The organism is Paraplanobispora siamensis, assembly GCF_016863175.1.
Classification (GTDB): Bacteria; Actinomycetota; Actinomycetes; order Streptosporangiales; family Streptosporangiaceae; genus Planobispora; species Planobispora siamensis.
The window spans coordinates 1-55,198 of the sequence record NZ_BOOJ01000075.1; the positions used below are offsets into that span (position 1 = coordinate 1).

A 55,198-nucleotide genomic window follows, 5' to 3' on the forward strand; every position below is an offset into this window, starting at 1 on the left:
GGGGGTGGGGCACCGGCATGTCCGGGCGCGCTCACTCCGGAGAGCCGGGTTCACCCGTCGCCGGTCAGGCGGGCGGCCCGGGAGTGCAGATAGCGCCGCTGCGGAAAGGCGGTGGCCCGCCCTGCCGCCTCCAGATAGGCCTCGCGCGCCTGCGGCAGGTCGCCGGCCATCTCCAGCAGGTGCGCCCGCACCGCGTGGAAGCGGTGGTCGCCGGCGATGCGCCCGTCAGCCTGCAACGCGCCGAGCGCCTCGAGCCCTGCCCGCGGGCCGCGGGCCATGGCGACCGCGACGACGTGGTTCAGCCGCACCACCGGGTTGTCGGAGATGCGCAGCAGCACCTCGTACAGCGCCGCGATCTGCGGCCAGTCGGTCTCCCCGACGCTCGGCGCCTCGTCGTGGATCGCGGCGATCGCGGCCTGGAGCTGGTACGGCCCGGCCGGCCCCCGGGAGAGCGCGGCGGTGACGAGCGCCACCCCCTCGGCGATGTGATCGGCGTTCCACAGGCTCCGGTCCTGCTCGGCCATCGGGATCAGCGCGCCGTCGGGCCCGGTGCGGGCCGGCCGGCGGGCGTCGGTGAGCAGCATGAGCGCCAGCAGCCCCGCCACCTCGCCGTCGCCGGGCAGCAGCCGGTGGAGCGTGCGGGTCAGCCGGATCGCCTCCCCCGACAGCTCGGTGCGCTGCAGGCTCGGTCCCGAGGTGCTGGCGTAGCCCTCGTTGAAGATCAGATAGAGCACGTGCAGGACCGCGCCGAGCCGTTCGGCGCGCTGCGGGCCGTACGGCATGGCGAAGGGGAGGCCGCTGTCCCTGATGCTCTGCTTGGCCCGGCTGATGCGCCGGGTCATGGTCGCCTCCGGGACCAGGAACGCCCGGGCGATCTCCGCGGTGGTCAGGCCCCCGACCGCCCGCAGGGTCAGGGCGATCTGGGAGGCCGGGGACAGCGCGGGGTGGCAGCACATGAACAGCAGGATGAGCGTGTCGTCGGCGTCGCGCTCCGGCCGGTCGGCGGGGGGCGCGAGCCACTCCTCGGGCAGCCGCCACCGGGCGACGGCGTCCTCGCGGCGTCGCCGCGCCTGCAGGCTGCGCAGCAGGTCGGTCAGCCTGCGCGAGGCGACGGTGATCAGCCAGCCCCGGGGGTCGCCGGGAACGCCCTCCTCCGGCCACTGCGCGGCGGCCGCGACGAGCGCCTCCTGCACCGCGTCCTCGGCGGTGTCGAAGTGCCCGTAGCGGCGCACCACCGCGCCGAGGACCTGCGGCACCAGCGGGCGCAGCAGGTCCCCGATCTTCTCGCCGGTCACGGAGGATCAGATCCCCAGGTCGCCCGCGGAGTCGACGATCGGCCGCACGTCCACCACGGACCGGTCGGCGACGTGCTCGGGCACCGGGCACCGCGCCAGCCGGGCGGCGATCTGGGTGGCCCGGTCGAAGCTCTCGCACTCGACGACGGTGTAGCCGGCCAGGACCTCCTGGGTCTCCGGGTAGGGCCCGTCGGTCACCACGGGGACCCCACCGCGCAGCTGGATCCTCCTGGCGTGCACGGGAGCGGCCAGCCCCCTGGCGTCGACGAACTCCCCGGACTCGACCAGCTCCTTGTTCCAGGCCTCCATGAACGCGTGCATCGCCGCCACGTCCTCACCCGACCAGGCCGGCGTGTCGGCGGCCTTGCCGGCCATGACGTCGTAGTCCCGCTGGGAGGCGTACAGCATGATCATGTACTTCACGGGTCTCTCCTCTCCTTCGGCGCCCCCGTGGTGCCCTCGACGGAGACGTCGGAGCCGCCGGGCCGTTCCGGACATCGGACCGCCGCGAGTTCTCGGAATTCTTCCGGGCGGGACCGGCTCAGGTCCGGCTCAGGTCCGGGAAAACCGTACGGGATCGGTCCGGGAGGCGCGGTGCGGCGACGCCGCCCCGCGCCGGGCCAGGTGACGGGCCAGACGGCGGGCCAGGTGGGCCGCGTCGCGGCCGACGCCGCGCAGGGTGTTGGAGGAGGGGGTGCGCTGCCACTCCAGGCCGAGGAATCCGAGCCCGGCGTGCGTGGTGGACAGGCCGCCGCGCTGGCGGGGCCGGCCGGCGGCGTCCAGGGCGCCGAGTCCGTCCAGGTACGGCAGGGCGGGCCGGTAGCCGGTGGCGAAGACGACCGCGTCGACGCGCTCGCGGCGGCCGTCGGCCCAGACGACCCGGTCGCCGTCGAAGCCGGTGAACATCTCCCTGCGCTCGATCCGGCCCGAGGCCAGGGCGCGGCGGTAGCGGCCGTCGTCGAGCACGGGTCCCCTGGGCGGCGCTCCGGCCCGGCGGGCGGGCAGGCGGTCGAAGCCGGTGACGGCGAACCAGAAGTGCAGGTCGCGGCCGAGGGGACGCTGGTTGACGAAGCGGACGGGCGCCCGGGTGGCCAGGGTCACCGAGGCGACGTCCGCGAGGTCGTGGGCGATCTGGACGGCGGAGTTGCCCGCGCCGACCACCACGACGCGCCCGCCCGCGTACGGCGAGGGCTCGCGGTAGGCGGCGGCGTGCAGGATCTCTCCGGTGAAACCGGCCTGTCCCGGCAGGACGGGCAGGTACGGATTGCCGAACGCCCCGCTGGCGGCGATCACACCGGGCGCGGTCAGGGCCGTTCCGTCGGCGAGGCGGACGGTGAAGCCGTCCTCACCGGCCCGCACGCCGGTGACCAGGGCACCGGTGCGGATCTCGGCGTCCAGGCGGGCGGCGTAGCGCTCCAGATAGGCGACGACCTCGTCGCGATGCGGATGGCGATCGGGATCCCCGCCGAAGGGCAGGCCGGGCAGGGCGCTGTAGCGGGCGGGGGAGAACAGGGTGAGGCTGTCGTAGTAGGCGGGCCACGACCCCGCGGTGCGCTGTCCGGCCTCCAGCACGAGGGGGGTCAGGCCCGCCTCGGTCAGGGCGCGGGCGGCCGCCAGACCGGACTGGCCGGCGCCGATGACGATGGTGTCCATGTCCCGGATCGTATCGTCATATCTAGAAATGACAATATGAAAGGAAGGGGAGATGCTATGACCATGACGAACGGGATCGAGTTGACCGACGCGGCCCGCGGGCTGCTCAAGGCCCTGGCCAGCGAGACCCGCCAGCAGATCCTGATGCTGTTCACCGGCGGGGCCGAGCTGACGGTGGGCCAGGTGGCCGAGCGCATGGCGCTGGCCCAGTCGGCCGCCTCCACCCATCTGGCCGCCCTGCGCGAGGGGGGAGTGCTGGCATCCCGCCGCGAGTGGAAGACCGTTTACTACCGGGCCGACCCCGAAGGCATCGGCCGTGCTCTGAGCGATCTGCAGCTGTGCCTGCACGCCTGCTGCCCGCCGGCGGGCAGCTCGCCCGGCGTGGACGGCTGATTCGATATACGGCTAATTTGACACCCTTCTAATCAGAATGACATGCTGCGGTCTACTTAGACATCTTTCGAAGTAGGAGGACCGCCGGTGCGCCGCCTGCCGCTCGCCGACCGCTCCGGTGAGAGTACGGGCCGGTACGGCCGGCGGCTGGTGGCGGCGCTGGCCGTCACCCAGACCGCCGGGTACGGCGTGCTGTACTACGCCTTCTCCGTCCTGCTGGTCCCCATGGGCCGCGACCTGGACGCCGGCACCGCCGAGCTCGCCGGGGCGCTGACGGTCTCGGTGCTGGTCTCCGCGCTGGCCGCGCCGCCGGTGGGCCGCCTGCTGGACGCCCGCGGCGGACGGGTCCCGATGACGGCCGGGGCCGTGCTCGGCGCCGGGGCGGTGCTGGCCTGGTCGCAGGTCACCGACCTGGTGCAGCTGTACGCGGTGCTGGCCGTCATCGGGGTGGCCTCGGCCATGGTGCTGTACGAGGCGGCCTTCACCGTGGTCGTCGCCGTCTCCACCCCGGACCGCCGGGCCGGGGCGCTGCTGGCGATCACCATCGTGGCGGGGTTCGCCTCCAGCGTGTTCCTGCCGCTGACCGGCCTCCTGGTGCAGGAGCTGGGCTGGCGCGCCGCCCTGGTCATCCTCGGGATCGGGTACGGCCTGCTGGCCGTACCCCTGCACGCGCTGGTCCTGCCCGCCCGCGAACCCGGCGGCGGTGAGCGCGACGGCGACCGGGAGCGTGGCGGCGCGACGCCGTCCGGGCCGGGCCGGGCCGGGGCCGTGCGGGCCGCGCTGCGCGGGCGGGCCTTCTGGCTGCTGGCCGCCGCCTTCTTCGCGCAGACCGCCGCGGTCTCGGTGATCGGCGTGCTGCTGGTGGCCTACCTGATCACCCTCGGCCACTCCCCGATGTTCGCCGCCGGCACGGCCGGGCTGCTGGGCGTGCTGTCGGTCACCGGACGCCTGGTCAGCACCGCTCTGACCGCCCGCCGGCCGGTCGCCCCGGTGACCGCCGTCATCTTCGCCGTCCAGGGCGTGGGCGCCCTGGCGCTGCCGTTGCTGGGGCGCAGCCCCGCCGGGGCGATCGGCGCGGTGACGTTGTTCGGCTTCGGCTTCGGGGTGGCGACCATCGCCAGGCCCGCGCTGCTGGCCGACCGCTACGGCACCGGCGCCTTCGGCAGCATCAGCGGCGCCCTGGCCTCGCCGGTGCGGGTGGCCAAGGCCGCGGCTCCGCTGCTGGCCGCCGCGCTGGTCCCGGTCGCCGGATACACCGCGGTGATGGCCGGGGTGGCGGCCTGCTGCGTCGCGGCCGCGGTCGCGCTCGGCCTCTACCACCGCCTATAATTTAGACCGATATCGAAGTAAGGAGTGCCGCCATGACCGCCACCGACGGGCCCTGCTGCGCGCCGATCGCCCGCGAGCCCCTGGCCGAGGCCGAGGCGGCCGAGCTGGCGGTGCTGCTCAAGGCGGTCGCCGACCCGGTCAGGCTGCGCCTGCTGTCGATGATCGGCTCCCACGCCGGGGGCGAGGCGTGCGTGTGCGATCTGACCGAGGCCTTCGACCTGACCGCCCCCACGATCTCCCACCACCTCAAGGTGCTGCGCACCGCCGGGCTGATCGACAGCGAGCGCCGCGGCACCTGGGTCTACTACTGGGTCGTCCCCGCCGCCGTGGCCCGTCTCGGCGCGCTGTTCACCCCGCTGGCCGAGCCCGTCGCCGTCTGACACGCTCACCGCCGGCCGGTGAGTCCTCCGGTCGCCGCAGTTTGCCCGGGGCGCGGACGAAGTCGATCCGGCGGATCAGCCCGTCGGCGACGGTGAAGGAGATGACGGTGTCTACCTCGCCGCCGTCGTAGACGGCCACGCCGAGGACGCCGTTGACGGTGACCCGGGTGAGGACCTGCCCCGGTTCGGCCCTGCCCAGGAGGCCGAGCAGGAAGCGGGCGACCCGTCCGGCGCCGTGGACGGGCCTGCGGGCGGCGTTGACCTCGCCGCCGCCGTCGCTGGTGAGCACGGCGTCGGAGTGGAGGGTCGCGACGAGGGCGCCCAGCCGCCCGCCCGCCGCGGCGGCCAGGAACCGCTCGACGACCTGACGGTGATGGTCGCGGTCGACGTCGACGCGCGCCGCACCCGCGCCGACGTGCTTGCGGGCGCGGGCGGCGAGCTGGCGGACCGCCGCCGGGGTGCGCCCGACGGCGGCGGCGACGTCCTCGAAGGTCATGCCGAAGAGGTCGTGGAGCACCCACGCGGTGCGTTCGGCCGGGGTGAGCGACTCCAGCACCACGAGCAGCGCGAAGCTGACGGACTCGTCGAACGCGACCCGGTCCGCGGGGTCCGGCAGGGGAGCCAGGAGGGGTTCGGGGAGCCACGGGCCGGTGTAGGTCTCCCGGCGTAGCCGCGCCGACCGCAGCACGTCCGTCGCCGCCCGCGCGACCGCCACGGTCGCCCAGGCCCCGACGTCGTGGACGCGGCGCCGCCGGTCGGCGCGGACGAGCTTGAACCAGCATTCGGAGACCACGTCCTCGGCCTCGGACACCGTCCCCAGGATCGCGTAGGCCACCCGGACCAGACGGGGGCGCGCCGCGGCGTAACCGACCGAGAGCTCCGCCTCCCGCTCGCCCCCCGGCCCGGTCACCGGGCGCCCGGCCGCGCGTCCACGGCGATCCCCATGTGCTCCCCCTCCCGGAGGTCGCGTGACGGGGACGGGACTCGGCTGTCCCCGTACGACATCAGGATGCCGCCGTCCCCGTGGTCGTGAGAATGGCCTGCGAGACCGGCTCTGGAGCGTCGCTCATCGGCACGTGACCGGCGCCGGGCAGGACGAGCCGCCGGGTGTGCGGCGGGAGCTGGTCGGTGAAGCGGGACTGCCGGGCGAGGAGTACGCGGTCCGAGGACCCGAAGGCGAGCGTCACCGGCACGGCCACCTGCCGCGCCGCGCGATAGCGGATGGGCCCGGTGGCCCGCAGCGTCGCCAGGAAGCCCGCACCGCGCCCCATGACGGCGACGTCGCGGATCACGTCCTCCCGGCTGACGGCCGCGGGACGGGCGAAGAGCTGCCAGAACAGCAGCCTGCGTCCCCACGCCCGGCGGGCCAGCGCGGTGACCGGCCGCGCGCCGAACCGGCACGCGGCCCAGGTCAGGAACAGGCTCACGGTGCAGTACACCGGCTGGCGCCTCCTCCACAGACCGGCCGGCGACAGCAGGGTCAGCGAGGAGACCGGCCTGAGGCCGGCCAGCTCCAGCGCCACCCACCCGCCGAGCGAGTGCCCGGCGACGTGCGGCGCCTCGAGACCCCATTCGTCCAGGGCCGCGGCCACGGCCTCGGCGAGCCGTCGCGGCGTGGGCGCGGAGCCGTCGTCCAGCATCTCGGAGTCGCCGAAGCCCGGCAGGTCCACCGCGTACACCGTGTGCGAGTCCGTGAGGCGGTCGAGCACCGGTCCCCAGGCCGAGCGTGATGATCCCAGGCCGTGCAGGAGCACCAGCGGCGGCCCGGTGCCGGCCTTGGTGAGGGCGAGCCCGCGACGGGCCCGCCCGGCCGGAGGGGGAGGGGCGGGGTCGTGGACGGAGCGATCGGTCGCCGTGTGGTTGTGGCTCATGCTCCAAAGACGGGATCGAGGCCCCGGAGTGTGACACGGCGCCCGCCGCGGACCGGGCGCCGGGAAACGATGTTGTCCTTCCGCGATCACGGCACTAGGGTGGGACACGTGACTGCCGGGTCGGCCATGGGCCAAGAGCGAGTGGGGCACCCGGCCGCCGCGTGAGCGCCGGGCGGGCCAGGGGCCCGCCTTCCCGTCCGCGTGTGCCGTGCTCCCGCCTCGCGTCGCCGTTTCCTTCTTCTGCGTGCCTCTGCGTGTCCGCGCCGCCTATCGCGCGTCCACGCCGGACTTCCGCGCGCCCTTCCCATGCGTCAGTGAGAGCATCCGCACGTCCGCGCGAGCGTTCCATCATCCGGCGGTGCCGTCCATCGCCGGTCTCTCCGGCCGTCCGGCCCATCGGGCCGTGCCGGAATCCCTTCCCGTCCCCCACGCCGCGGTCCAGGCCGTCCCGCGGTGAGTTCGCCATGCCCGCGTACGGCCCGCGGACCACCGTTCTTCCCGAACCCGAAGAGAAAGCAGACAATTGCCCAACGATTTCAACCAGCAGGTCATCGAAGAGTTCCGCGCCAACGGCGGGCGCGTCGGCGGCTACTTCGAGGGGAGCCGCCTGCTGCTGCTGACCACCACCGGAGCGCGCTCCGGTGCCCCGCACACCGTCCCGCTCGGGTATCTGCCCGACGGCGGCGAACGGGTCCTGGTCATCGCCTCGGCCGGAGGCGCGCCGAAGGACCCGGCCTGGTTCCACAACCTGGTGGCCGATCCCGAGGTCACGGTCGAGGACGGCGTCTTCACCTACCAGGCGCGGGCCGTCGTCCTGCGGGGCGAGGAGCGCGACCGCGTCTTCGCCCGCGCGGTCGAGGCCGACCCCGCCTGGGGCGACTACGAGACCAGGGCGGGGCGCGCCCTGCCCGTGGTCGCCCTGCACCAGACCGCGGGCGGCCCGCCGAGCGCGACGTCGTGGGGAGCGGCGCTCAAGCTGGTCCACGACGCCTTCCGCCGGGAGCTGGCCCTGATCCGCAAGGAGGTCGCCGAGGCGGGCCCCGGCCTCGGCGCCCAGCTCAGGGTGAACTGCCTGACCCTCTGCCAGGGGCTGCACAACCACCACACCGGCGAGGACACCATGATGTTCCCCTCGCTCGGCGAGCGCCGTCCCGACCTCGCTCCGACCCTGGAGCGGCTGGGCCGGGAGCACGAGCAGATCGCGGCCCGCCTCGAGGAGCTGCAGAAGGTCCTGTCCGCCGGGGACGCGGACTCCTCGACGCTGCTCCCCGAGGTCGAGCGGCTCATCGACGAGCTGGAGCGTCACCTGGACTACGAGGAGGAACAGCTGATCCCGGTCCTCGACGGGCACGCCTGACATCGGGCGCGCGGCGCTGTGGCCGTACGGCCCGCACGGTGCGGGCCGTACGGCCACAGCGACCGGGACCGCCGGAGCGGGGATGCCGGAGCCGGGACCTCGGAGCACCGGAGCGAGGGCGTCAGAGTGAGGGCGTCAGAGTGAGGGCGTCAGAGTGGGGGCGTCAGAGCGCCGGGGCGGCCGGGAGCCCGCGGTCGCCGGGGGCGTCCGGGTCCTCGGCGTGGGCCGCCGCCCACGCGCATATCGCGGCCAGCGGCTCCCGCAGGGTCATGCCCAGGCCGGTCAGCGCGTACTCGACGTGCTGGGGCGCGCTGTCCTTGAGCACCCGCCGCTCGACCAGCCCGTCGGCCTCCACGCCGCGCAGCGTCTCGGTCAGGACCTTCTGGGTGATGCCCGGCAGCCTGCGGCGCAGTCCGGCATGGCGCTGGGGGCCGGCCAGCAGCGCGTAGATCACCAGCACCCGCCACTTGGCGGCCAGCCGCTCCAGCGCCCGGCGGGTCGCGCAGCTCTCCTGGAGCACGTCCGGGATCACCGGGGTCATCGCGCCTCTCCGTCGTCGTCGCTCCGTCGTCGTCTCGGGGCCGCGCCGGGCATGGGCACCGGAAAGTGCCTTCTGCCCGGCGGCCGCGCTCCAGCCTAACGTCGGGGTCCCCGATGACGCGCGAAAGGATCTCCCCGTCGTGACCGATCTCAGAATCCACACCCACACCGCCGCCGAGGCGGGCATCTTCGCCAACAGCTACCTGCTGGAGAGCGGGGAGGGGGTGGTGCTGGTGGACGCCAACCTGCTGGTGTCGGACGCGAAGGCGCTGGCGGCCCGGCTGGCCGCGTTGCGCAAGCCGTTGCTGGCGGCGTTCGTGACGCACGCTCATCCCGACCACTTCAACGGCCTGCCGTACGTGGCCGGTGAGCAGGTGCCGGTCTACGCCGCCAAGGCCGTCGCCGAGACGATCGCCGAGATCGCGGTCCCGAAGCGGGAGCAGTGGCGGCCGATGTACGGCGACGAGTGGCCGGACGCCTACCGGGTGCCCGAGCATCCCCTGGCGCCGGGGGAGACCGTCGAGGTCGCCGGGCTGCGGATCGAGGTGCACGCCCTGGGGGCGGCCGAGAGCCACGCCGACTCCTATCTCCTCGTCCACGCCGGTGCGCGGCGGGCGGCCTTCATCGGCGACGTCGCCTTCGACGGGACGCACTCCTACACCGCCGACGGGCACACCGGCGCGTGGCTGGAGGTGCTGGACCGGCTGGCCGGCGAGCTGGACGGCGTGCGCCTGTACCCCGGTCACGGGGCGCCCCACGACACCGGGCTCCTGGCCGGGCAGCGGCGTTACCTGCTGATGTACCGGGAGGCGGTGCGCAGGATCTCCGGGGGCGCCGACCACCTCACCGAGGCGCAGAAACAGGAGCTGACCGGGGTGATGACCCGCTTCCTGCCGGGCGCTCCGCTGGAGTGGCTGGTCGGCCTGGGGGCCGACGCCGTCGCCGCGGAACTGGCCGCGCGGCCCGGCGACGGCTGAGCCGCGGGGAGGGCGGAGCGGCGGCGTGGCCGGGCGCGGTCATGAGGAGAGAACGCGGGCGGGCGCCGGCGCCGGTCAGGCGCTCTGCCGGGTGCGCCACCGGGCGAGGATCTCCCGGTCGGAGGCGCGCTCGGCGGGCTCCTGGCGCAGCTGCTCCTCCTCGCTGCGGGCCAGGGGCAGCCACGAGGCGTATTCGGGGTCGCCGGGGGCGATGTCACGGGTGCCGTCGAGCGTAACGCCGTCGGCCAGCGTGGTCGTGGTGGGGACGCGGAGAGCGCCGCCCGGCAGTTTGGTCACCCGCATGGCCCTGTCCTTTCCGCAGTCGATCCCACCGGTCCCGGCTCAGCATAGTCGCCGGGTCGCGGGGGAGGCCAAAAAGGCGCTGCCCGTCGATGTCCCTTCAGTCCTGTCCTGCCCCGTCAGCCGATGCCGTACCGGCCGGCCATCCAGTGATAGATCTCCTCGGCCGCCGCCTCGTCCTCGACCAGGCCGATCAGCCGGGTCACCCGCCGGGTGAGGACGCAGGCGAAGGACTCGGCGAACAGCTCGCCGGCGTCCTGGCGGTAGGGCGGGTGCAGGTACGGGCCCCTGCGGGAGTGCAGCCTGCTCCACCACTCCGAGCCGGAGGGCCTGTCCTCCATGTGGTCCACGGCGTGCCCCAGCTCGTGCCCGCAGACCGACACGGACGGCGAGGGCGCGCTGCCCACGCCGATCCGGCGCCTCCGGGGGTCGTACACCCCGGACGAGCGCTCCCACGCCCCCGCCTGCACGGGCAGCGGCACGCCCCGGAGCCAGTCGAAGCCGGGGAGGTCCGGGACGGCTCCGGGGCCGATGACGACGCCGCCGCTCAGGTGGCCGGCCAGCCGTACGGCCAGGGCGCGGGGCAGGGCCGACAGGGTCAGGACCGCCAGGAGCGTCTCCGCAGGGGGGAAGGTGCCGGGGTCCCAGTGGCGCCTCAGACGGGGCTCCAGGGGGCCGACGTGCAGCCAGCCCGGACGTCCTGTGCTGTGGTCGGCCACTGCGGCGGCGTCCTCCTGCGCTGTCACATCGGATCGGCCCGGGAAACGGCCGTACGGTTCGCCGTGAACGGCGACAGGTTGTTAATCTACACTGTAAAGGCATTCTTCCAGAAGAAATCCAGAAATCAATCATCCTGCTGTCCTCCGGCCTCGAGGACAAGCTCCTCGCCCCACAGGCGGCGCATTTCCGGGCAGTCGCGCAGCAGCTCGCCCAGACGGCCCCGGCCGACGACCCGGCCGCGGTCGAGCACGATGATCTGGTCGGCCCGTTCGAGCGCGGCCCGCCGGTGCGAGACCACCAGGAGCGTGCCGGGGCCGCTGCCGTCGCGGGCGGCGCCGGCGATACGGTCCCACAGCAGCCGCTCGGTCCCGGCGTCCAGCGCGGAGGACAGGTCGTCGACCACGAGCAGGTCCGGCGCCCGCACCAGCGCCCGCGCGGCGGTGGCGCGCTGGATCTGCCCGCCGGACAGCCGCACTCCGCGGGGCCCGACGACCGTGTCCAGCCCCTGCGCCATCCCGGCCAGGTCCCCGTCCAGCACCGCCAGCTCCAGCGCGGCGTCCAGGCGCTCCCCGGACCGGCCGAGCAGCAGGTTCTCCCGCAGCGACGCCGACAGCAGCCGGGGGACCTGCCCGGCGTAGGCGGCCCGGCCCGGGACCAGGAACGTCCCGGGATCGGCGACGCGGCGGCCGTTCCAGGTGATCGTCCCTGAGTCGAGGGGCACCAGGCCGAGCAGGGCGCGCACCAGGGTCGTCTTGCCCGACCCGACGGCGCCGGTGACCACGGTGAACGACCCCCGTTCGATCCGCAGGTCGACCCCGCGCAGGCCGCGGCCGTTCCCGCCGAACCGCACGGTCAGCCCGCGACCCTCGACGGCGTCGAGGGGGTCGTCGTGTTCCGGCGGGGGTACGGCGGGCGGCGGCTCGCCGCGGAACCAGACGGCGGTGTCCCGGGTCAGGTCGCGGGAGTCCTCGTGCGGGGCCATCAGCCGGCTGAGCCGCCCGGTGGCGACCACGGCCCGCGGCAGGCGGTGGAGCACCACGCCGATGGTGCGCGGCAGCGCCGTCAGCCAGCTGACGTAGGTGGTGAACAGCGCCAGGTCGCCCACCGTGAAGTCGCCGCTGCGCATCGCCGGGGCGGCGAGCAACAGGACCAGGCCGATGCCGATCTCGACGGTCGCGCCGGTCGTGCTCTCCATCAGGCCGGTGGCCAGCCGGTCCTTGACGGCGGCCGCGCGCCGCCTGCGGTTGTGCTCGCGCAGGCGTTCCAGCGCGGCCTCCTCGGCCCCGGCGGTCTTGATCGCCAGGATGCCGCCGAAGATCTCGCCGATGGAGGCGGTGACGGCCGCGCCGAGCGTCCTGGCGTGAAGGTGCAGCCGCCGTACCGCCTCGTTCGCCAGCCGGCTGACGACGCCGACCGCGATCATCGGCACGACGAGCACCACAGTGATGACGGGGTCGATCGACCCCATGATCGCCAGAGCCGCGACGCCGAACAGCGTCGCACCGGCCAGGGAGACGCTCTCGTCGGCGAAGTCGACCAGGTCGCCCACGTCGTCGCGGAAACGCGAGACGGACTCTCCCGTGGAGTGCGGCAACCGGGCCGCGGCGGGGCCGCGCGCGGTGAGGAGCGAGCGCAGCACGTTGGCACGCAGGACGGTCGCCGCGGCGTTCCACCAGTAGTCCCCGTACGACCAGGCGACGACGATCGTCAGGCCGCGGACCGCCTCCGCGCCCACGAACGCCGCGCACAACCACAGCGACTGTTCCAGATCGGCGGCGCGGTGCCCGCCGATCTGGTCGAAGAGCCGCTGCAGCAGCAGTCCGCCGCCGATCGGGATGACGGCGGCCGGCATCCACAGCAGGGCGCCGACCAGATAGCGGCGCAGGTCGAAACCGGCCAGCCGGGCCGCGACCCGCAGAGCGCGCCGCACCTGGCCGCCCTCGCCCGGCCGGGCCTCCGCGGGTCTCGCCTGATCATCCTCTCCGCGTCCCGTCTCACCGCCCTCACCGGGACGGATCTCGCCGGAGTTCATCGGGCCACCCCGGCAAGGCGCAGCATGCGGGCGAAGCGGCTGTCCGGGTCGGCGGCGAGGTCCTCGCGGCCGTACTCGAGGATCCGGCCCTCGCCGACGACGGCGACCTCGTCCACCCGGGACAGGGAGGACAGCCGGTGCGCGATGAGCACCGCGGTCCGGCCGGTGAGCAGCCGCTCGACGCTCTGCTCGATCCGGTGCTCGGTGGCCGGGTCGAGCCGGCTGGAGGGCTCGTCCAGCACGACGAGCCCTGGGTCGGCGAGGAAGGCCCGCGCGAGCGCCAGCAGTTGTGCCTCACCGGCGGAGACGTCAGCGGGGCCGCCCAGCACGGTGTCGAGCCCCTGGGGCAGGCCGGCCAGCCAGAGGCCGAGGCCGACCTCGGCCAGGACCTCGCGAAGCCGGTCGTCGCCGGTCGAGGGCCGGAAGAGCGTCAGATTGTCGCGGACACTGGCGGCGAACAGCTGCACGTCCTGGGTGACGACGCAGATCCTCCGGCGGATCGAGGCGGGGTCGGCCTCCCGCAGGTCCAGCCCGCCGACCCGGACGACGCCCTCGACGGGGTCGTACAGGCGCAGCACCAGCCGGGCGATGGTCGTCTTGCCGCTGCCGGTACGGCTCACCAGGCCGAGCCTCTCGCCGGGCGCCAGGCGGAGGGTGACGTCCGACAGGACCTTCTCCCCGCCCTCCCCGCCCTCCCCGTCGTAGGCGAAGCCCACACCGTCGAGCCGCAGACCGAGCGGGCCGGTCGCGGGCAGCGGGCGGGGATCGGCGGGCGAGGGCAGCGTCCGGGGCTCGGCCAGCAGGGCGCCGATGCGCGCGATGCCGGCCAGCGCCGTCTGGTACCGCCTGAGCTGGTCGATCAGCCGCTCGAACGGGGCGCGCACCATCAGCGTGTACTGGAACAGCAGGACGGCGGTGCCGACCGTGACGATCCCGGACATCCGGCCCCAGGCGGCCAGCCCGAGCGCGATGGCGGTCCCGGCCGCGAAGGCCACGCCCGTGCCCGCCAGCAGGCTGCTGCCGACCCGGTCGCTGCGGAACTCCGCCCGGTGCAGGGCGGCGGCGGACTGGTGGAAGCGCCTGACGGAGTGCTCGCCCGCGCCGTTGGCGCGGATGTCCTCGACCGCGGTCAGCCGCTCCTCCAGGCCGCCGAACAGCGTCGCGTGCTCCTGGCGCGCGCGGGCGGCCGAGGGGACGGCGAGCCGCTGGGCGCGGGCCATGCCGTACCCGATCAGCGCGCAGTAGGCCGCCAGTGCGCCGCCCAGGCGCGGATCGACGGTGGACACGATGACGAGCACACCGGCCAGCAGCAGGACGCCGGCCACGACGTCCAGCAGGAACGCCACGGCGAACTCGGCGACGGCGACCACGTCGCCGTCCACCCGCTCGATCATCTCGCCGGGCGTGCGGCGGCCGTGGAAGGCCATGTCGAGGCCGAGAGCGTGCTCGGCGAGTCTCTCCCGCAGGCGGTCGGTGCCTTCCCAGGCCAGCCGGCCGGCCAGCCAGGCGGTGAGCGTCCGGGCGGCCTGCCCCGCTACGGCGACCACGAGGTAGCCCAGAGCGATCAGCGTCAGATGGCCGGTACCGGCCCCCGCGGCGGCGTCGTCGACGAAACGGCGGGTGAACTGGGGCGCCGCCAGCGGCAGCGCCGTCGCGGCCGCGATCGCCACGGCGAGGGCCGCCGCGGAGTGCCGTCCCGGAAGCAGGGCGCGCAGAACCTGTCGCCGGGCCCGTCCGGCCCGGATGGAGTGGGCCATCGGTCAGGCCCTCCCGCTCAGGTGCAGCAGGTACTCCTTGCGGTTGAGCGGGTTGCGGTCCGTCCGCGGCCGGGACGGGGCCGCCCCGGAGACCGGCTCGTAGCGGTCGAACGCGCATTCCAGCACGCCCTCGCCACGGGTCAGCCCCGGAAGCCGCTGCTGCAGCTCGTGCACCCGGGCCGCCGGGATCCCGCCCTCCAGCAGGCAGGCGGGGCCGTCGGCCACCGTCGTGCGCGGTACGGCGCGCAGCCGAGCCAGCACGGGCAGGACCGGCCCGAGCGCGTCGGCCGGGATCTCCAGGCGGAAGCGGTGGACCGGCTCGCACACGACGGTGCCGGCGCGCCTGAGCGCGCTCATCAGGACCAGCGGCGTCAGCAGGCGGAAGTCCCTGGCGGTGCTCGTCGGGGAGGTGTAGCCGGACTGCGTCACGGTGACCGTGCAGTCGACGACCCGCCATCCGCGCAGGCCCTGGTCCAGGGTCTCCAGCACGGTGTCCCGCATCGCCGCGCGGAAGTCCTCGGTCGTCTTGTAGATGTACAGCGGCACCGACTCGACCTTGACCTCCGTCCGGAACCGCACACCGGTGCCGGGCGGGGCCGGTTCGATCCGCAGCCCGACCGTGGCCGGGAACGGGTTGCCCGCCCGGCCGAGGAACTCGGCGGCCTCCCCGGTGCCGGCGAGGCGCTCGACGCAGATCGCCGTGGTCTCGCGGAAGCCGACGTCGAGGCCGAAGTCGGCGGCCAGGGTCTCCTGGATGACCTCCTTCTGCACCTCGCCGTAGAGCGAGACGGAGGTCTCCCGCCGGATGTCGTCGTGCCGCAGGTTGATCAGCGGGTCCTGCTCGGCGAGCCGGGCGAGCGCGGCGTGCAGCGCGGCCCCCCGCCCCGGGCGGCGGGGCACGACGACGGTCTCCAGGGTCGGCGGGGCGAAGTGGCGCCCCCGCCCGGCCGCCCGGGGAGCGCCGAGCGTGTCGCCGATCCGGGCGCCGGCCAGGCCCCAGATCTTCGCGATCCGTCCCGCGGTGAGCGCCGGGCGCGGCACGGCCGAGCCGCGCTCGAAGACGTGGATCGCGGTGACCTTGGCCTCGCCGTCTTCGCCGTCCTCGCCGTCCCGGCCGAACCGCAGCCGGTCGCGCACGTGGACGCTTCCGGAGAACAGGCGTACGTAGGCGATCTTCTCGCCGGCGGCCCCGCGGTCGATCTTGAACACGGTGCCGGAGGCGAGGGCGCTCTCGTCCGCGCCGGCGACGGGCAGCAGCCGGACGATCGCGCGGGTCAGCTCCCGCACGCCCGCACCGGTGATCGCCGAACCGAGGAACACCGGGTGCGCCAGGGCCCGCCCGGTCTGCGCGGTCAGTTCCCCGAGCAGCCGGCCGTACGGCAGCGGCGTGCCGTCGAGGCAGGCGGCCAGCACGGCCTGGTCGTGCTCGGCCAGGGTCTCGGCCAGCCGGGTGGCGAAGGCGTCGTCGGCCGGTTCGTACGGGGCGGGCGCGCCGTCGGTTCGGCCGTAGGAGGCGGGTGCCTCGTCGGCCGGGTCATACGGGGTGGGCGTGTCGTCGGCGGGGCCGTACGGGATGAAGGCGGCCGCGCGCGTTCCCGGGTCGTGCGCCGTGCCCATGGCGACGGCGGCCGGGGCCAGCTTGCGGTGGATGTCCCGCAGGACCCGGCCGGGGTCGGCCCCGGCGCGGTCGATCTTGTTGATGAAGACCAGTGTGGGGACGCGCAGCCTCTGCAGGGCGCGCATCAGCAGACGGGTCTGCGCCTGCACGCCCTCCACGGCGGAGACCACCAGGACGGCTCCGTCGAGCACGTCCAGCACCCGTTCCACCTCGGCGACGAAGTCGGGGTGGCCGGGGGTGTCGATCAGGTTGACCGTGACGTCGTCGACGACGAAGGACACCACCGCGGACTTGATGGTGATGCCGCGCCGGCGCTCCAGCGCCAGCGTGTCGGTCTGGGTGGTGCCGTCATCGACGCTGCCGACCTCGTCGATGGCCCCGGCGGTCTGCAGCAGCCGCTCGGTCAGGCTGGTCTTACCGGCGTCTACATGCGCCACGATCCCAAGGTTGAGCGTATGCACGAAGCGTCATGTCCTCTGGATGGATGAAGGCCTGTTCGCGGATGGACATGTACGCTCGCCGCATTTCGGCTCCCCCTGGCTCGATCATCGCCTTCACCGTGAGTACAACAATCCGGGGCCCGGCCGGACAACTGGTTTATCCGGGGCCGGTCCCGGCGCGAGGGTCCGGGCGACCGGCTCAGCCGACGATGACCTGCTCCTCGGGCATCTCGTAGCGGCGTACCCGGGTCCGCAGCGCCAGGGCGGAGAAAAGCGTGGCCGGGCCCACCCGGCCGGCGAACATCAGCAGGGCGACCAGGAGCTGCCCGGCCGGGGTGAGGGCGGCGGTGATGCCGGTGGACAGGCCCACCGTGGCGAAGGCCGAGATCGTCTCGAACAGCAGCTTGTCCAGGCTGTGCGGGGTGATGGCCAGCAGCACGTAGGTGGAGACGATCACCAGGGCCACCGACAGCAGGGCGATGGTCAGCGCCTGGCGCTGCACGGCGGCGGTCAGGCGGCGGTGGCCGGCGTTGACGCCGTTCTCGCCGCGCAGCTCGGCCCACAGCACGTAGGCCAGCACGGCGAAGGTGGTGACCTTGACGCCGCCGGCGGTGCCGGCGCTGCCGCCGCCGATGAACATCAGCACGTCGGTGGCCAGCCAGCTGGTGGGCTCCATCGCCGCGATGTCGATGCTGTTGAACCCGGCGGTGCGGGGCATCACCCCGGTGAAGAACCCCGCCAGCAGCTTGCCGGGCACGTCCATCGGCCCCAGCGTCCGGGGGTTGGCCCACTCGGTGATCGTGAACACCAGGAAACCGGCGAGCAGCAGCACCGCCGTGACGACCACGGTGATGCGGGTCAGCACCGACCAGCGGCGGGGGTGGCGCCAGGAGCGGAGAAGCTCGAACACCACCGGGAAGCCCAGGCCGCCGACGATGACGCCGGCGGCGATGGGCAGGCAGATCCACGCGTCGGTGGCGAAGCGCACCAGGTTGTCGGGCAGGAGGCCGAAGCCGGCGTTGTTGAAGGCCGACACGGCGTGGAACAGGCCCAGGTAGGCCGCCCGGCCGAGCGGCTCGCCGTACCCGGTGGCGAAGCGGATCGTGAGCACGGTGGCGATGACCGCCTCGGTGGCGAGGCTGAACAGCACCACGTTGCGGATCACCCGGCGCAGGTCCGCCATCTGCAGGGCCTTGGTCTCGGCCTGGGCCCACATGCGGGCCCGCAGTCCCAGCCGCCCGGAGACCATCACCGCGAACAGGGTGGCCAGCGTCATGATGCCCAGGCCGCCTGCCTGGATCAGCAACATGATGACGACCTCGCCGAAGGTCGACCAGTGGCCGCCGGTGTCGACCACCACCAGGCCGGTGACGCACACCGCCGAGATCGAGGTGAACAGCGCGTCGATCAGCCTGGTCGGCTCGCCGGACTCACCGGCCAGGGGGCTCGCCAGCAGGGCGGTGCCGACGGCCGCCGCGGAGGCGAAGGCGGTGACGATGATCTGGGCGGGGTGCTGGAAGCGGTCCAGCACGGACTGGGCGGTGGGGCGACGCATCACCCGCACCATCCTGCCCGTGTGTCGGCACCCCCGGCGCGGCGGCTCTCCGGCCGGGGGTGCGAGGATCGGTGATCGAGCACCGACCGCTCCCAGAACCACCACCGGCCGGCCCGGGTCTCCGCGCCGGCCGGGCACGGAAAGGCATGTGAGATGGCTCCGAAGATAGCGACCGTGCGCCGGGCCGAGCTGCCCGAGCTGCTGGAGTTCCTGCGCCCCCGGCACCACGGCCTGCTGTCGACCACGAGGGCCGACGGGCGGCCGCAGCTGTCGCCGGTCACCTGCGGGGTCGACGACAAGGGGCGGATCGTGGTCTCCACCTATCCGGAGCGTGCCAAGACCCGCAACGCCCGCCGCGACGGGCGGACCTCGATCTGCGTGCTGTCCGACGACTGGGACGGCCCCTGGGTGCAGGTGGACGGGCACGCCGAGGTGCTGGACATGCCCGAGGCCCTCGACGCGCTCGTGGACTACTACCGGTGCATCGCAGGCGAGCATCCCGACTGGGACGAGTACCGCGCCGCCATGCGGCGCCAGGGCAAGTCCCTGATCCGCATCCGCATCGACCGCTGGGGCCCCATCGCGACCGGCGGCTTCCCGGCCCGCCTGGTCCCCGGCGACTGAAGCCCCGGCCGCTCGGAACGGATGGAGCACGATGGACCTGCTGCCTTTCGACCCGGCGCACGCGGCCGTGGTCGCGGGCTGGGCGGCCTCCTCCCGGGAGGTCGCGATGTGGTGCGGGCACAGGGGCTTCCCCCTTCCCCCGGAGGTCGTCGCGGGCTGGGGGACGGCCGGGGACGTGCGGGCCCGCATGCTCGTCCAGGAGGGGACCCTGCTCGGCTACGGCGAGCTGTGGATCGACGAGGAGGCGGGCGAGATCGAGCTCGCCCGGATCATCGTGGCGCCGGACGCCCGGGACCGGGGGATCGGCCGACGGCTGGTGCGGGAACTGACCGCGCTGGCGCGGCTGACCGGGCCGGCAGGGGAGCCGGGCCACACCGCGATCTTCATGCGGGTGCACCCGGACAACGACAGGGCGCTGCGGTGCTACCGGCAGGCGGACTTCGTACCGGTCGGCGACGGGCAGGCCGCGCAGTGGAACGCCGGCCAGCCGGTCGAGTACGTCTGGCTGCGTTACGCCGGGCCCGGTGACGCCGGGCCCCGGGACGCCGAGGCCGAGGACGCCGGATCCGGGAGCGGCGGGTCCGGTGACGCCGGGTCCCGGGACGCCGGGCCCGAGGACATCGGGGCCGGGGACGCCCGGTCCGACGACACCGTGTGAAGGAGCCCGATGCGCCGTACCCCGACGTTGCTCATCGCCAACCGCGGGGAGGTTGCCGTACGCGTCGCGCGTGCGGCCGCCGACCTGGGCTGGCGTTCGGTCGCGGTCCACTCCGCCGACGACGCGCGGTCGCTGCACGTACTGCACGCCGACGAGGCGCGGCCCCTGCCGGGGCGGGGCGCGGCGGCCTACCTGGACATGGGACGGGTGCTGGAGGCGGCGGCCGGGGCCGGGGCCACGCACCTGCATCCGGGCTACGGCTTCCTCAGCGAGAACGCCGAGTTCGCCCGGCGCTGCGCTGAGGCGGGGATCGTCTTCGTCGGGCCCGCACCCGGGACGCTGGAGCTCTTCGGCGACAAGGCGGCGGCCCGCGCCCTGGCCGGGCGGGTGGGGGTGCCCGTCGCCCCGGGCACCGCGCAGGCCGCCACGCTGGAGGAGGCCGAGGCGTTCATGGCCTCGCTGGAGGGCGGCGCCGCGGTGGTCAAGGCGCTGGCGGGCGGCGGAGGCCGTGGCATGCGGGTCGTGCGGGACCGGGACGGCCTCGCGGCGGCCTACGCCGCGGCCGGTGCCGAGGCCCTGGCCGCCTTCGGGGAGGGCGGCCTGTACGTGGAGGCGCTCGTCGAGAACGCGCGGCACATCGAGGTGCAGATCGTCGGCGACGGCGACCGCGTGGCGCATCTGTGGGAGCGCGACTGCACCGTGCAACGCCGCCACCAGAAGCTGCTGGAGTTCGCGCCCGCCCCGGCGCTCGATCCCGGCCTGCGGGCGGAGCTGATCGAGGCGGCCCTGCGGCTGGCCGGCGCCGTCCGGTACGAGGGGCTGGGCACCGTCGAGTTCCTCGTCGGCTCCGACGGCCGGTTCTTCTTCATCGAGGCCAACCCCCGCCTGCAGGTCGAGCACACCGTCACCGAGGAGCTGACCGGGGTCGACCTCGTGATCTCCCAGCTGCGGCTCGCCGACGGCGCCACGCTGGGCGACCTGGGACTGGACGGCCGCCTCGACCCCTCTCTGCCGCCTCCGGACGGCGCGGCCGTACAACTGCGCGTCACCATGGACGACCCGTCACCCGGGGGGAGAGCGGGCGTCCCGGGTGTTCCGGGCGCTTCGGGTGACCCCGACGTCCCGAATGTTCCGGACGTTCTGGGCGGGACGCTGCGGGCCTTCGAGCCGCCCGGCGGTCCCGGCCTGCGGGTCGACACCTTCGCCTACACCGGGTTCACACCCGGCACGGGCTTCGACCCCCTGCTCGCCAAACTGGTCGTCTCCCGCCGCGGGAACGACCTCGAGGCGCTGGTACGGCGGGCGGCGCGGGCGCTGGCCGAGTTCCGCGTCGAGGGGGTGCCGACCAACATCGCCCTGTTGCGCGCCGTACTCGACCGGCCGGAGATCCGCCGGGCGGAGGTGACGACGGCCTGGCTGGAGGAGCACCTGCCCGAACTGGTCGCCGCCGGCCGGGACCTGCCGCCGGGGCGCTTCTTCGCCGGTCGTACAGCGGACGGCCATGCAGAGGACGGCCGTACCGGGGAGACACCGCCCGCGTCGGCGCCCGCCGCGGCTTCCGCGACCGGAGGCGGGATCGGGGAGGGCACCGGGCCGGAGTCCGCGTCCGGGACCGAGACCTCCGCACCGCCCGGGACCGTGGCGGTGGGCGCGCCCACCTCCGGTGTCGTGGCCGCCGTCGAGGCGCGGCCGGGTGCGGTCGTACGGGCCGGTCAGGTGCTGGCGGTCCTGGAGGCCATGAAGATGCACTTCACGGTCGAGGCGCCGGTGAGCGGGCGGGTCCGCGAGCTGGCCGCCGCGGTCGGCGACACCGTCGCCGGCGGACGCCCCGTGCTGTTCCTGGAGCCGCTCGGCGAGCACGGCGACGATCACGACCTGCCCGACGCGCCCGAGCGGGACCTGGACCATGTCCGCCCCGACCTGGGCGAGGTGCGCCGCCGCTGGGAGCTGACCCGGGACGAGGCCCGTCCCGAGGCGGTGGCCGCCCGGCACGAGCGCGGCCACCGTACCGCCCGGGAGAACGTGGCCGCCCTGCTGGACGACGGCAGTCTCAACGAGTACGGCGCCTTCGCCCTCGCGGCCCAGCGCCGCCGCCGCGGCGAGGAGGAGCTGCTGCGGCGCAGCCCGGCCGACGGTCTGATCACCGGTGTCGGCACGGTCAACGCCGACCTGTTCGGCGACCGGGCGACCTGCGCCGTGGCCGCCTACGACTACACCGTCCTGGCGGGCACGCAGGGCTACAACAACCACCGCAAGCTGGACCGCCTCATCGAGCTGGCCGGCCGGTGGAGGTGGCCGCTGGTGCTGCTGGCCGAGGGCGGGGGAGGGCGCCCCGGCGACACCGACGCCCCCTGGGTCTCGGCCCTCGACACCACCTCGTTCGTGCGCTTCGCGGCCCTGAGCGGCCGGGTGCCGCTGGTCGGCGTCGTCAACGGCCGCTGCTTCGCGGGCAACGCCGCGCTGCTGGGGTGCTGCGACGTCATCATCGCCACCCGCGGCGCCACGATCGGCATGGGCGGTCCCGCCATGATCGAGGGAGGCGGGCTGGGGACCTACCTGCCCGAGGAGATCGGCCCGGTGAGCGTGCAGGCCCCCAACGGCGTGTGCGACATCGTGGTCGACGACGAGGAGCAGGCGGTGGCGGCCGCGCGGCGGTACCTGTCGTACTTCCAGGGCGACCTCGCCGAGTGGTCGTGCGCCGATCAGCGGGAGCTGCGCTTCCTGCTGCCGGAGGACCGCAAGCGCGTCTACGACGTGCGCCGGGTGCTCGCCACGCTGGCCGACACCGGCTCGGTGCTGGAACTGCGGGAGTCCTTCGCCCCCGGGATGATCACCGCGCTGGCGCGTTTCGAGGGCCGCCCGTTCGGCGTGCTGGCCAACGACCCCGCCGTCGTCGGCGGGGCGATCACGGCGCAGGGCGCCGACAAGGCCGCCCGCTTCCTCAACCTGTGCGAGGCGCACCGGCTGCCGGTGCTCTCCCTGGTGGACACGCCCGGCTTCATGGTCGGGCCCGAGTCCGAGCGGGAGGCGGCCGTGCGGCACGTGTCCCGGATGTTCCTGCGGGCGGCGAAGCTGACGGTCCCGCTGTTCAGCGTGGTCCTGCGCAAGGGGTACGGGCTGGGCGCCCAGGCGATGACGGGCGGCGCCTTCCACTCCCCGGAGCTGAACGTCGCCTGGCCCACGGGAGAGTTCGGCGGCATGGGCCTGGAGGGCGCCGTGCGGTTGTCGATGCGACGCGAGCTGGCGGCCGTCGCCGACCCCGCCGAGCGGGAGAAGCTCTTCCAGGACATGGTCGCCCTCGCCTACGAGCAGGGCAGGGCCGTCAACGTCGCGGCGCACCTGGAGATCGACGCGGTGATCGACCCCGCCGAGACGCGGCAGTGGCTGGGCCGCGCCCTGCGCGCCTCGCCCGTGCCGCAGGACAGGGGAGAGGGGGTGTTCGTCGACGCCTGGTGACGGGGCCGGAGGCCGGGTGCGGCGGTTTGCCGTGCCGGGTACGGCGGTCCGCTGAGCCGGGTGCGGCGGTCCGCTGTGCATATCGCGATTTTTCCGGCATCCTTCTCACCGATATGGGAACCGCGACACGGGTACCGCAGACCCGGAGCATGGGCGGCGAGGAGCTCTCCGCCGATCACGCATGGGAGACGCTGCGCAAGTACGGCAGGTGGCATCTGGCCCGTGACTCTTATGTCCGGTTCCGGTACGGCGACGGCATGACGAACTCCCGCGCGCTGGCCTTCCAGGTCTGCCTGTCGATCATCCCCGGCGCCATCGCCCTCGTGGGGCTGAGCTCGGTGATCGACCAGGAGCGCCTGGGCCAGGTGCTGGAGCTGACGCTGAGCCACCTGGCGCCGGGACCGGGAGCCGAGGCGGTCCAGGACGTGCTGGGCGACAGCCACCGGAGGGTGAGCAGCACCGGTGGCGCCGTCGCCCTGTGGCTCGGCCTGATCACCGCGCTGGTCTCGCTGACCAGCGCCATGGCCCAGATCGAGCGCGGCGCCAACCGCATCTACGGGGTGGAGCGCGACCGGCCGTTCCACCGCAAGTACGGCAGGGCCCTGCTGATGGCCGTGACCGCGGGCGCCTTCATGACGGCGGGGTTCGTCATGATGGTGGGCGGCGGCGCGATCGGCCGCGCGCTGGCCGAGGTCTACGGCTGGGACGAGCCCGCCAGGAACGCCTTCGTGCTGATCCGCTGGCCGCTGGGCTTCCTGCTCGCACTGATGTCCACCTCCGTACTGTTCCGCGCCGCCCCGCGCCGCAGACAACCCGGCCACACCTGGCTGGCCTTCGGCGCCCTGGTGGCCCTGGTCCTGTGGACCGTCTTCACGCTGCTGCTGGCGCTGTACACCGAGAGCAGCGGCACCTTCGGCGCCACCTACGGCCCGCTCACCGCCGTGATGGCCCTGCTGCTGTGGGCCTTCCTCAGCTCGATGGCGCTGTTCCTGGGCCTGGCCTTCGCCGCCCAGCTGGAGGCCTGCCGCGCCGGAGACGCCACACCCAGCGGCCCCGACCCCGGCCCCACCGCGGAGGAAGAGCGCGAGCCCCTGGTGGGCGCCGTGGGCTCGGCGATCATCGCGGCCGTACGGACCACACTGCGGATCCTGCGCCGCAGGACCGGCCAGCCGGGTAAGCCCTGAAGCGGCGGCGGGTGGGGTAGGGCGGTGCGCGCCGGACATCGGGCTTGTCCGTGGAGCGCGTCCCAGGCGGGTCTGCCTGTGAGGCGTGTCCGTCCGGGCCGTGGACCCGCCCGTGGGACGTGTCCCGGGTGGGCCGGGTGTGTTGCCCACCCACGCTGCGCCGCACGACAGTCGAGTCTGCCTGGGACACCAGGGCGCCGGTCGCCTCGGAACTCGGCGGGCGCCGAGCCGTGGAGGCTGCCCCCGGCCACGTCCCACAGCCGATCACCGATGCTTGATGATCTCCACTGGGCCCTCGGCCTACTGATCATCACCGGCATGGGTCATGCATCGGTGACCCCGTCATCCGGTCACTGATCGTCTGCGACCATCGGCCGGACGTCGAAGGTGTTCGCCTGGCTGCCATGCGGCGCAGCCTGGGTGGCGACACCCGGTCCACCGGGGACACGCCCCACGGGCGGGCCCACGGCCCGGACGAACGTACCTCACAGGCGGACCCACCAGGGACGTGCCCCACAGGTAAGCCCACGGCCCGAACGGATGTCCTCCACGGATGGGCCCACGGCTCGGACGGACGCACCTCACGGACAGACCCACCGCTCGGCCGGGCGCACTTCACCGATAGGTCGATCACTCGGCCGGTCGGGTGTGCTTCACGGGTGGGCGACACCCGGCCTGCCAGGGACGCGCCCCACAGGTGGGTCCACCGCCCGCCGGAGGATATTCGGTTGAGGCCCGATCCCGGGCCGTCCTACGATCACCGACCATGACGTTCTTTTTCCGCCTCCGTTAACACCCGTCGGCGAAGCGAGGAAGACCCCGTCGCCGACGAGGCGGGGTGGCGACGTGCCGCTCCGGGTTGACGTGGGAGAAGAACGATCATCATGCGCGTTCGCGCGATTTTTCTCACCGCTCCGCGTCCCGGCCTCCTCGCCGTCCCGTGACGGCGGCGAGTCTGGTGGCACGGTGCGTTCACGGGCTGGAGCCGATACTCGCAGAGGAGATCCTCGAGCTCGGGCTGGGCACGATCACCCGCATGGGGCCCAGGGAGGTCCATTTCCGCACCCGGGGGCCGCAGCCGCGGGTCACCGGCCTGCGTACCGCGGACGACGTGTTCCTGCTGGCCGCGCGCTGTGAGGACGTCGGCGCGGCCAGGAGGGACGCGGCCGGGCTCGCCCGGCTGGCCGGCCTGGCCGACCCCGGCCGGCTGCTGCGGCTGCGCGGCGAGCACGGAGGACCGGGCGCCTTCACCGGGGTGGAGGTGTCGGCTTCGTTCGTGGGCGGGCGCAACTTCAACCGTTATGACGCCGAGGACGCGGTCGGCCGTGCCCTGGCCCGGCGGCTGGGGGTCGACTACCACTCACGGCGGGCGGGGACGGCGCCCCCGGCCGGCCACAGCGGGTGGCGGGTGACCCTCGACGGCGCGTACGCCACCCTGATGCTGCGTGTCGCCGGCCGGCCCCTGCACCGCCGCGACTACAAGCGGTGCTCGATTCCGGGGACCCTGCACCCTCCGCTGGCGGCGGCCATGGCGCGCATGGCCGGCATCCGCCCCGGCCACCGGGTCCTCGACCCCTGCTGCGGCGCCGGGACGCTGCTGATCGAGGCGGGCGGGCAGCAGCCGGAGGCTCGCCTGTACGGCTTCGACCTGGCATGGGAGGCGCTGCGCGCGGCGGGGGAGAACGCCGCGGGCACGCCCGTGACCGTGGGCCGGGCCGACGCCGGCCGCCTGCCGGTGCCGGACGGCGCCGTCGACCGGGTGCTGAGCAACCCGCCGTGGGGAGGGCAGGTCACGGCGGGCGGGCTGCTGGCCGCCGCGCCCTCGCGCTGGTGGGCGGAGCTGCGCCGGGTCCTGGCGCCCGGCGGGCAGGCCGTGGTCCTGCTCCCCGACGTCGGCGGCCTGGCCGCCGGGATCGCCCAGGGGCTGGTACCGACGCACCTTCAGCGCATCCGGGTCTCGGGGGCCGTCTCGTTCCTCGTCCGGCTGGCGTCGTCCGGCGGGCCGTCCGGGATGACCGGGTGGAGGCCGACGGCGTCCAGCCCTGCCGGCAGGAGGAGCCGGTGACTCCGTCGTCGCAGCCTTCGACGATGAACCGGTAGGGGCCGGTGGTGGCCTGCCGCACCCGGATGCGCCCGCTGGTGCCGCCACCGGACTCGCGCTGCTCCCCGCCCACACTCCGTTGAGGTAGACGTCACGCGAGGAGGTGACGGGGCAGCCGAGGGCGCTGTTCTGCCGCCCAGCCGGTTTCGGCGGGTACCGATGCGGCCGCCGACGGAGATCCCGCCGCCGCACGGGGCCGTCCGGGACACGGCCGCCGAGGCCGGGGTCGTGGACGCGGCCTCGGCGGGGGAGGCGAGCGCGAGGCCGGTCGCCACGGTGGCGGTGGCGGTGGCGGTCAGGCCGAGTACGGCGCGGTGGATGTGTCCCATGGTGTTCTTCCTTCCATCGTCGAGCGGTGTGCCGAGCTCGACGATGTCCTCTGCGGGCGGTCCGGCGGATCCTGGCTGTCCCGGCTCCGCCCGGGGGTTTTCCCTGGTCCTGCGCCCGGGTTCTCCCGTCTCGGCCTTCCGTTCCGGCCTTCCGTTCCGGCCTTCGGCCTCCCGACCCCCCTTCCCGTGCCCTCCCGACAGCAGGGTGGCGCATTTATGACAGCGCTGTTGTATTTTGGGGCGATGTCTTCTCCGTATCCTCCGATCGAGCCCTACGACCACGGCCACCTCGACACCGGCGACGGCAACCTCGTCTACTGGGAGGCCTGCGGCAACCCCGACGGCAAGCCCGCGCTCGTCGTCCACGGCGGTCCCGGGTCGGGCTGCAGCGAGGGCCAGCGCCGCGGCTTCGATCCCGAGCGCTACCGCATCATCCTGTTCGACCAGCGCAACTGCGGCCGGAGCCTGCCGCACGCCGCCGATCCGGCCACCGATCTGACCGCCAACACCACCCACCACCTGGTCGCCGACATGGAACGGCTGCGCGAGCACCTCGGCGTCGAGCGCTGGCTGCTGTACGGCGGATCGTGGGGTTCCACGCTGATGCTCGCCTACGCCGAGGCCCACCCCGAGCGGGTCTCGGAGATGGTCATCTGCGGCGTCACCATGACCCGGCGTTCCGAGATCGAATGGCTCTATCAGGGGGTCGGGCGGTTCTTCCCCGAGCAGTGGGAACGCTTCCGCGCGGGGGTGCCCGGATCCGCGCGCGACGGCGACATATTCGGCCTGCTGGCCGCCTACGCCCGGCTGGTCTCCGATCCCGATCCCGAGGTACGCGCCAAGGCCGCCCACGACTGGACGGCCTGGGAGGACGCGGTGATCTCCCTGGAGGTCAACGGCAGGCCGAACGCCTACAGCGACCGCCCGCCCGCCGCGTTGCAGGCCATGGTCCGCATCTGCAGCCACTACTTCTCCAACGCCGCCTGGCTGGAGGAGGGCGTTCTGCTGCGCGAGGCGCACCGGCTGGCGGGCATCCCCGGGGTGCTCATCCACGGCCGCTTCGACCTGGGCGGGCCGCTGGAGAACGCCTGGCAGCTGGCCCGCGCCTGGCCCGACGCTCGGCTGGTGGTCGTGGAGGACTCCGGGCACACCGGCAGTTCGACCATGAGCCATGAGGTCATGACCGCTCTGAACGGCTTCGCGGGCCGGACCTGAGCCGGAGCGGGGCGGGGGCGGGCGGGGCGGGAAAAATCGTTCGCGATCGGAGGCGGGGCGCTGTTAGCCTCCGTGACGTCCTGTCGGCGGATCCCGGGCTCCCACGCTCCGGGACGACCTTGGGCCTCGCGCCCTGGAAAGTAGCGGTCAATGCCCCGGTCCTGGTCAGCGCCCGGCGTGCCTCGTGGCACCGCGGTCGGATCCCGCCGCTGACGCATCACACGCACGCGTCACTTCGTACGCGTCGCTCCGTACCGGCCTGACCTCCGCCGTGACGGCCTGTCCCGCCCGCGCGCCGCGCGGGCGGCATCGGCCGTGACCACCGTCTCACGAGACACGCTCGGCGCTCCCTTGCTGCCCTGAATCACGAAATCCGGCAAGGAGCCACCCGAGATGACCAACACCGGTTCCCGCTCTGTACTGCGGACCGAGACCTTCGCCTGCGTGCGCTGCGGCCTCACCGTGACCGCGCTGGCCCCGGACGGCAGACGGCGCAACCACTGCCCGAGCTGCCTGCACTCCCGGCACATCCTCGACCATGTCGAGGGCGGGCCGTCCGAATGCCGTTCGCGGATGACCCCGATCTCCATCGCGGTGCCGCGCAGCGGCGACTGGATGCTCATCCACCGCTGCGTGCGCTGCGGCGAGCTGACCTCCAGCCCGCTCAGCGGCGACGACAACCAGCTCCTGCTCATGCGGCTGGCCGTACGGCCGCTCGCGCAGCCGCCGTTCCCGCTGGAAGGGTTCGGTGACCTGTGAGCGACGGACGAGGATGAGGGGGGACGCCGCCATGCCACGACGTAAACCGCATCAGCACAGACCGCAACGGCGCAAAGAGGTGCGGCCCCGGCCCGGCGGGCAGGGCGACGCCTTCCGCTGCGTCGGCTGCCGCCTGGAGGTGCCGCTGGCCGCCCCGGGCACCGCCCACCGCAACCACTGCCCGACCTGCCTGACCAGCCTGCACGTCGACCGCCGGGTGCCCGGCGACCGCCGGTCGACGTGCAGGGGCCGGATGACGGCGTTGGGCGTGGAGGTACGGGGGGACGGGGAGTGGGTGATCATCCACCACTGCCTGGCCTGCGGCGAGCTCAGCGCCAACCGCATCGCCGGGGACGACAACGCCTTGGCCCTGCTGCGGGTGGCCCTGCGCCCGTTGTCCGGCCCCCGCCTGCCCCTGCTGCAGCGCGGCGCTCTCTAGGGAGCCGGATCTTCCCGCCTGCCGCGGTCGCGAACGCCTTTCCCGTCGCGCGGTCGGATGAATGCCTCATATCCGAACGCGGCTCGCCGATGGAGTGGGGAATCACCGGACAGATGACGGAGGGGCTGGGGATGGCAGGGCGGCCGTTGCTGGCGTTGCTGTTCGTGGTCTCCGCGGTGGTGGCCGCCTGGGTGGCCGCCGTCGGGTGGCGGCGCCGCGGGTCGGCGTCGGCGGTCGGCGCGCTGGCGTTCGTGGCGGCCTCCATCGCCGGATGGTCGGCGATGGACGGGCTCGTCGTCATGGCGGTCGACGCCGGTACGGCGCGCATGCTCCAGGCGGCGAAGTTCCTCGCCGTGAGCCTGGTGCCGGCGGGGCTGCTGTGCCTGGCACTGGCCGTGGTCGACCGCCGGTGGCACCCCGCGCGCCGTACCGTGGCGCTGCTGGGCATCGAGCCGGTCCTGGTCCAGATCGCGATCCTCACCAGCCCGTGGCATCACGGCTTCTTCCGGGCCACGGACACGGCCGATCCGCTGGGCGTGGTCACACCCGAGGTCGGCCCGCTGTTCTGGGTCCACACCGTCTACAGCTACCTGCTGATGGCCGCGGCCATGGCGCGGCTGGTGCGGGCGTCGATCGTCGGCCCCCCCGCCCAGCGCAAGCTGTACGTCAGCGTCCTGGCCGGCGCCCTGGCGCCGATAGCGGCCAACGCCGCCAGCCTGACCAGACTGGTGCCCGTCACCGGCCTGACCTCGGTCGGTTTCTCGCTCACCACGGTCATCATCTACTGGGCGCTGGTGCGCCGTTCCCTGCCCGAACTGGTGCCGGTGGCGCGTGACCGGGTCTTCGACATGATCGGCGACGCGGTGGTCACCATCGACGCCACCGGCCGCATCCTGGACCTGAACGCCGCCGCCGAGCGCATGCTGCGCCGGCTGCGTCCCGGCCTGCCCGACCGGCTGGCCGGGCTGTCGATGGTGGACCTGCTCGGCGCGCTGCCGTCTCCCGAAGGCGGGCAGAGCGATGCGACCTTCACCGACGCCGCGGGCTGTGAGGTCGATCTGGACGTGCACTCCAGCGTCCTGTACGACCGCCGGGGAGGTCACGCGGGCTGGGCCGTGATCACCAGGGACGTCACCGCCCTGAACCGGCAGCGGCGCGATCTGCAGCAGGCCAACGCCCGGCTGCAGGAGAAGCAGGACGAGCTGGAACGGACCAATACCCGGCTGCGCGACAAGCAGGACGAGCTGGAGCAGGCCAACGCCCGGCTGCGCGACAAGCAGGACGAGCTGGAGCAGGCCAACGCCCGGCTGCACGACAAGCAGGACGAACTGGAACGCGGAAACGCCCAGCTGCGCGCGCAACTGCGCACCATCGAGCTGCTCCGCGCCGACCTGGCCGAGCAGGCGGCCCGGGACGCGCTGACCGGCCTGCACAACCGCCGTCACCTGATGCAGCACCTGACCTCGGCGATCATCGAGGCTGACGACGACCGGCCGCTGAGCCTGGCCCTGCTGGACATCGATCACTTCAAGCAGGTCAACGACCGCTACGGCCACCGCGCCGGTGACGAGGTCCTGGTCGCCTTCGCCGAGCTGCTCGGCCGGCAGGTGCGCCGCAGTGACATCGTGGCCCGCTACGGCGGGGAGGAGTTCGTGGTGGTGTTCGCCGGAGCGGACGCCGAACAGGCCCGGGCCCGTATGGACGCGCTGCGTGAACGGCTCGCCGAGCGGTCCGTGGAGGCCGACGGGCACCTGCTGACCGTCACCTTCAGCGCCGGGGTGGCCACCGCGACGCCGGGGATCAGCGCCGACGACCTGCTGCACGCCGCCGACCAGGCGCTGTACGCGGCCAAGCACGGCGGCCGCAACCAGGTCCGGGTGGCCGGGGCACCGGAGCCGGGGACGTCGCAGAGCGCCGCGTGAACCTGCCGCGGTGAGGAGCCGCCCGCGAGCGCGGGGTCAGGGGCACTCCGCACGGCGCAACCTCCTCGGGACGAGGTCAGAGGTGTTCCGGTGCGGCGCAGCCTCCTCGGGGCGGGGTCAGAGGTATCCCCAGGCGGTGCAGATCTCGCGCAGCGGTTCGGGGACCTCCTCGGGGGCGGGCAGCGGGCGGCCGTTCTGCACGCGTCCGCTGCGGATCTTGTCGCGCCAGTCGCCGATGCCCTTCTCGAACACGCCGTGGTCGTGCTCGCCGTAGCTCGGCATGCCGGGATCGAAGTCGACGCCGAGGAAGGCGCAGACCCGGCGCAGCTCGCGTTCGGGGTTCCCGACGAGCGCCTCGTAGGTCAGGTCGAGTCCCGGATGCCGTTGCCTGGCCTCCTGCAGGTAGATCATGTACTGCAGGGTGTGCCGGACCGCCTCCTCCATCGGGCGGCCTTCGGGGTCGGCCTCGTGCCAGGAGCGGGCGATCGAGGCGGGATGCCGCATCAGGTGGATGAAACGGGCGTCCGGCCAGCACGTGGAGATGCGCCGGTGGGCGAAGACGTTGCTGGGCGTCTTGTCGACGATGACGTCCTTGCCGCTCCTGACCAGCTCCCGGTGGAGCATGCGGTCCCACAGGATGTGCTCGATGTCGCTCACGGAGTGGCCGAGCATGCTCATGGCCTGCCGTACCGGATCGGTGGTGAGGGTGACGGCCAGCCGCCGGATGTGCAGCTCGTGCGGCGCGTGGACGCGCGGGTGGCTGTTGAGCATGACGCGCAGCAGGGTGGAGCCCGACCTGACGGGCGAGAGTACGAAGACCGGCTCGCGCAGCAGGCGGTCGTTGGCGGGGTCGGCCGGAGGCCGGGGCGTGTCCGCGGGGGGAGCGGGGGGAGCGGGCGGCGGGGCAGGAGGCGTCTGCGGCCGCGGCCGGGTGATCGTGTATCCGGTGACGCCCTCGATGGCGGCGTTCACCCTGCTCTTCCATGCCATGGGGCCGCACTCTAGGAAGGCCAGGTGTCGCGGGGGTGAACGCCGCCTGTGGGTCCGCCCGGTCCCGTCCCGGCCGCGATCCGCTCCCGGCCGCGATCCAGGCCGGGCCGTCATCCGGGCCGAGGCGTCATCCGCGCCGGGCCGTCTCCGCGCCGGGCCGTCTCCGCGCCGGGCCGTCTCCGCGCCGGGCCGTCTCCGCCCGAAATATAGTCACGAATCTTGACTATCAAGTTTTGTGACTATACCGTGGAATCAGCCGGGGGATCCGCCCGGCGGAAGGAGGAAGCCGACATGACCGCTCACACGCCCATCTCCTCCGCCGCGCTCCGCCTGCGCGGCGTCTTCACCGGCCCCGTCCACCTGCCGGGTGAGCCGGGCTACGACGAGCGGCGCCGGCCGCTGTACGCGCCGATCGACCCCCGTCCCGCCCTGATCGTCGAGGCCGCGGACGCCGGAGACGTACGCGCCGCCGTCACCGTCGCCCGCGAGCACGGGATGCCGCTGGCGGTGCAGGCCACCGGGCACGGCACCCACGACCCGGCCGACGGCGGCCTGCTGCTGCGGACCTCGCGGATGTCCAGGGTGATGGTCGACCCGGACCGGCGGCTGGCACGGGTGGGCCCCGGCGCCTGCTGGGGCGAGGTGCTCGCCGCGGCCGCCCCGTTCGGCCTGGCGCCCCTGTCGGGCTCGCACTCCTCGGTCGGCGTGACCGGCTACACCCTCGGCGGCGGGGTGGGCTGGCTGGCCCGCAGGTACGGCTTCGCCGCCGACAGCGTCCTGCGTGCCCAGGTGGTCACCGCCGACGGGCGGATGGTCACCGCCGACGCCGACGGCGAGCACGCCGACCTGTGGTGGGCGCTGCGCGGCGGAGGCGGATCCTTCGGCGTGGTGACCGCGCTGGAGTTCGCGCTGCACCCGGTCGAGCAGGTCTACGCCGGTACGGCGTACTTCCCGATCGAGGGGGCGGCCGACCTGCTGACCCGCTACCGCCAGTGGATCCACGACGTGCCGGACGAGCTGAGCACGGCCGTCCTGCTGACCACGGCGCCCGACGCCCCCGGCGTCCCGGGCCCGGTGCGCGGCAGGCGCGTCGCGGCGATCAAGGTCATGTCCACCGGGCTGCCCGGTGACGCGCGCCGGCTGCTGCGCCCGCTGTGGCTGGCCGCGGGCGGCCCGCTGGCCGAGGACCTGCGCCTGGTGGGCTACGCCCGCGCGGAGATGGGCGGCACCGGCCCCGCCCACGTCGACCTGTTCGACGACCTGCCCGACCCGGTCATCGACGCCCTGACGGGGGTCGGCGGACCGGCGACCGTGGAGGTCAGGCACTGGGGCGGCGCGATGGCCGAGGCCGGTCCCGACGCCGGTCCGGTCGGCAACCGCCGTACCCCGCTGTCGGTGGTGGTCGACGCCGACGTCCCCGGCCTGGCCGCGGCCCTGCGCCCGCACGCCACCGGCGGCTCGTTCCTCAACTTCCTGCACGACACCGGCAGGACCGCCACCGCCTACACCCCCGAGGACCACCGGCGCCTGAGCCGGATCAAGGCCGCCTACGACCCCGAGAACGTCTTCGCCGTCGGCCACGTGATTCCTCCGGCCCGTCTGGCGGTGCCCGCAGCCAGGTGAGCGGGGTAAATCCTGCGGAAAGGCCGGACGGCGCAGGTGCCCGCGCCACGTGAACGCCCCGTTCCTGGGTAAGAGGCCTGCGATCTTGCCGACGAGCCCGTGGGAGGGAACATGAGTGGCAGTGCTGGACAGGAAGGGCGTTCCCCGGTCGAGCGGGGGGACAGCGAGGAGGCCAGCGGCGCCCCGCTGACTCCGACCGAGGAGGAGACCTCCAGGCGCCCCGCGGGCACCCCGGCGGCCACCCCGCCCGCCAACGCCGAGGATTCCGACGACCCCAACACGGCCGGCGGCTCCCGCAGCCGGCCCGAGGAGCTGAACCCCGACGACTTCGAGTGAGAAGGCCGTACCGGCGCCCTCCGGCGCCGGTACACCTTCCTCATGCGGCGCGGGCCGGGGTTTCCCGGGATGACGCGGGCCACGGTTTCACCGGATGGCCGGCGGGCAGGCAACAACGCATGCTGGACCACACGCTTTTTCTGCTGCTGGAAGGTTATGCCTGGCTGCCCGAGCGCCGTCGCGAGGCCGACGGCCCGGTCGCGCACACCCGGGTGATGGGCCAGCGCGCCGCGGGCCTGTGCGGGCCGGACGCCGTGCGCTTCTTCTACGACGAGAACCACATCGAACGCCACACTGCACTGCCGGGCCTGGTCAAGAGCACCCTGTTCGGGCACGGCGCCGTGCACACCCTGGACGGCGCCGACCACCGCGTGCGCAAGGCCATGTTCGTGTCGGTGCTGAACGGCGACGGCATCGACGACCTCGTCGAGCACACCACCCGGGCCTGGGACGAGGCGGCCGCCTCCTGGGCCGGCGGACGGAGCGTGACGCTCTTCGACGAGGCCGCCCGGATCCTGGCCCGGGGCGTGTCCCGCTGGGCCGGCATCCCCCTGGACGACGCCGAGGTGCCCGGCCTGGCCGCCGACCTGGTGGCCATGGTCGACGGGTTCGCCACCGTCGGCCCCCGGCACTGGCGGGCGCGCGCCGCCCGCGGGCGCCGCGAGGAGTGGCTGGGCCGGTTGGTACGGCAGGTGCGCGAGGGCGCCGTCACCGCCCCGGAGGGCTCGGCGCTCGCCGCGGTCGCCCATCACCGGGACGCCGACGGCGAACTGCTCGATCCCCGCGTGGCCGCGGTGGAGCTGCTCAACGTCATCCGCCCGACCACGGCCGTGGCCTGGTTCGTGGCGTTCTCCGCCCACGCCCTGCACCGGTGGCCGCAGCACCGCGCCGCGCTGCGCGGGGGAGACGTCTCCTTCGCTGAGGCGTTCACGCACGAGGTCCGCCGCTTCTACCCGTTCGCGCCGTTCGTCGGCGGCCGGGCGGTCAAGGACCTGACCTGGAAGGGCGAGCACATCCCCGCCGGGTCCCTGGTGCTGCTCGACATCTACGGCCAGAACCACGACCCGCAGCTGTGGCCGGACCCCTACACCTTCGACCCGCGGCGGTTCGTCGGCCGCGAGATCGGCCCCTACGACCTGATCCCCCAGGGCGGCGGCGACACCGCCGGCGGCCACCGGTGCCCGGGCGAGGCCATCACCGTCGCGCTGCTGCGGGCTCTGGTGGTACGGCTGGCGCAGCTGGACTACGACGTCCCCGCGCAGGACATGGACATCTCCCTGCGGCGCGTCCCCGCGCGCCCGGCCAGCGGCTTCGTGATCTCCTCCGTCATGTCCGCCGTGACCGACCGGTCCGTCGTCACCCCCCTGCACCGCTGACTCCGCGACCGCGTCCCGCGCTCGGCCGGGAGAGATGGGACGAGGCGGCGGGCCGGCGGGTGCGGAGCCTGGAGGCCGGCGAGGACCGCTCCGGGGGACCGCTCGTCGTGATCCTCCCGGGGCTCGGCGCGCTGGGATATCTCCAGGACACCCTGGCGGGCTGCGGCGCCTGGGCGAGATCGTTCCTGCTGGACGTCCCCGGCGGCGACGGGCCGGGGGCGTGCCCGGTCGAGGTCCCCGCGCTGGCCGATACGGTCTCGGCGTGGCTGGACGCGCTGCCGGACGGGCCGGTCGTGCTGGCCGGGCACTCCACCGGGGCCCAGGTCGCCCTGCGGGTGGCCGCGGCGCGTCCCGACCGGGTGCGGGGGCTCGCGCTCCTGGGTCCCGTCTTCCCGCCGCACCTGCGGCGGCCGGCGGCGCTGCTCGCACCGGTCCTGCGCGACCTGCCCCGCGAGTCGCCCGCCCTGCTGAGGGTGGCGGTGCCGTACTACCTGTACGACGGCGTGCCGCGGCTGGCGCGCTACGTGCGTTCCGTGCAGCGCGAGGAGCCCGAGCGGCTGATCACCGGGATCGGCTGTCCCGTCGTCACGGCGCGCGGCAGGCACGACACGCTGGCCCCGCAGTGGTGGACCGACCGGCTGGCGGCACTGGCGCGGCGGGGACGATCACTGACCGTGCCGGGCGCGCACACCTTCCCCTACCGGCGCGGCGGCCTCACCGCCGGGCTCATCGCCCGGGCCGCCCGGGGGGCGGACATGCTGCCCGGCGGGCGTTAGCCCGGCCCGGCCCGGGGGAGTACTGGTCAATGTGGACCGGGAGCAGTTGGACGTCGCCGACTCACTGCTCTGCCACCCCGGTTCGGCGAGCATGCGAAGAGGTCGGGATCATGCATCTTTCTCTCCACCTCACCCCTCTGACGGACACCGCCATGATGATCACCATGGAGGGGGAACTGGACGCCGCCACCGCGCCTGTGCTGGAGGCCATGCTGCGACCGCTGATCGTCGCGGAGGTCACCCACGTGGTGGCCGCGGCCGGAAGGCTGCGGTTCTGCGACGTGACAGGGGTGCGGCAGCTCAGCGCGGTGAACAAGAGCCTGCACGGCAAGGGAGGCCGGCTGGTCGTCGCCGAGGCGGACTCCGCGCTGCACCGCCTGATCACCTTGGCGAACGGGTGGTCCGTGCCTCGGCTGCACGTGTACACGAGCCTGGCCGAGGCGCTGATCGCGGCGGGCCTCGACCCCGATGAGGTGCCGCTGCAGACGGTGATCGGCCCCCGGCATGCGCCGAGCCTGCGCCGGCTGACGTCCGTCCGGTCCCTGGTGCACTCCGCGCGCCGGCCGCGGCCGGCCCGGCGGACCACGCCGGTCCCGCCCCCGCCACCTGCCCCGCCGGTCCCATCGGCTCCGCCGTCCCAGGCGGCCGTCTCCGGCCGCGTCTCCCTGAAGGAGGTTCTGGTCCGCTCCCGTCACCTGCGAGGACAGGCCGCGTACCACATGCGGCTGATGGAGAAGCGGCTCCAGCAGATCTGGGAGGCGCAGAGCATCATGGACCAGGCCCGGGAGCAGTGCCGCAGTTCACTGGACGATCTGCGCAACGGCCGTACCGGCGGATAGCGGGCCTCAGGTCGTACTCGTCTGGTTGTCCACGAGGTTGTCCACGACCCGCAGGTGGCCCCGGCTCCTGAGGCTGAGGCGTTCGATCAGCGGCCCGGCCTGCGTCAGCAGGGCCTCGTAGTCGCGGCGGTTGTAGCGGCGTTTGGCCTGTTGCAGCGTGTTCTCCAGATCGGTGGCCATCGCCTCGGGATCCTGAGGGTGCAGCCGGCGTAACTGCCGTACGACCTCCTGGTCGAGGGCCTTGCGCCTGCGGTAGGCCTCCCTGTCGATCGTCATGCCGTACAGTGCCTCGACGCGCAGCAGGGCGAGCTCCTCCTGCCGGGAGATGGCGATGTCCTGGTCCGCCGGGGGAGCCGCCCAGACGAGCTTGGGCGGCGCGGGGCATGACGGTGCGGGGGCCGCCGGGGCAGGCCTCAGGATCGACAGCAGTCGCCGGATCATCACAACCGCCTTTCGCCCCGGGTGCGGGTTGGGTCAATGGGGGCTTTGCTCTTTATGACGCATATTGAGGCGTGTCGGTTGTCACCCCCGCGACCGGTGGGGCGGTCGCGGGGTCGCGGGCCGGATGCCGCCGCTCGAAAAAATCTCCGGAGCCTGTCGATGCGGCCGTTCCCCGTTCGTCGTCATCATGTACGGCAACCTCACCGCGCGAGGGAGCGGGCGAGGCGATGACGGGGACAGGAAGGAACGGGACCGTGAAGTACATGCTGCTGATCAACACCACCGCCGAGGCGGCCGAGGGGTGCAGCGTCGAGGACTGGATGGCCTACGGCAAGGCGATGAAGGAGGCGGGGGTCTGGGTCTCCGGATACCCGCTGGCCGACCTGACCACCGCCACGTCGGTCCGGGTCGGCCCTGACGGTGAGCGGACCGTCACTGACGGGCCGTTCGCCGAGTCCCGCGAGATCCTGGGCGGCTACGACGTCATCGACGTGCCGGATCTGGAGACCGCGCTCGACTGGGCCGCGCGCTGCCCCGGCGCCCGGGACGGCGGAACCGTCGTGGTGCGGCCGATCGCCGACTTCGGGCTCTGACGGAGAGGCCCGAGGGAGAGGTCTGAGGGAGAGGTCTGAGGGGGAGGTCTGACGGAGATGGACGATTGGGCCGCGACGGACGAGTGGGCCACCGGCGCCGGGAGCCTCGCCGAGGCGTCGGTGGAGTCGATGTTCCGCGAGGAGCGCGGCCGGCTGCTGGCCTCCCTCGTACGCCGTTTCGGCGACCTCGACCTGGCCGAGGAGGTCGCCTCGGAGGCGATCGAGGCGGCGCTGGTGCACTGGCCGGTCGACGGGGTCCCGGCCAAGCCCGGCGCCTGGCTGCTGACGACGGCGCGGCGCAAGGCCGTCGACCGGCTGCGGCGGGACCAGGCCTACGCCGCCCGGCTGGCCATCCTGCAGGTGGACGCGGACCGCGCCGACCCCGCCCCGCCCGCGGACGCCGACGGCGACCTGCCCGACGAGCGGCTGCAGCTGTTCTTCACCTGCGCCCACCCCGCCCTGCCGGCCGAGGACCGCGTGGCGCTGACCCTGCGCTGCCTGGCCGGGCTGACGACGCCCGAGGTCGCGCGGGCCTTCCTGGTCCCGCCCGCGACGATGGCCCAGCGGATCGTGCGGGCCAAGAAGAAGATCCGCCAGGCGCGCATCCCGTTCCGGGTGCCGGGCGCCGACGAGCTGCCCGAGCGGCTGCCGGGAGTGCTGCAGGTCCTGTACTCGATCTTCACGGAGGGCTACGCGGCCAGCTCGGGCCCGCAGCTGCAGCGGCTCGACCTCGCCGAGGAGGCCATCAGGCTGGCGCGGATCCTGCGCCGCCTGCTGCCCGCCGAGCGGGAGATCGCGGGGCTGCTCGCGCTGATGCTGCTGATCCACGCCCGGCGCGAGGCCCGCACGGGCCCGGACGGCGGGATCGTGCTGCTGGAGGACCAGGACCGCGGACGCTGGGACCGTACGATGATCGAGGAGGGCGGCGCCCTGGTGGTGGCCGCGCTGACCGGCGGCCCGCCCGGCCTGTACGGCGTGCAGGCCGCGATCGCCGCCCTGCACGACGAGGCCGCCGACGTCGCGACCACCGACTGGCCGCAGATCGTGGCGCTCTACGACATCATGCTCGCTCTCGCGCCGTCCCCGGTCGTCGCGCTGAACCGGGCCGTGGCGGTGGCGATGCGCGACGGCCCGCAGGCGGGCCTGGCGCTGCTGGACGGGCTGGCCGACGAGCCGCGGCTGCGCGGCTACGCCCCCTACCCGACGGCCCGGGCGGACCTGCTGCACCGGCTCGGCCGGCTCCCCGAGGCCGCGGCGGCCTACCGGGAGGCGCTGGAGCTGGCGGGCACCGAGCCCGAGCGCGCCCACCTGCGGCGCAGGCTCGAATCGGTCGAAACCCCCGGCGCGGACGGCGCGTGACGGTCTTTCCGCACGGCGGGTGACGGTCCTTCCGTACGGCGCCCGCAGTCATCCGTACGGCTTCACACCATCTATCTGATTTCGCATGAGCGCATGCACCCTGAGGAGACGATCATGGAATCCGGCACCGTCCTTGCCTGGGTGAAGTCCGAGCGACTCGGTCTCGCCGACTTCCTCGAAGGGCTCGACGACCACGAATGGCGGGAGGACTCCCTGTGCCCCGGCTGGACGGTGCACGACGTGGCCGCCCACGTGACGACGGCCACGCGCACCACGCTCCTCGGCACGATCAAGGGGGCGATCCGGGCCCGCGGCGACTTCAACCGGATGGTCGCCGCCGAGGCCACGGAGCGGGCGGCGCGGTTCGGGCGGGCCGAGCTCGTCGCGCAGATCCGCGAGATGGCGGGGGACGCCCGCCGCGCGCCCGGTGCAGGTCCGCTGGACCCGCTGGTCGACATCCTGGTGCACGGGCAGGACATCGCCCGGCCGCTCGGGCGCGTGCGCGAGATGCCCGCCGAGCCGGCGATCGCGGCGCTCGACCACGTCCGCACCAGCGTCTTCTACGGTGCCCGCAAGCGTTTCCGCGGCACGAGGCTGGTCGCCGCCGACGCGGAGTGGTCGGCCGGGGAGGGGCCGGACGTCATCGAGGGGCCGGCGGGCGACCTGCTCCTGCTGGCCACCGGACGGGCCGCGGGGCTCGCGGGGTTGTCCGGGCCGGGCGTCGCCCGGGTCGCGGCCACGCTGTAGGGCTCTGCGGTCCGTGGTGGCGCCGCGGGGCGCGGGGTTCGCGGAAGGACTCGCCGCTCAGTCGGTCCCGGCCGGGCGCGAGGGCTGCGGCCGGGATCCGGACAGCAGGGTGAAGCGCCGCAGCGCCCATTCGATCGGGCCCTGCCGGTGGTGACGCAGCCACCGGGCGCTCAGCGTCAGCAGGACCGCGTAGATCACCGCGGCCACGCCCATCACCGCGATCGGCTCCAGCCGGCCCGCCAGCGCCAGGCCGTACCCGGTGAAGACCAGGCAGGCCAGCACCGACTGGCCGATGTAGTTGGAGGCCGCGACCCGGCCGGCGGGGGCCAGCGCGCCGCCGACCGCCGGGACCCGCCTGACCAGCTGGAGCAGGGTGACCACGTAGGCGGCCGCCAGCAGCAGGGAGGTCACGTTGTTGATCCCCATCCCGAGCAGCTGCGCGGCGTCCCCGGCCTGGGACGACCAGGTGAAGAAGACCGCGGCGGGCAGGCCCACGCCGTACCCGGCCCACAGGATCCGGGGGACCAGGTGGGCCCAGCGCTCCGGCTCCTCCAGCAGCCGCGACTTGCCCGCCGCCAGGCCGAACAGGAACAGCGCCATCGCCATCGGGCCCTGGCCGATCCACACCAGCATCGCGAGCATCGGGTAGGTCTCGAACTGGAAGCTCAGGAAGCCCAGCGGCCCGTCGGTGACCATCGCCTCGGCCCTCGCGGCGGCCGCGGCGTCGGAGGCCGAGGCCGTCACGCTGCCCGGATCGAGCAGGACCAGCCCGGCCAGCAGGAGCCAGATCACCGACGTCACCCCGATGATCCAGCAGCCGGCCTTGACGGCGGTCCTGGGCCGGATGTCGCGCATGGCCAGCAGCAGGACGCCGAGGGTGGCGTACAGGGTGAGGATGTCGCCGATCCACAGCAGGAACCCGTGCAGCACGCCCAGGACGAACAGCGCGAGACAGCGCCGGAGCATGCGGGCTTTGACCTTCTCGCCCCACGAGCGCATCTGCAGGGTGAAGGAGTAGCCGAACAGGAACGAGAAGATGACGTAGAACTTCGTCAGCACCAGCGTGCTGACCACCAGGGCGACCGGGCCCTCGCTGATGGGCAGGGTCCCGTTGCCGACGGCGTATCCGGGATCGGCGAAGAAGCCGATGTTGGCGATCAGGATGCCGCCCAGGGCGAAGCCCCGCACGGCGTCGATCTCGTGGACGCGCCTGGACGCCGGTGACGAAGTCTGGACCATGGGTTCGATGCTAGGAACGCCGCCCGGGGCGCACATCGAACTTTGGGCGCTCTTCGCCCGGACGAAAGACGCAGGCCTGCCGACCGAAGACAGGGTGCGCCGGTGCTATGGGCCGTGGCGTCGCATCGGTGCGACAATCGCCGCATGCCACGCTTCGAGCGCCTCACGGTCGAGGAGGCGCGCACTCTGAGCCGCAACCAGCTGCTGCCCCGCATCGAGGCCGAGCAGAAGTACTGGTACGGCCTCCTGAACAGCGGGCAGATGCGCGTCGGCGACGACGAGGCGTTCAAGACCTTCAACCGGATCCTGCGCATCGCCGTCGACCCCGGCCACCCCGCCCCCGGCCACCCCGCCCCCGGCCCGGACGCCTTCCTCGGCGGCGAGGCCCACGACGCGCCCGCCCACGACCTGGACCTGGACCCGGACCACTGGACGAAACCGCTCGGCGAACTCGGTGACCTTTAGACGGGTGAGTCCTGAAGCTGAAAGCGGGTACGGCAGTGCGGGCCGAGCGGGTGAGCCCCCGCGGAGCGCGTCCGTGACCGGCCGCCGGGATCTCACCAGAACCGCGGCTGGGCGGGGATGGTCTCCAGATCGGTCAGCAGCAGCTCACGGTCCTCCTCCTGCGCGATGTCCTCGGCCGCGGCCAGCGCCTGCTCGGTCCACGCGCGGGCCTGCTCCCGGTCACCGGCCACCGCGCTGGCACGGGCCAGGGCCTCGTAGCCGAAGGCCAGATCCCAATCCCCGATGCCGTGGGCACGGCAGAGCTCCAGACTGCGGCGGGCGTGGTGCAACGCCGGCTCGGCGCGCCCCAGGACCGCGTACACCCGTGAGCACTGCCACTCGCCGCGGCTGCGGTTGACCGCGGTACCCACCTCACCCCAGTGGTGGCGCGAGGCGTGCGCCATGTGCAGCATCCGGTCGTCTTCGTCGGCCGTGCGGTCCTCCTTCTCCAGCAGCCGCCACACCCCGTTGAACAAGTCGATGGCCAGCTGCCGCTGTTCACCCGCCGCACCGGCGAAGCCGTGCGGGTCCGTCTGGTCTGTCATCAGCGTCTTGACTCCGTCCTCGAGAAGATGATCGATGCGGTGCAGGTCCCCGCGGGTCCGGTCCAGACGTGCCTGGAGGCGGCGGCGGTGCTCGGCCAGCACCCGCCGGATCGCGGCCTCGTCGTCAGGCGCCGCCAGACACGACCGCACCTGCTCCAGGGGCACATCGACCGAGCGCAGCAACCGGATCAACCGCGCGTGGGCGACCTGCTGGGGCCCGTAGTAGCGGTATCCGCTCCCGGGCTCGACCAGGGCGGGCACCAGGAGGCCGATGCGGTCGTAGTGGCGCAGCGCCTTCGCCGTCAGGCCGACACGACGTGCCAGCCGGCCGACCGTGATCAACTCGGGTTCGTCCGCCATGCGCCGAATCTAGAACCTTGCCGCGCGGCAACCTCAAGCCCGGCGCCGAATGCCTGCGCGCTCGGTGAACGGCCGTGACCTGATCCGCTGCCGGCTTTGCCGCCGGTCCTAGGGAATGAGCGCGACCTTGCCGACGACCCGGCGGTGGAGGAGGTCGTCGATGACGTCGGCGGCGGCGTCGAGGGGGGCGGTGCGCGGCGGGACGGGGTCCAGGCGGCCGGATGCGACGAGTCCGAGCAACTCCTCCAGGAGGGCGCGCTGCTTCAGGGGATCGGTGAGCGACCAGGCGCCCCAGTCGACGCCGACCACCGACCGGTTGCGCAGCAGGACCTGGTTGAGCGGCAGGGCCGGGATCGTGCCGGAGGCGAAGCCGATGACCAGATAGCGGCCGTGGTTCCCGAGCGCGCGCAGCGCCTGTTCGGCGATCTCCCCGCCGACGGGGTCGTAGACGAGATCGACTCCGCCGTCCGACCACCGGCGGGCGGACTCCTTCAGGCCGGCGGGCGTGAGCTCGGAGGTGTCGGCGACCTCGTGCGCGCCTGCGGCGCGGGCGGCGGCCAGCTTCTCCGGCGAGGACGCCGCGGCGAGCACGCGGGCGCCCAGCGCCGTCGCGACCTGGACGGCGGCCAGGCCCACGCCGCCACCGGCGCCGAGGACCAGGACGGTCTCCTCCGCGGCGAGGGCGCCCCGGTTCCGCAGGGCGAACATGGCGGTGCTGTAGCTCTGGACGAAGGTCGCCGCCCGTGCCGCGTCGAGCCGGTCAGGGATCGGTACGGCCGCCGCCGCGGGCACCGCCACCCGGGAGGCGAAGCCGCCGAGGCCGCACATCGCGACCACCCGGGTGCCCACGGCCGGCTCGGTGACTCCGGCGCCTGCCGCGGCCACCGTACCGGCCACCTCGCCGCCGGGGACGAACGGCAGCGGCGGTTTGATCTGGTAGCGGCCTCGGACGAACAGCCCGTCCACGTAGTTGACCCCGGCCGCCTCGACGGCGATCACCACCTGACCCGGACCGGGCTCCACCGGTTCGGCCTCGGTCACCACGACGGAGCCCAGTTCCTCGCATACCACCGCGCGCATGTGGCCCACTATGGCCGAAACCGAACCGCATTCGCCACTGTGAACCAATGTGAGCCGACGCGAGGAGGCGCCGACGGGCCCTCCACGGTTACCGTGCATCTCATGGACGTGATCGGACGGCGGCCGCCGCAGAGACGGTGCTGGTGGATCATGTCCGCATCCTGGCCGAGGCCATGGGAGCCACCCCGGGCCAGCTCGCCCTGGCCGCGAGGCTGGGCGGGGCAGGCGACCGGTGCGGCGAGGCGCACATGAACCTCGTCGAACGCTGACCCGTCCCGGACCACACATGCGGCCCGGGCGGCGCAGGCGAGGATCGGCCGGACGGGCAGATCCTGAGGCGGCGGGCGAGTACGGCGCCGCACGGCCAGTGACGGACCCACCCGTGGGACACGTCCGTGGCAGGCCGCGTGTCGCCCACCCGGGCCGTGCCTCACGGCAGCCGGGCGGGCCCGTCATCCGGGCGGACGTGCCTCACGGGCCCACCGCCGGGCGCAGCCGTACCCGCTTTCAGCCTCAGGACTCATCCGTCCGGCGGCGGACTCGGAAGCGCAGGTGCAGGACTCTGTCGCCCTGGATCACCGTGTGCGGGTCCTCGAGCAGGTACTGGGCGTCGGCCGATCCGAAGTACCGCTTGCCCGAGCCGAAGACCACCGGGGCCACGTCCATCGCCACCTCGTCCACCAGGCCCAGAGCGAAGGCCTGTCCGCCGACGTCGCCCGCCGCCACGGCGACGATCCGCTCCCCGGCGAGTTCCCTGGCCTTCACGATCGCCTGCGCCACGTCGTCGACGAAGAGGTACGACGCCTCGGGGTGCCACCCCTCGGGTTTGGGCCGGTGCGACACCACGACCACGTGCTCGCCCGCCGGCGGCGAGCCCTCCCAGCCGTTGGTCAGGTCGAACAGGTGACGCCCGATCACCATCGACCCGATGCTCGCCCACATCGGGCGGACGTACTCGGCCGAGATCCGCGAGACCTTCATCCCGCCGTCGTCGGCGAGTGGGGTGTCGCCGTTGAAGTACCAGTCGAACAGCGGGCCGACCTGGTCGTTCGCGTCGGCGATGAAGCCGTCCACGGAGACGACGTTGTGCATCACCACGGTGCTCATCACATCTCCCGGGTGCCGTAGGGGTCAGCGGACTTCGGGGATTCCCCGTGCGCGTGGACCCGGCACACCACCGAACGGGAATCCCTGTGTGTGTGCATCCAGCACACCACCGAACCCCGTCGCCGTGCCACCGCCTCGCGGGCGACGGCCTCCGACGGCCGGGCGGACGGCTATCGGACGGGGACGTCGGGGCAGGCGGTGTCCCCGGCGGGCAGGGCGCCGTCGAGCAGATAGCGGTGGACGGCTCCGTCGACGCAGGCGTTGGGGGTGGCGGTGAACACCCGGGAGACCAGGTGACGGAAGGCGCCACGCACGGTGACCATGCGGGAGCCGCTCAGCGCCCGGCGCATCGCCCGCTGTCCCGGATAGGGGGTCTTGGGGTCGCCGGAGGCCCCGACGATCAGGGCCGGGACGTCGTTGCGGATCCGGGTCGGAGGTTCGGCGGGGGAGGCCGGCCAGAACGCGCAGGGCAGGTTCATGGCGCGGGTCAGCGGGCCGAACAGGGGTTCGTCGGCGCGGTGGGCCTTGATGTCGCGGTAGTAGTCGCCGGGATCACGGGAGGCCGGTCCGTCCGCGCAGGTGATCGCCATCCGCGCGCTGCCGGCCCCGTCCGTCTCCGGGGAGGACAGGAACGTGAGCCCTTCCTCCAGGGAGGGGGTCGGGGCGACCTCGGCCCCGCGGGCGGCGTCGTTGAGGACCTTGAGGTCGGAGGCCAGCCCGGCGTAGGCCTGCTCGCTGTCCCTGCCCAGGCTGAACAGCAGGATCGCCGGGAAGAGGTGGGTGTCGACCCGGTGGCGGCCGATCCGCAGCGGGTCGCGGGCGGCGGCCCGGTCGATCCGGTTCACGGTGGCCAGGACCCGGGCGGTGGTGGAGCCCAGGCGGTAGCGGTCGTGGTGACGGGCGGCCCAGCCCGCCCACTTCTCCAGGGCCGCGGCCAGGTACGGTCCCATCGGACGGGCGTAGCCGGGCCCGGCGGCCGCGGGATCCAGGGCGCTGTCGAGGACGAACCGGTCGGCATGGTGGGGGAACAGTTGCATGTAGACCGCGCCCAGGTAGGTGCCGTACGACCCGCCGAGGTAGGACAGCTTCGGCTCGCCCAGGGCGGCGCGGATCACGTCCATGTCGCGGGCGGTGGCGCGGGCCGAGGCGTGCGGCAGCATCTCCCGCAGCCCCGCGCAGCGGGACGCCAGGTCCCGGGCCCGCGCCGCGGTCCGGTCGAAGCCGCGCCGGTCGTGACCGGTCGAGAGCACGTAGTCGCCGATGGGCCAGTGGCAGTTCAGAGGAGTGCTGCGCCCGGTGAACCGGGAATCCATCCCGATCACGTCGTAGCGGGCCGCCAGCGCGGGCTCGGCCTCCTTGAGCAGCGGCGCGTAGACCCTTCCCGGGTCGCCGGGACCGCCGGGATTGATCAGCAGCGCTCCGCGCCGGCGCCCGGGGTCACCGGCCTGCAGCCGGGAGATCGCGACCTTGATGGCGGGGCCGTCCGGACGGGCGTGGTCCAGCGGGACGGTGACCTCGGCGCAGCGTGCCCCGGCGGCGTCCAGGTGCCCGCCGATCTCGTCGTCGGGGCCGGTCCGGCAGTCGTGCCAGATGATCTTCTGCTGCCCGAACCGGTGGAGTCCGTCGTCGGGGCCGGAGGGGCGGGAACCGGGGGCGGCGAGGGCGCTCGCGCATCCGGACGAGGCGAGCACGGTCAGGGCGGCGACGGCCGCCATGGAAATCTTTCGCATGGAGGTCAGCGTCGCGACCGCGCCGTACGGCCCGCATCGGCCATCAAGACGATCAAGAAGCTCCGTGTCTCGGCCGTTCGGCCAGAAGAGGCCCCCGTGCCTCCGGCCAGAAGAGGCCCCCGTGCCTCCGGCCAGAAGAGGCCCCCGTGCCGGAGTCCCTACGGCGCACCCGCCCACCCCGGAAGGCGACCTTAAGGATCTCGTAAGAGCGCCACGGGAGTCTGAGGACACAAGCGGAACGGCGGACCGGAAACGGCCCCGCCTCCCCGAATCGAACCCGAACCCGAGAAGGAAGCAGCTCATGCGCAAGTTCAAGCTCCAGGTCCAGGTCAGCGTCGACGGCTACATGGCCGGCCCGAACGGCGAGATGGACTGGATGACCTTCCCCTGGACCGACGACATCAGCGCCTACATCACGGAGATCACCAAGCCGGTCGACTGCATCGTGCTGGGCCGCAGGCTCGCCGAGGGCTTCATCCCGGCCTGGGAGTCCGGCCCCGAGGGCGAGGACCAGGAGTCCGTCGACTGGATGAACGACACGCCCAAGGTCGTGATCTCCAACAGCCTCACCGAGTCGCCGTGGAAGAACGCCGTCGTCGCCGGCGGCGACCTGACCGAGACCGTGAACCGCCTCAAGTCCCAGCCGGGCGGGGACCTGATCGCCTACGGAGGCGGCACGCTGGTGTCGAACCTGATCGCCGCGGGGCTGCTGGACGAGCTCCACCTGTTCGTCAACCCGGTCGCGCTCGGCGGCGGAATGCCGGTCTTCCCCGACAGCGGGGCCTACCACCGGCTGAGCCTGGTCACCGCCCGGCCGTTCGACTGCGGGATCACCGTGTTCCACTTCGAGCCGAAGCGCTCCTGACCTCGGTCGCCTCCCGCTCGAGCGGGCCGGACGGCGGACGGCCGACGCGGGGCTCGCCGAGGGCGGCGAGCTCCTCGCGCAGGGCGGCGGTCAGCACCGGCGCGTCGGGCAGGGTGGCCGGGTCGAAGATGGTGCTGACCACCACGGTTCCGGCGTAGGACAGCACCGCGAAGGTGACGGGCATGTTGCCGTTCTCCGAGACCGGCAGAGGGATGACCTGCCGGACGGCGGACCCGCCGAGCGTCATGGTCCGGCCGGGGCCCGGGACGTTGGAGACCAGGGTGTGCATGAACCGCTGACGGGTCATCCACCGGCGGTGGAGCCCGAACCGGGCCGCCAGGCGGAAGACCGGGCCCAGCAGGGCGATCGGCGACGGGTGCGAGAGGGAGGACTTCTCCTCCCCGACGACGGCGGAGATCCGCCGCAGCCGCCGACCGGGGTCGCCGGCGGCCGGCAGGCGGACGGTCACCGGGGTGATCTCGTTGCCCAGGTGCCCGATGTCCGCGGCGCGCCGCAGGGTCATCGGGATGGCGACCGAGATCTCCTCGACGGATTCCCCGCGCGCCGCGAGCAGGGTGTGCAGGGCACCGGTCACCGCGGTGAGCACGGCGTCGTTGAGCGTGCCGCCGTACCGGTGCGCGGCGGCTTTCAGCCCGGCCAGGTCGACCCGTACGACGTCCACGCCGCGTTCGGGCCCCGTCGGCCGCAGCAGCGAGCATCCACGGGCGGGCGCCGGACGGAGCCCGCCGGGCGCACGCGCCGCGGCCCGCAGATCCCGCAGGAATCCGGGCAGCCGCGCCACCGCCCGCAACCGCGCCCGGAAGGCATCGGCGGCCAGTTCGGGGATGGTGGGCGCGGGCGGGTCGGGAGCGTCGGCCGCTGACCCGGGTACGGCGGGCGCGGACCGGTCGGGGGTGCCGGCGGCCAGTTCGGGTACGGCGGGCGCGGACCGGTCGGGGGAGCCGGAGAGCGGTTCGGGTACGGCGGGCGGGGAGCCGCCGGCGGTGTCCCGGTCGTCGAGCAGGCCCGCGAGGATCGCCAGCCCGCCCAGGCCGTCGGCCAGTACGTGGTCCACGACGAGGATCAGCGCCACCGCGTCCCCGGCCAGGCCCGTGACGAAGACCGCCGCCCACGGCGGAGCGGACGGCGGCAGCGGCCGGGTCACCACCTCTACGGCGAGGTGGAGCAGCGCCCGCTCGTCGCCCGGCTTGGGGCAGGTCACGTGCGTGATGTGGCGGCGGGCGTCGAATCCGGGATCGTGGACCCAGATCGGGCGGCCGCATCCGAGCGGGACCGGCCGCAGCCGCTGGCGCAGGCGGGGGATGCCGGGGGCCCGTCCGGCCAGCAGGCGCCCGGCCGCCGCCGGGTCGAACCCGTGGCCGTCCAGGACCAGGACGGCTCCCATCTGCTGTGGGACACGCCCGCGGGCGCTGATGGAACGCGTCATCAGGTCGCTCGGCGAGGCCCGCTGGATGACCGGCCGCGGTCGGCCGGAGTGCGGGGCGGGCCCGGCCGCCACCGGCCCCGCCCGGCGGCGGGGCGGGCGGCGCCGTACGCCGTGTCCCGCGACCCACGTCCTCATGCCGTCAGTGTGCGCGCGGGGCGGCAGCCCTCCCAGGGCCGAAAGGCCCGCCTTCACGCCGGAAGAGTGCTCGGAGGGAGGCTGCCCGGAACCGGCGGATGTCGTACGCTGGCAGCGCCTCTCAAGATCTCGACTTCGGGAGTCGCCGTGATTACGCACATCGGCGTGGCCGTGCTCTACGTCAGCGATCAGCAGGAGTCCGTGGACTTCTATGTCGAAAAGCTCGGCTTCGACAAGACCGTCGACGCGGAGATGTTCGAGGGAACGCGCTGGATCGAGGTGACTCCGCCGAACGGCCAGACATCGATAGCCATCCACGACGCCGCGGCGTTCGGCAGGCAGCCCGGAGAGGGGGCCTACCTCACCTTCACGTGCGACGACATTCAGGCGACGGTCGACGAGCTCCGCAGGGCGGGGGTCACGGTCACGGACCCGACCGAAGAACCGTGGGGCACGTATGCGCACGTGGACGGTCCGGACGGCCACCGGATCCAGATCCACCAGAAATAGCCGGCCGCGGTAGACCCCGGCGCCCTCGAGCCGGCCCCGGGTCACCGGTCATCGACAGCGGGCCGGAGCCCTTTCTCGGAGCCCTTCCCGCGTCACTGCTCCGGCGCCAGGCGGGACAGGAGCTCCTCCAGCCGCACCGCGCGGGCTTCGGCCGAGGCCAGGGCGGCGCGCAGTTCCTCGGCGCGGGCGCGGGCGCCGTCCCGGGCGGTCTCGGCCTCGGCGGCGCGGATCTGCGCGGCGGTGAGGTCGTCACGGACCTGGGCGAGCTGCTCGTCGCGGCGCTGCAGGGAGGCCCGTACCCCGTCGGTCTCACGCCGGGCGGCCGCGGCGTCGGCGCGGGCGGCCTCCAGAGCGGCGCGAGCCTGGTCGCGGGCGGCCTCGACGTCGGTACGGGCCTGGTCACGGACGGCTTCGGCGTCGGCTCGGGCCTGGTCGCGGGCGGCTTCGGCCGCCCGCAGGCGTTCCCTTAAGGAGGTGAGCTGCTCGCGCAGAGCGGCGGCCTCGGCCTGGGACCGGTCCGCGCCGGTGCGGGCGGCGTCGAGTTGGTCGGCCTGCCGCTGGTGGGCGGCGCGCAGGTTCTGCAGGTCCTCGTGGGCGGTGTGCAGTTGCGCGGCCAGTGCGTCGTGGGCGGCCTGCGCGGCGGTGCGGGCGGCCTCGGCCTGGCCCCGGGCGCGCTCGTGCCGGGCCACCTCCTCCCAGGCCTGCCGCCGTACGGCCTCCGCCTCGGTCTGGGCCCGGGCGGCCTGGCGCTCGGCGCGGCCGCGGGCCTCGGCGTCGGCGCGTGCTGCGGCCAGGGCCTCCCGGCGGCGCTGCTCGGCGATCTCGGCGCGCTGGACGGCCTGGACCGCCTCGTTGCGGGCGGTCTCTGCCTCGGCCTCGGCGGCGTCGATGCGGGCCAGCGCGCCGTTCTCGGCCTCCCGCAGGCGGGTGCCCAGCTCGGCCAGCACCGCGCCGAGCCGGTCGGCGGCCGGAAGCACGGTCTCGGCCAGGGTGAGGGCGGCGGCCAGGGGTTCGGCCACCGCGGCGGCCTGCTGCTCGCGCCGGGCCCTGGCGGCGGCGTCCTTGTGGGCGGCGCTGCAGTACTTGGCCGGACGCCCTCCGGTGCGCCGGCCGTGCTCGTCGCGCCGCGGCGGCGGCAGCGGGTTGTCGCAGCCCTCCAGCAGGCAGGTGCCGGTGGGCTCGGGATCCTCGTAAGGACCGGCGGGCTCCTCGTACGGGGAGGCGTCCGGCGCGGCGCCGCCGGTCATGAGATCGTCGACCATGCGACCACTCTAGAGAGTCGGCGTTTCGAGTATCGGCTCAACGGTAAAGCGACACGCTAATCCTCGATCCGGTCTTAGTCTGCGGCTTCCCGGCGGCCCGCGTCCGGGGGCGCTCCGTTCCGTGACGGGCCGTCATCGGCGGCGGTGGTGGCGGCGACGGCGGCCACGATCGGCGGGACGAGTCGCAGGGCCGGCTGCCAGCCGGGCGTCAGAGCCGCCTCGGCGCCGGTGGTCACGGTGATCAGGCGCAGCGAGGGCACGACCACGATGTGCTGGCCCGCGTAGCCGCCGGCCACGAAAGCGTGGTGGCCCGCGACGGCGGTCGTCCACCACAGGTATCCGTAGGCGAGGTTCTCCGGCGGGCCACCGGCGTTGCGGGCGGTCGTGGCCCGCGCGGCGTAGGAGGGATCGAGGAGACCGGGCCGCCGGTCGAGCCAGAGCCCGCCCAGACGCAGCAGGTCCAGGGCGGAAAGCCGCAGGTGACCGAAGCCGTAGCACAGGCCCTCGGGGTCGCGCGGCCACTGCCAGCCGGTGATGCCCAGCGGGCCGAACAGGCGCTCGGCCGCGTAGTCCTCCAGATCCCGGCCGAGGGCCGCCTGCAGCGCCGCGGCGAGCACGTGGGCGGCGCCGTTGTCGTAGGCGAACCGCTCGCCCGGCGCGGACAGCTGCGGCGCCGACAGCAGGGTGTCGACCCAGCCGCGGGGCAGGAGCATGATCTCGTCGATGTCGAACCGCCCGTCGTGCCCGGCCCCGCCCGACATCGTCAGCAGGTGCCGTACGGTCACCGCGCGTCTGGCCGGCGGCACCCCGGCACCGAGCAGACGGCCGAGGGAGGCGTCCAGCTCGATCAGGCCGTCCCGCAGAGCGCAGCCGACCAAGGTGGACAGCACGCTCTTGGTGACGGAGAAGATGTCACCGGGCTCGTCCAGCCGGCGGTCGCGATAGGCGTGCGCGGCCAGCACCTCCCCGCGGTGCGTCGAGCAACTGCAGCGGGACGCCGAGGTGCGCTGGCAGCGCGTGCTGGCTCGGAAGTCGGAAATGGACGAGCGCCTGGAGCGCCTGCGGAGCGACGGCGACGGCATCAGCGCGCTGCGCCGGCTGTTCCTGCCCGCCTTCGCGCAGGCCGACCGCGGCAGCATCCCGGACACCGGGCTGCGGGCCACGCTCGACCTCACCGGCGCCGGCATGGGCAATGTGCAACTACTCGACGAGGCCGCGGGCGGGCTGACGATCGCCGCCCAGCACGGCTTCGACCGGTCCTTCCCGGACTTCTTCGCCGTCGTCGGCGATGACGGCACGGCGTGCGGCCGGGTCATGCGGACCAGGGCGCCGGTGCTGGTGCACGATGTCGAACGTGACCGGTTCCTGGCCCGGACCCCGGCGACGCGGGTGCTGCTGGAGGCCGGGGTGCGGGCGGTGTGCTCCCTGCCCCTGCTCGACGGCGACGGCGACGGCGACGGTGCGGCGCTGGGCGTGCTGTCGGTGCACTACCGCGCCGCACGTGAGCTGACCGACGCGAAGTATCGGCTGCCGGAGCCGCTGAGCCACCGCCTCGGCCGGTCGCTGCGAGACCGCGCTCCCGAAGTCCGTTGACCGGGATCGGAGACGGCCTCCGGCGCCTGCGCGCAGTTCCCGCCGCGGCGTCGGAGGCATCCGTCCCGTCTCGTCCGGGCGCAGACCGGTCAGGTGAGGCCCGCGTCGTGGACGAGGAGGGCGATCTGGGTGCGGTTGTCCAGGCCGAGCTTGGTCAGGATGCTGGAGACGTGGGCTTTCACGGTTGTGACGCCCATAGCGAGATCGGCGGAGATGTCGGCGTTCGTCCTGCCCTGGGCGATCGCCAGCGCCACCTCGCGTTCGCGCGGGGTGAGGGCGGCCAGCGCGGCGCGGGCGCGCTCGTAGGCGCCGGCCTGGGCGACCGTGCGCTCCATCAGCCGCCGGGTGATGCGCGGGGACAGGATCGGGTCTCCCGCGGCGACCCGGGTGATCGCTTCCACGATCTGCTGGGGCGAGGTGTCCTTGAGCAGGAACCCGGCCGCGCCCGCGCGGAGCGCGTGCAGGACGTTCTCGTCGGTGTCGAAGGTGGTCAGTACGATCACCTCGGGCGGCCGGGTCCGGGCGCGCAGCCGGCGGGTGGCGGTGATGCCGTCCACGCGGGGCATGCGCAGGTCCATCAGGACGATGTCGGGGGCGTGGGCGTCGGTGGCGGTGACGGCCTCCTGGCCGTCGGCCGCCTCGGCGACGACGGCGATGCCGGCGGCGCCGTCGATCATCATGGACAGTCCGGCACGGACCAGGGCGTCGTCATCGACCAGCAGCACGCGGATCACGCGGGCCATGGTAGCCGGGCCTGGAGCCGGAACTCCGCCTCGGTGCCGTGGTGGTCCAGCTGCCCGCCGGCCAGCCGTACCCGCTCGGTGAGCCCGACCAGGCCCAGCCCGCTGCCGGGCGCGATGGGGGTGGTCTCCGCCGGGGGCAGCGGGTTGCGGATGTCGATCAGCAGGGGCGTGCCGGGAGCGCCGCGCAACAGCACGTCGACCGGCTGGCCGGGGGCGTGTTTGCGGGCGTTGGTGAGCCCTTCCTGCACGACCCGGTAGGCGGTGCGGGACGCGGCCGGCGGCAGGGCGGCGATGTCGGCGATCTCCTCGCGCAGCCGTACCGGCTGGCCCGCCTGCTGCGCGTCGGCGATCAGGCCGGGCAGATCGGCCAGACCCGGCCGGGGCGCGAGTTCGTCCAGTTCGTCGTCCTGCTCGCGGAGCAGGACGATCACCTGGCGCAGCTCCTCCAGCGCCTGGTGGACACCGGCGCGGACCACCCCGGCGGCCGCGGCGATCCGGTCGGGCGAGGAGTCCGGGCGGTACTCCAGGGCGCCGGCGTGGGTGGCCACCAGAGACAGGCGGTGGGCCAGCACATCGTGCATCTCTCTGGCGAGCCGGCGGCGTTCGGCCATGCGGGCCTCGGCGACGCGTCTGCCCTGTTCGGCCTCGGCGCGGTGGGCTCGTTCGCGCAGGGAGCCGAGCAGGGCACGGCGGGAGCGGGCCAGCGCGCCCCAGCCGAGCAGCGCGCCGTAGGCGGCGCAGATCAGCAGCAACCACCACGACAGGGAGATGCCGGAGTTGGGCCGCCACAGCCCCTGGGCCAGATGGGCCGCCATGCCCGCGGCGGTCACCGCGGCCGCGACGGGAAAGCGCCTGCGCTGGGCCACCTGCAGCGCCCCCGTCGTCGCCGCCGGAGTGGCCACCGGGGAGAGCGCGGCGAGGAGGGTGGCGGCCAGCGCCCCGTGGACCGGCCACCACAGCTGGGCGACCGCGGCGACCAGGCTCACCGCCGCGATCGCCACGTCCAGCCCCCAGGTGGGCCGGCCGGCCTGGCCCCACAGCGACACGGCGGTCAGCACACCGATCCCGAGGACCATGCCGGCTATCGCGAAGGGGTGCGGGCGCGGGGGCCGGATCTTGCTCATCGGCCCAGGCTAATCGGCGGTACGGCGGATCCATCACCTACCAAAGTCGGACCCGTGCCCCACCCGGGGAGGGCACGGCCCGACCGCGCGCCCGATGTGGCGGGGAGGGCTTCCGGGCGAGGCTGAGCGACATGAACTCCTCCACCGCAAGCATGAACACCTCCGCCAGAAGACTGCTCACCGTGATCGGCGCGCCCGTGGCCGCCCTGGCCGTCTGGGCCCTGGCGACCGCGGTGGTCGGAACCGAGCCGACCGTGCGGATGGGCGACGGCACGCAACCGGTCGGGCCGGTACCGGTCGTGGTGACGAGCCTGCTGGCCGGGCTGGCCGGCTGGGCGCTGCTGGCCGTTCTCGAGCGGTTCGCCTCCAGGCCCGGCCGGATCTGGACGATCGTCGCCCTGGTCGTGCTCGTCCTGTCCCTGTCCGGTCCGCTCGGCGGCGCCGTCGGCGTCGCCGCCACGCTGGTGCTGGTCCTGCTCCACCTGGTAGTCGGCGCCGTACTCGTTCTGGGACTGCCGCGGCGATGAACGCCCCCTGCCGGACAACAGTGAAGACGACACAGGAGAGATGACATGACGATCCTCGCCCAGGCCATCGAGGTCACCCGCCGCTACGGAGACATGCTCGCGCTCGACCGCGTCTCGCTCGACATCCGGGCCGGTGAGCTGATCGGGCTGCTCGGCCCGAACGGCGCCGGCAAGTCCACCCTCATCAACCTCTTCGCGGGACTGCGCAGGCCGACGTCGGGCACGGTGAAGCTGTTCGGCGGCTCGCCGCTGGATCCGGCCATGCGGCGCGGCATCGGCGTGACCCCCCAGGAGACCGGGCTGCCCGAGTCCCTGCGCGTCGGCGAGATCGTCGACTTCGTCTCCGCGCACTTCCGCGAGTGCGTCGGCACGGCGGAGCTGCTGGCCAGGTTCGGCCTCGGCGACTTCGCCGGCCGGCAGGTCGGCGGACTGTCCGGCGGGCA

53 protein-coding genes (1 of these 53 cut by a window edge) are annotated in these 55,198 nt (G+C 73.9%); 29 read left to right on the forward strand and 24 right to left on the reverse strand.

The genetic code is table 11. The annotated features are described in order from the left end of the window. Positions 1 to 50 precede the first annotated feature (50 nt). The 3 genes from Psi01_RS37780 to Psi01_RS37790 all read right to left on the reverse strand — a co-directional run bounded on the left by Psi01_RS37780 (position 51) and on the right by Psi01_RS37790 (position 2,948). Positions 51 to 1,295: an RNA polymerase sigma factor gene (locus Psi01_RS37780; protein WP_204068984.1), complete on the reverse strand. Its 1,245-nt coding sequence runs from the start codon at positions 1,293 to 1,295 to the stop codon at positions 51 to 53. A gap of 6 nt (positions 1,296 to 1,301) precedes the next feature. Then, complete coding sequence (locus Psi01_RS37785) at positions 1,302 to 1,709, reverse strand: YciI family protein (RefSeq protein WP_239128336.1); 408 nt, start codon at positions 1,707 to 1,709, stop codon at positions 1,302 to 1,304. A gap of 138 nt (positions 1,710 to 1,847) precedes the next feature. Further along, positions 1,848 to 2,948, reverse strand: a complete 1,101-nt coding sequence (locus Psi01_RS37790) for a flavin-containing monooxygenase (protein ID WP_204068986.1) — start codon at positions 2,946 to 2,948, stop codon at positions 1,848 to 1,850. 57 nt (positions 2,949 to 3,005) lie between these two features. Between Psi01_RS37790 and Psi01_RS37795 the strand changes: the two genes are divergently transcribed. The 3 genes from Psi01_RS37795 to Psi01_RS37805 all read left to right on the forward strand — a co-directional run bounded on the left by Psi01_RS37795 (position 3,006) and on the right by Psi01_RS37805 (position 5,050). Continuing rightward, a complete protein-coding gene (locus tag Psi01_RS37795) occupies positions 3,006 to 3,341 on the forward strand; it encodes an ArsR/SmtB family transcription factor (protein WP_204068987.1) in 336 nt (111 codons plus the stop codon). 87 nt (positions 3,342 to 3,428) lie between these two features. Further along, entirely contained in the window at positions 3,429 to 4,670 is a 1,242-nt protein-coding gene (locus tag Psi01_RS37800) for an MFS transporter (protein WP_239128333.1), read from the forward strand. 32 nt (positions 4,671 to 4,702) lie between these two features. Then, on the forward strand, positions 4,703 to 5,050 hold the full coding sequence (locus Psi01_RS37805) for an ArsR/SmtB family transcription factor (RefSeq protein ID WP_204068988.1): 348 nt from the start codon (positions 4,703 to 4,705) through the stop codon (positions 5,048 to 5,050). Here the strand turns inward: Psi01_RS37805 and sigJ are convergent. Together sigJ and Psi01_RS37815 are read right to left on the reverse strand one after the other, a co-directional pair. Continuing rightward, positions 5,019 to 5,960: an RNA polymerase sigma factor SigJ gene (gene sigJ / locus Psi01_RS37810; protein WP_204068989.1), complete on the reverse strand. Its 942-nt coding sequence runs from the start codon at positions 5,958 to 5,960 to the stop codon at positions 5,019 to 5,021. The genes Psi01_RS37805 and sigJ overlap by 32 nt on opposite strands. 94 nt (positions 5,961 to 6,054) lie before the next feature. Beyond that, positions 6,055 to 6,921: an alpha/beta fold hydrolase gene (locus Psi01_RS37815; RefSeq protein WP_204068990.1), complete on the reverse strand. Its 867-nt coding sequence runs from the start codon at positions 6,919 to 6,921 to the stop codon at positions 6,055 to 6,057. A 523-nt stretch (positions 6,922 to 7,444) separates the two neighbouring features. Between Psi01_RS37815 and Psi01_RS37820 the strand changes: the two genes are divergently transcribed. After that, positions 7,445 to 8,278, forward strand: a complete 834-nt coding sequence (locus Psi01_RS37820) for a nitroreductase/quinone reductase family protein (protein ID WP_204068991.1) — start codon at positions 7,445 to 7,447, stop codon at positions 8,276 to 8,278. A gap of 163 nt (positions 8,279 to 8,441) precedes the next feature. On the opposite strand, the gene Psi01_RS37825 is transcribed toward Psi01_RS37820, so the two are convergent. Continuing rightward, positions 8,442 to 8,819 carry a winged helix-turn-helix transcriptional regulator gene (locus tag Psi01_RS37825; protein WP_204068992.1) on the reverse strand — a complete coding sequence of 126 codons (378 nt, stop codon included), beginning with the start codon at positions 8,817 to 8,819 and terminating at the stop codon, positions 8,442 to 8,444. Between the two features lie 139 nt (positions 8,820 to 8,958). On the opposite strand from Psi01_RS37825, the gene Psi01_RS37830 reads away from it, so the two are divergent. Beyond that, positions 8,959 to 9,795 carry an MBL fold metallo-hydrolase gene (locus Psi01_RS37830; RefSeq protein ID WP_204068993.1) on the forward strand — a complete coding sequence of 279 codons (837 nt, stop codon included), beginning with the start codon at positions 8,959 to 8,961 and terminating at the stop codon, positions 9,793 to 9,795. Between the two features lie 75 nt (positions 9,796 to 9,870). Here Psi01_RS37830 and Psi01_RS37835 read toward each other — a convergent pair whose 3' ends face one another. The 6 genes from Psi01_RS37835 to Psi01_RS37860 form a co-directional block, all read right to left on the reverse strand. After that, positions 9,871 to 10,098 (reverse strand): hypothetical protein, encoded by a 228-nt coding sequence (locus Psi01_RS37835; protein ID WP_203879629.1) that lies wholly within the window; start codon positions 10,096 to 10,098, stop codon positions 9,871 to 9,873. 116 nt (positions 10,099 to 10,214) lie between these two features. Further along, positions 10,215 to 10,814: a hypothetical protein gene (locus tag Psi01_RS37840; RefSeq protein ID WP_204068994.1), complete on the reverse strand. Its 600-nt coding sequence runs from the start codon at positions 10,812 to 10,814 to the stop codon at positions 10,215 to 10,217. Positions 10,815 to 10,939: 125 nt separating this feature from the next. Further along, on the reverse strand, positions 10,940 to 12,847 hold the full coding sequence (locus Psi01_RS37845; protein WP_204068995.1) for an ABC transporter ATP-binding protein: 1,908 nt from the start codon (positions 12,845 to 12,847) through the stop codon (positions 10,940 to 10,942). Then, positions 12,844 to 14,604, reverse strand: coding sequence for an ABC transporter ATP-binding protein (locus tag Psi01_RS37850; protein WP_204068996.1), 1,761 nt, complete (start codon positions 14,602 to 14,604; stop codon positions 12,844 to 12,846). Before Psi01_RS37850 ends, Psi01_RS37845 begins: the two co-directional genes overlap by 4 nt. Positions 14,605 to 14,607: 3 nt before the next feature. After that, entirely contained in the window at positions 14,608 to 16,683 is a 2,076-nt protein-coding gene (locus tag Psi01_RS37855; protein WP_204068997.1) for an elongation factor G, read from the reverse strand. A 178-nt stretch (positions 16,684 to 16,861) separates the two neighbouring features. Next, a complete protein-coding gene (locus Psi01_RS37860; protein WP_204068998.1) occupies positions 16,862 to 18,217 on the reverse strand; it encodes a TrkH family potassium uptake protein in 1,356 nt (451 codons plus the stop codon). A 153-nt stretch (positions 18,218 to 18,370) separates the two neighbouring features. Between Psi01_RS37860 and Psi01_RS37865 the strand changes: the two genes are divergently transcribed. The 9 genes from Psi01_RS37865 to Psi01_RS37905 all read left to right on the forward strand — a co-directional run bounded on the left by Psi01_RS37865 (position 18,371) and on the right by Psi01_RS37905 (position 30,904). Continuing rightward, positions 18,371 to 18,841 (forward strand): PPOX class F420-dependent oxidoreductase, encoded by a 471-nt coding sequence (locus Psi01_RS37865; RefSeq protein WP_204068999.1) that lies wholly within the window; start codon positions 18,371 to 18,373, stop codon positions 18,839 to 18,841. 31 nt (positions 18,842 to 18,872) lie between these two features. Then, a complete protein-coding gene (locus tag Psi01_RS37870) occupies positions 18,873 to 19,499 on the forward strand; it encodes a GNAT family N-acetyltransferase (RefSeq protein WP_204069000.1) in 627 nt (208 codons plus the stop codon). Between the two features lie 9 nt (positions 19,500 to 19,508). Further along, positions 19,509 to 22,955 carry an acetyl-CoA carboxylase family protein gene (locus Psi01_RS37875; RefSeq protein ID WP_204069001.1) on the forward strand — a complete coding sequence of 1,149 codons (3,447 nt, stop codon included), beginning with the start codon at positions 19,509 to 19,511 and terminating at the stop codon, positions 22,953 to 22,955. 113 nt (positions 22,956 to 23,068) lie between these two features. Further along, entirely contained in the window at positions 23,069 to 24,139 is a 1,071-nt protein-coding gene (locus Psi01_RS37880; protein WP_204069002.1) for a YihY/virulence factor BrkB family protein, read from the forward strand. A 958-nt stretch (positions 24,140 to 25,097) separates the two neighbouring features. After that, a complete protein-coding gene (locus Psi01_RS37885) occupies positions 25,098 to 26,204 on the forward strand; it encodes a methyltransferase domain-containing protein (RefSeq protein WP_204069003.1) in 1,107 nt (368 codons plus the stop codon). 608 nt (positions 26,205 to 26,812) lie between these two features. After that, positions 26,813 to 27,784 carry a prolyl aminopeptidase gene (gene pip, locus Psi01_RS37890; RefSeq protein WP_204069004.1) on the forward strand — a complete coding sequence of 324 codons (972 nt, stop codon included), beginning with the start codon at positions 26,813 to 26,815 and terminating at the stop codon, positions 27,782 to 27,784. 393 nt (positions 27,785 to 28,177) lie between these two features. Next, complete coding sequence (locus tag Psi01_RS37895; RefSeq protein WP_204069005.1) at positions 28,178 to 28,543, forward strand: RNHCP domain-containing protein; 366 nt, start codon at positions 28,178 to 28,180, stop codon at positions 28,541 to 28,543. 31 nt (positions 28,544 to 28,574) lie between these two features. Further along, positions 28,575 to 28,982 carry an RNHCP domain-containing protein gene (locus Psi01_RS37900; RefSeq protein WP_204069006.1) on the forward strand — a complete coding sequence of 136 codons (408 nt, stop codon included), beginning with the start codon at positions 28,575 to 28,577 and terminating at the stop codon, positions 28,980 to 28,982. Positions 28,983 to 29,095: 113 nt separating this feature from the next. Further along, positions 29,096 to 30,904 (forward strand): diguanylate cyclase, encoded by a 1,809-nt coding sequence (locus tag Psi01_RS37905; protein ID WP_204069007.1) that lies wholly within the window; start codon positions 29,096 to 29,098, stop codon positions 30,902 to 30,904. Between the two features lie 117 nt (positions 30,905 to 31,021). On the opposite strand, the gene Psi01_RS37910 is transcribed toward Psi01_RS37905, so the two are convergent. After that, a complete protein-coding gene (locus tag Psi01_RS37910; RefSeq protein ID WP_204069008.1) occupies positions 31,022 to 31,894 on the reverse strand; it encodes a sulfotransferase family protein in 873 nt (290 codons plus the stop codon). Between the two features lie 291 nt (positions 31,895 to 32,185). Here Psi01_RS37910 and Psi01_RS37915 point away from each other — a divergent pair, with 291 nt between their 5' ends. The 5 genes from Psi01_RS37915 to Psi01_RS37935 all read left to right on the forward strand — a co-directional run bounded on the left by Psi01_RS37915 (position 32,186) and on the right by Psi01_RS37935 (position 36,844). Beyond that, positions 32,186 to 33,517 (forward strand): FAD-binding oxidoreductase, encoded by a 1,332-nt coding sequence (locus Psi01_RS37915; protein WP_204069009.1) that lies wholly within the window; start codon positions 32,186 to 32,188, stop codon positions 33,515 to 33,517. A gap of 111 nt (positions 33,518 to 33,628) precedes the next feature. Then, positions 33,629 to 33,853 (forward strand): hypothetical protein, encoded by a 225-nt coding sequence (locus Psi01_RS37920; RefSeq protein WP_204069010.1) that lies wholly within the window; start codon positions 33,629 to 33,631, stop codon positions 33,851 to 33,853. A 119-nt stretch (positions 33,854 to 33,972) separates the two neighbouring features. Then, on the forward strand, positions 33,973 to 35,229 hold the full coding sequence (locus Psi01_RS37925) for a cytochrome P450 (RefSeq protein ID WP_204069011.1): 1,257 nt from the start codon (positions 33,973 to 33,975) through the stop codon (positions 35,227 to 35,229). Between the two features lie 59 nt (positions 35,230 to 35,288). Further along, positions 35,289 to 36,005, forward strand: a complete 717-nt coding sequence (locus Psi01_RS37930) for an alpha/beta fold hydrolase (RefSeq protein ID WP_204069012.1) — start codon at positions 35,289 to 35,291, stop codon at positions 36,003 to 36,005. Between the two features lie 110 nt (positions 36,006 to 36,115). Next, positions 36,116 to 36,844 (forward strand): STAS domain-containing protein, encoded by a 729-nt coding sequence (locus Psi01_RS37935; protein ID WP_204069013.1) that lies wholly within the window; start codon positions 36,116 to 36,118, stop codon positions 36,842 to 36,844. A gap of 6 nt (positions 36,845 to 36,850) precedes the next feature. Here Psi01_RS37935 and Psi01_RS37940 read toward each other — a convergent pair whose 3' ends face one another. Then, positions 36,851 to 37,285, reverse strand: a complete 435-nt coding sequence (locus Psi01_RS37940) for a hypothetical protein (protein ID WP_204069014.1) — start codon at positions 37,283 to 37,285, stop codon at positions 36,851 to 36,853. A 263-nt stretch (positions 37,286 to 37,548) separates the two neighbouring features. On the opposite strand from Psi01_RS37940, the gene Psi01_RS37945 reads away from it, so the two are divergent. The 3 genes from Psi01_RS37945 to Psi01_RS37955 all read left to right on the forward strand — a co-directional run bounded on the left by Psi01_RS37945 (position 37,549) and on the right by Psi01_RS37955 (position 39,984). Continuing rightward, positions 37,549 to 37,878, forward strand: coding sequence for a YciI family protein (locus Psi01_RS37945; protein WP_239128337.1), 330 nt, complete (start codon positions 37,549 to 37,551; stop codon positions 37,876 to 37,878). A 57-nt stretch (positions 37,879 to 37,935) separates the two neighbouring features. Further along, the gene (locus tag Psi01_RS37950; RefSeq protein WP_204069016.1) at positions 37,936 to 39,237 is read left to right on the forward strand and encodes an RNA polymerase sigma factor; all 1,302 of its coding nucleotides are present in this window, start codon (positions 37,936 to 37,938) and stop codon (positions 39,235 to 39,237) included. A 114-nt stretch (positions 39,238 to 39,351) separates the two neighbouring features. Continuing rightward, the gene (locus Psi01_RS37955) at positions 39,352 to 39,984 is read left to right on the forward strand and encodes a maleylpyruvate isomerase family mycothiol-dependent enzyme (protein WP_204069017.1); all 633 of its coding nucleotides are present in this window, start codon (positions 39,352 to 39,354) and stop codon (positions 39,982 to 39,984) included. Between the two features lie 57 nt (positions 39,985 to 40,041). On the opposite strand, the gene Psi01_RS37960 is transcribed toward Psi01_RS37955, so the two are convergent. Next, entirely contained in the window at positions 40,042 to 41,223 is a 1,182-nt protein-coding gene (locus tag Psi01_RS37960) for a DUF418 domain-containing protein (protein WP_204069018.1), read from the reverse strand. Positions 41,224 to 41,367: 144 nt separating this feature from the next. On the opposite strand from Psi01_RS37960, the gene Psi01_RS37965 reads away from it, so the two are divergent. Then, complete coding sequence (locus Psi01_RS37965) at positions 41,368 to 41,688, forward strand: hypothetical protein (protein WP_204069019.1); 321 nt, start codon at positions 41,368 to 41,370, stop codon at positions 41,686 to 41,688. Between the two features lie 92 nt (positions 41,689 to 41,780). Here Psi01_RS37965 and Psi01_RS37970 read toward each other — a convergent pair whose 3' ends face one another. Both Psi01_RS37970 and Psi01_RS37975 read right to left on the reverse strand, forming a co-directional pair. After that, a complete protein-coding gene (locus tag Psi01_RS37970) occupies positions 41,781 to 42,632 on the reverse strand; it encodes a MerR family transcriptional regulator (RefSeq protein ID WP_204069020.1) in 852 nt (283 codons plus the stop codon). A 108-nt stretch (positions 42,633 to 42,740) separates the two neighbouring features. Further along, entirely contained in the window at positions 42,741 to 43,712 is a 972-nt protein-coding gene (locus tag Psi01_RS37975; protein WP_204069021.1) for an NADPH:quinone oxidoreductase family protein, read from the reverse strand. Positions 43,713 to 43,855: 143 nt separating this feature from the next. Here Psi01_RS37975 and Psi01_RS44290 point away from each other — a divergent pair, with 143 nt between their 5' ends. Continuing rightward, positions 43,856 to 43,981 (forward strand): hypothetical protein, encoded by a 126-nt coding sequence (locus Psi01_RS44290; protein WP_275424646.1) that lies wholly within the window; start codon positions 43,856 to 43,858, stop codon positions 43,979 to 43,981. Positions 43,982 to 44,225: 244 nt separating this feature from the next. Here the strand turns inward: Psi01_RS44290 and Psi01_RS37980 are convergent, their stop codons facing one another. Beyond that, a complete protein-coding gene (locus Psi01_RS37980) occupies positions 44,226 to 44,819 on the reverse strand; it encodes a dihydrofolate reductase family protein (RefSeq protein WP_204069022.1) in 594 nt (197 codons plus the stop codon). A 170-nt stretch (positions 44,820 to 44,989) separates the two neighbouring features. Then, complete coding sequence (locus Psi01_RS37985; protein ID WP_204069023.1) at positions 44,990 to 46,549, reverse strand: alpha/beta hydrolase; 1,560 nt, start codon at positions 46,547 to 46,549, stop codon at positions 44,990 to 44,992. A 301-nt stretch (positions 46,550 to 46,850) separates the two neighbouring features. On the opposite strand from Psi01_RS37985, the gene Psi01_RS37990 reads away from it, so the two are divergent. Further along, a complete protein-coding gene (locus Psi01_RS37990) occupies positions 46,851 to 47,414 on the forward strand; it encodes a dihydrofolate reductase family protein (protein WP_204069024.1) in 564 nt (187 codons plus the stop codon). Here the strand turns inward: Psi01_RS37990 and Psi01_RS37995 are convergent. Then, positions 47,380 to 48,996, reverse strand: a complete 1,617-nt coding sequence (locus Psi01_RS37995) for a wax ester/triacylglycerol synthase domain-containing protein (protein WP_204069025.1) — start codon at positions 48,994 to 48,996, stop codon at positions 47,380 to 47,382. The genes Psi01_RS37990 and Psi01_RS37995 overlap by 35 nt on opposite strands. Positions 48,997 to 49,143: 147 nt before the next feature. On the opposite strand from Psi01_RS37995, the gene Psi01_RS38000 reads away from it, so the two are divergent. Continuing rightward, entirely contained in the window at positions 49,144 to 49,506 is a 363-nt protein-coding gene (locus tag Psi01_RS38000; protein ID WP_204069026.1) for a VOC family protein, read from the forward strand. A 92-nt stretch (positions 49,507 to 49,598) separates the two neighbouring features. Here the strand turns inward: Psi01_RS38000 and Psi01_RS38005 are convergent, their stop codons facing one another. Together Psi01_RS38005 and Psi01_RS38010 are read right to left on the reverse strand one after the other, a co-directional pair. Continuing rightward, positions 49,599 to 50,768, reverse strand: coding sequence for a coiled-coil domain-containing protein (locus Psi01_RS38005; RefSeq protein WP_204069027.1), 1,170 nt, complete (start codon positions 50,766 to 50,768; stop codon positions 49,599 to 49,601). Positions 50,769 to 50,842: 74 nt separating this feature from the next. Beyond that, on the reverse strand, positions 50,843 to 51,907 hold the full coding sequence (locus Psi01_RS38010; protein WP_307819302.1) for a serine hydrolase domain-containing protein: 1,065 nt from the start codon (positions 51,905 to 51,907) through the stop codon (positions 50,843 to 50,845). Between Psi01_RS38010 and Psi01_RS38015 the strand changes: the two genes are divergently transcribed. Further along, positions 51,807 to 52,361: a GAF domain-containing protein gene (locus tag Psi01_RS38015; RefSeq protein WP_204069029.1), complete on the forward strand. Its 555-nt coding sequence runs from the start codon at positions 51,807 to 51,809 to the stop codon at positions 52,359 to 52,361. The genes Psi01_RS38010 and Psi01_RS38015 overlap by 101 nt on opposite strands. 89 nt (positions 52,362 to 52,450) lie before the next feature. Here the strand turns inward: Psi01_RS38015 and Psi01_RS38020 are convergent, their stop codons facing one another. Further along, the gene (locus Psi01_RS38020) at positions 52,451 to 53,104 is read right to left on the reverse strand and encodes a response regulator (protein ID WP_204069030.1); all 654 of its coding nucleotides are present in this window, start codon (positions 53,102 to 53,104) and stop codon (positions 52,451 to 52,453) included. Next, positions 53,092 to 54,228 (reverse strand): sensor histidine kinase, encoded by a 1,137-nt coding sequence (locus Psi01_RS38025; protein WP_204069031.1) that lies wholly within the window; start codon positions 54,226 to 54,228, stop codon positions 53,092 to 53,094. Before Psi01_RS38025 ends, Psi01_RS38020 begins: the two co-directional genes overlap by 13 nt. A 131-nt stretch (positions 54,229 to 54,359) precedes the next feature. On the opposite strand from Psi01_RS38025, the gene Psi01_RS38030 reads away from it, so the two are divergent. Both Psi01_RS38030 and Psi01_RS38035 read left to right on the forward strand, forming a co-directional pair. Beyond that, the gene (locus Psi01_RS38030) at positions 54,360 to 54,755 is read left to right on the forward strand and encodes a DUF6069 family protein (RefSeq protein WP_239128334.1); all 396 of its coding nucleotides are present in this window, start codon (positions 54,360 to 54,362) and stop codon (positions 54,753 to 54,755) included. Positions 54,756 to 54,800: 45 nt separating this feature from the next. Continuing rightward, positions 54,801 to 55,198: the start of an ABC transporter ATP-binding protein gene (locus tag Psi01_RS38035; RefSeq protein WP_204069032.1), read on the forward strand. The gene runs 526 nt beyond the window's last position; only the first 398 of its 924 coding nucleotides appear in the window; its start codon is at positions 54,801 to 54,803; its stop codon lies off the right edge, out of view.

Excerpts from the sequence above, each read along its gene's own strand:
- Psi01_RS38005 (WP_204069027.1), bottom strand. The coding sequence starts at position 50,768 with ATGGTCGACGATCTCATGACCGGCGGCGCCGCGCCGGACGCCTCCCCG.
- Psi01_RS37925 (WP_204069011.1), top strand. The coding sequence starts at position 33,973 with ATGCTGGACCACACGCTTTTTCTGCTGCTGGAAGGTTATGCCTGGCTG.
- Psi01_RS38030 (WP_239128334.1), top strand. The coding sequence starts at position 54,360 with ATGAACTCCTCCACCGCAAGCATGAACACCTCCGCCAGAAGACTGCTC.
- Psi01_RS37940 (WP_204069014.1), bottom strand. The coding sequence starts at position 37,285 with ATGATCCGGCGACTGCTGTCGATCCTGAGGCCTGCCCCGGCGGCCCCC.
- Psi01_RS37995 (WP_204069025.1), bottom strand. The coding sequence starts at position 48,996 with ATGAGGACGTGGGTCGCGGGACACGGCGTACGGCGCCGCCCGCCCCGC.
- Psi01_RS37975 (WP_204069021.1), bottom strand. The coding sequence starts at position 43,712 with ATGCGCGCGGTGGTATGCGAGGAACTGGGCTCCGTCGTGGTGACCGAG.
- Psi01_RS37900 (WP_204069006.1), top strand. The coding sequence starts at position 28,575 with ATGCCACGACGTAAACCGCATCAGCACAGACCGCAACGGCGCAAAGAG.
- Psi01_RS37950 (WP_204069016.1), top strand. The coding sequence starts at position 37,936 with ATGGACGATTGGGCCGCGACGGACGAGTGGGCCACCGGCGCCGGGAGC.
- Psi01_RS37880 (WP_204069002.1), top strand. The coding sequence starts at position 23,069 with ATGGGAACCGCGACACGGGTACCGCAGACCCGGAGCATGGGCGGCGAG.
- Psi01_RS37870 (WP_204069000.1), top strand. The coding sequence starts at position 18,873 with ATGGACCTGCTGCCTTTCGACCCGGCGCACGCGGCCGTGGTCGCGGGC.
- Psi01_RS37825 (WP_204068992.1), bottom strand. The coding sequence starts at position 8,819 with ATGACCCCGGTGATCCCGGACGTGCTCCAGGAGAGCTGCGCGACCCGC.
- Psi01_RS37910 (WP_204069008.1), bottom strand. The coding sequence starts at position 31,894 with ATGGCATGGAAGAGCAGGGTGAACGCCGCCATCGAGGGCGTCACCGGA.
- Psi01_RS37915 (WP_204069009.1), top strand. The coding sequence starts at position 32,186 with ATGACCGCTCACACGCCCATCTCCTCCGCCGCGCTCCGCCTGCGCGGC.
- Psi01_RS37965 (WP_204069019.1), top strand. The coding sequence starts at position 41,368 with ATGCCACGCTTCGAGCGCCTCACGGTCGAGGAGGCGCGCACTCTGAGC.
- Psi01_RS37785 (WP_239128336.1), bottom strand. The coding sequence starts at position 1,709 with ATGATCATGCTGTACGCCTCCCAGCGGGACTACGACGTCATGGCCGGC.
- Psi01_RS37990 (WP_204069024.1), top strand. The coding sequence starts at position 46,851 with ATGCGCAAGTTCAAGCTCCAGGTCCAGGTCAGCGTCGACGGCTACATG.
- Psi01_RS37960 (WP_204069018.1), bottom strand. The coding sequence starts at position 41,223 with ATGGTCCAGACTTCGTCACCGGCGTCCAGGCGCGTCCACGAGATCGAC.
- Psi01_RS37850 (WP_204068996.1), bottom strand. The coding sequence starts at position 14,604 with ATGGCCCACTCCATCCGGGCCGGACGGGCCCGGCGACAGGTTCTGCGC.
- Psi01_RS37875 (WP_204069001.1), top strand. The coding sequence starts at position 19,509 with ATGCGCCGTACCCCGACGTTGCTCATCGCCAACCGCGGGGAGGTTGCC.
- Psi01_RS37795 (WP_204068987.1), top strand. The coding sequence starts at position 3,006 with ATGACCATGACGAACGGGATCGAGTTGACCGACGCGGCCCGCGGGCTG.
- Psi01_RS37905 (WP_204069007.1), top strand. The coding sequence starts at position 29,096 with ATGACGGAGGGGCTGGGGATGGCAGGGCGGCCGTTGCTGGCGTTGCTG.
- Psi01_RS37985 (WP_204069023.1), bottom strand. The coding sequence starts at position 46,549 with ATGCGAAAGATTTCCATGGCGGCCGTCGCCGCCCTGACCGTGCTCGCC.
- Psi01_RS38010 (WP_307819302.1), bottom strand. The coding sequence starts at position 51,907 with ATGCTGCCGCGGTCGGCCTGCGCGAAGGCGGGCAGGAACAGCCGGCGC.
- Psi01_RS37980 (WP_204069022.1), bottom strand. The coding sequence starts at position 44,819 with ATGAGCACCGTGGTGATGCACAACGTCGTCTCCGTGGACGGCTTCATC.
- pip (WP_204069004.1), top strand. The coding sequence starts at position 26,813 with ATGTCTTCTCCGTATCCTCCGATCGAGCCCTACGACCACGGCCACCTC.
- Psi01_RS38015 (WP_204069029.1), top strand. The coding sequence starts at position 51,807 with ATGGACGAGCGCCTGGAGCGCCTGCGGAGCGACGGCGACGGCATCAGC.
- Psi01_RS37845 (WP_204068995.1), bottom strand. The coding sequence starts at position 12,847 with ATGAACTCCGGCGAGATCCGTCCCGGTGAGGGCGGTGAGACGGGACGC.
- Psi01_RS37790 (WP_204068986.1), bottom strand. The coding sequence starts at position 2,948 with ATGGACACCATCGTCATCGGCGCCGGCCAGTCCGGTCTGGCGGCCGCC.
- Psi01_RS37805 (WP_204068988.1), top strand. The coding sequence starts at position 4,703 with ATGACCGCCACCGACGGGCCCTGCTGCGCGCCGATCGCCCGCGAGCCC.
- Psi01_RS37860 (WP_204068998.1), bottom strand. The coding sequence starts at position 18,217 with ATGCGTCGCCCCACCGCCCAGTCCGTGCTGGACCGCTTCCAGCACCCC.
- Psi01_RS37935 (WP_204069013.1), top strand. The coding sequence starts at position 36,116 with ATGCATCTTTCTCTCCACCTCACCCCTCTGACGGACACCGCCATGATG.
- Psi01_RS37920 (WP_204069010.1), top strand. The coding sequence starts at position 33,629 with ATGAGTGGCAGTGCTGGACAGGAAGGGCGTTCCCCGGTCGAGCGGGGG.
- Psi01_RS38025 (WP_204069031.1), bottom strand. The coding sequence starts at position 54,228 with ATGAGCAAGATCCGGCCCCCGCGCCCGCACCCCTTCGCGATAGCCGGC.
- Psi01_RS37865 (WP_204068999.1), top strand. The coding sequence starts at position 18,371 with ATGGCTCCGAAGATAGCGACCGTGCGCCGGGCCGAGCTGCCCGAGCTG.
- Psi01_RS37945 (WP_239128337.1), top strand. The coding sequence starts at position 37,549 with ATGCTGCTGATCAACACCACCGCCGAGGCGGCCGAGGGGTGCAGCGTC.
- Psi01_RS37955 (WP_204069017.1), top strand. The coding sequence starts at position 39,352 with ATGGAATCCGGCACCGTCCTTGCCTGGGTGAAGTCCGAGCGACTCGGT.
- Psi01_RS37835 (WP_203879629.1), bottom strand. The coding sequence starts at position 10,098 with ATGCGGGTGACCAAACTGCCGGGCGGCGCTCTCCGCGTCCCCACCACG.
- Psi01_RS38020 (WP_204069030.1), bottom strand. The coding sequence starts at position 53,104 with ATGGCCCGCGTGATCCGCGTGCTGCTGGTCGATGACGACGCCCTGGTC.
- Psi01_RS37815 (WP_204068990.1), bottom strand. The coding sequence starts at position 6,921 with ATGAGCCACAACCACACGGCGACCGATCGCTCCGTCCACGACCCCGCC.
- Psi01_RS37970 (WP_204069020.1), bottom strand. The coding sequence starts at position 42,632 with ATGGCGGACGAACCCGAGTTGATCACGGTCGGCCGGCTGGCACGTCGT.
- Psi01_RS37895 (WP_204069005.1), top strand. The coding sequence starts at position 28,178 with ATGACCAACACCGGTTCCCGCTCTGTACTGCGGACCGAGACCTTCGCC.